Origin of the sequence: Sphingomonas larreae, from assembly GCF_051400595.1 — a bacterium.
Taxonomy (GTDB): Bacteria; Pseudomonadota; Alphaproteobacteria; order Sphingomonadales; family Sphingomonadaceae; genus Sphingomonas.
In genome coordinates this window covers 1-57,234 of the sequence record NZ_JBLFFI010000003.1, presented here as the reverse complement: position 1 = coordinate 57,234, position 57,234 = coordinate 1, and the positions used below count along the sequence as shown (strand labels likewise).

General features: G+C 65.2%; 50 protein-coding genes, 1 tRNA gene and 3 pseudogenes (1 of these 54 only partly in view). 31 read left to right on the top strand and 23 right to left on the bottom strand.

What is annotated here, in order from left to right:
* Together rplI and ACMGDM_RS11780 are read left to right on the top strand one after the other, a co-directional pair.
* Positions 1-577 carry the 3' portion of a 50S ribosomal protein L9 gene (gene rplI, locus ACMGDM_RS11785; protein ID WP_436804325.1) on the top strand. Its footprint begins 17 nt before the window's first position, so the window shows 577 of its 594 coding nt (coding positions 18-594); its start codon lies off the left edge, out of view; the stop codon is at positions 575-577.
* 418 nt (positions 578-995) lie between these two features.
* Entirely contained in the window at positions 996-1,163 is a 168-nt protein-coding gene (locus tag ACMGDM_RS11780) for a hypothetical protein (RefSeq protein ID WP_436804324.1), read from the top strand.
* A gap of 131 nt (positions 1,164-1,294) precedes the next feature.
* On the opposite strand, the gene mutL is transcribed toward ACMGDM_RS11780, so the two are convergent.
* A complete protein-coding gene (gene mutL, locus ACMGDM_RS11775) occupies positions 1,295-3,064 on the bottom strand; it encodes a DNA mismatch repair endonuclease MutL (protein WP_436804323.1) in 1,770 nt (589 codons plus the stop codon).
* A 148-nt stretch (positions 3,065-3,212) separates the two neighbouring features.
* Here mutL and ACMGDM_RS11770 point away from each other — a divergent pair, with 148 nt between their 5' ends.
* From ACMGDM_RS11770 to ACMGDM_RS11715, 12 genes are all read left to right on the top strand, one after another.
* Positions 3,213-4,253 (top strand): rod shape-determining protein, encoded by a 1,041-nt coding sequence (locus tag ACMGDM_RS11770; RefSeq protein ID WP_246616620.1) that lies wholly within the window; start codon positions 3,213-3,215, stop codon positions 4,251-4,253.
* A gap of 24 nt (positions 4,254-4,277) precedes the next feature.
* On the top strand, positions 4,278-5,180 hold the full coding sequence (gene mreC, locus ACMGDM_RS11765; protein ID WP_436804322.1) for a rod shape-determining protein MreC: 903 nt from the start codon (positions 4,278-4,280) through the stop codon (positions 5,178-5,180).
* A complete protein-coding gene (mreD, locus tag ACMGDM_RS11760) occupies positions 5,177-5,686 on the top strand; it encodes a rod shape-determining protein MreD (RefSeq protein ID WP_436804321.1) in 510 nt (169 codons plus the stop codon). Before mreC ends, mreD begins: the two co-directional genes overlap by 4 nt.
* On the top strand, positions 5,686-7,821 hold the full coding sequence (mrdA, locus tag ACMGDM_RS11755) for a penicillin-binding protein 2 (RefSeq protein ID WP_436804320.1): 2,136 nt from the start codon (positions 5,686-5,688) through the stop codon (positions 7,819-7,821). The genes mreD and mrdA overlap by 1 nt, the downstream gene beginning before the upstream one ends.
* Positions 7,818-8,924: a rod shape-determining protein RodA gene (gene rodA / locus ACMGDM_RS11750; RefSeq protein ID WP_436804319.1), complete on the top strand. Its 1,107-nt coding sequence runs from the start codon at positions 7,818-7,820 to the stop codon at positions 8,922-8,924. Before mrdA ends, rodA begins: the two co-directional genes overlap by 4 nt.
* Before the next feature lie 112 nt (positions 8,925-9,036).
* A tRNA-Lys gene (locus ACMGDM_RS11745) sits at positions 9,037-9,112 on the top strand.
* A 372-nt stretch (positions 9,113-9,484) separates the two neighbouring features.
* On the top strand, positions 9,485-10,399 hold the full coding sequence (locus tag ACMGDM_RS11740) for a hypothetical protein (RefSeq protein ID WP_436804318.1): 915 nt from the start codon (positions 9,485-9,487) through the stop codon (positions 10,397-10,399).
* Between the two features lie 388 nt (positions 10,400-10,787).
* Positions 10,788-11,600 (top strand): FAD-dependent monooxygenase, encoded by an 813-nt coding sequence (locus ACMGDM_RS11735; protein ID WP_436804317.1) that lies wholly within the window; start codon positions 10,788-10,790, stop codon positions 11,598-11,600.
* 226 nt (positions 11,601-11,826) lie between these two features.
* Positions 11,827-12,426 (top strand): RNA polymerase sigma factor, encoded by a 600-nt coding sequence (locus tag ACMGDM_RS11730; RefSeq protein WP_436804316.1) that lies wholly within the window; start codon positions 11,827-11,829, stop codon positions 12,424-12,426.
* A complete protein-coding gene (locus ACMGDM_RS11725; RefSeq protein WP_436804315.1) occupies positions 12,371-13,348 on the top strand; it encodes a FecR family protein in 978 nt (325 codons plus the stop codon). The genes ACMGDM_RS11730 and ACMGDM_RS11725 overlap by 56 nt, the downstream gene beginning before the upstream one ends.
* 98 nt (positions 13,349-13,446) lie before the next feature.
* Positions 13,447-16,407: a TonB-dependent receptor gene (locus ACMGDM_RS11720; protein ID WP_436804314.1), complete on the top strand. Its 2,961-nt coding sequence runs from the start codon at positions 13,447-13,449 to the stop codon at positions 16,405-16,407.
* Between the two features lie 14 nt (positions 16,408-16,421).
* Positions 16,422-17,579: an SGNH/GDSL hydrolase family protein gene (locus ACMGDM_RS11715; protein WP_436804313.1), complete on the top strand. Its 1,158-nt coding sequence runs from the start codon at positions 16,422-16,424 to the stop codon at positions 17,577-17,579.
* Between the two features lie 39 nt (positions 17,580-17,618).
* Here ACMGDM_RS11715 and ACMGDM_RS11710 read toward each other — a convergent pair whose 3' ends face one another.
* The gene (locus ACMGDM_RS11710) at positions 17,619-18,374 is read right to left on the bottom strand and encodes a S1/P1 nuclease (RefSeq protein ID WP_436804312.1); all 756 of its coding nucleotides are present in this window, start codon (positions 18,372-18,374) and stop codon (positions 17,619-17,621) included.
* Positions 18,375-18,735: 361 nt separating this feature from the next.
* Here ACMGDM_RS11710 and ACMGDM_RS11705 point away from each other — a divergent pair, with 361 nt between their 5' ends.
* Positions 18,736-19,566 (top strand): RMD1 family protein, encoded by an 831-nt coding sequence (locus ACMGDM_RS11705; protein WP_436804821.1) that lies wholly within the window; start codon positions 18,736-18,738, stop codon positions 19,564-19,566.
* A 144-nt stretch (positions 19,567-19,710) separates the two neighbouring features.
* Entirely contained in the window at positions 19,711-20,046 is a 336-nt protein-coding gene (locus ACMGDM_RS11700; protein WP_436804311.1) for a TfoX/Sxy family protein, read from the top strand.
* A gap of 303 nt (positions 20,047-20,349) precedes the next feature.
* Here ACMGDM_RS11700 and ACMGDM_RS11695 read toward each other — a convergent pair whose 3' ends face one another.
* The 4 genes from ACMGDM_RS11695 to ACMGDM_RS11680 form a co-directional block, all read right to left on the bottom strand.
* Positions 20,350-21,318: a zinc-binding dehydrogenase gene (locus tag ACMGDM_RS11695; RefSeq protein ID WP_436804310.1), complete on the bottom strand. Its 969-nt coding sequence runs from the start codon at positions 21,316-21,318 to the stop codon at positions 20,350-20,352.
* 67 nt (positions 21,319-21,385) lie between these two features.
* Complete coding sequence (locus ACMGDM_RS11690) at positions 21,386-22,198, bottom strand: SDR family NAD(P)-dependent oxidoreductase (RefSeq protein WP_436804309.1); 813 nt, start codon at positions 22,196-22,198, stop codon at positions 21,386-21,388.
* A 54-nt stretch (positions 22,199-22,252) separates the two neighbouring features.
* On the bottom strand, positions 22,253-22,921 hold the full coding sequence (locus ACMGDM_RS11685; RefSeq protein ID WP_436804308.1) for a glutathione S-transferase family protein: 669 nt from the start codon (positions 22,919-22,921) through the stop codon (positions 22,253-22,255).
* Positions 22,922-22,958: 37 nt separating this feature from the next.
* Positions 22,959-23,636 (bottom strand): peroxiredoxin-like family protein, encoded by a 678-nt coding sequence (locus ACMGDM_RS11680; protein WP_436804307.1) that lies wholly within the window; start codon positions 23,634-23,636, stop codon positions 22,959-22,961.
* A gap of 103 nt (positions 23,637-23,739) precedes the next feature.
* On the opposite strand from ACMGDM_RS11680, the gene ACMGDM_RS11675 reads away from it, so the two are divergent.
* On the top strand, positions 23,740-24,636 hold the full coding sequence (locus ACMGDM_RS11675; protein ID WP_436804306.1) for a LysR family transcriptional regulator: 897 nt from the start codon (positions 23,740-23,742) through the stop codon (positions 24,634-24,636).
* A 75-nt stretch (positions 24,637-24,711) separates the two neighbouring features.
* Here the strand turns inward: ACMGDM_RS11675 and ACMGDM_RS11670 are convergent, their stop codons facing one another.
* The 3 genes and pseudogenes from ACMGDM_RS11670 to ACMGDM_RS11660 all read right to left on the bottom strand — a co-directional run.
* A complete protein-coding gene (locus ACMGDM_RS11670) occupies positions 24,712-25,752 on the bottom strand; it encodes an aldo/keto reductase (RefSeq protein WP_436804305.1) in 1,041 nt (346 codons plus the stop codon).
* Positions 25,753-25,800: 48 nt separating this feature from the next.
* Complete coding sequence (locus ACMGDM_RS11665) at positions 25,801-26,148, bottom strand: UrcA family protein (RefSeq protein ID WP_436804820.1); 348 nt, start codon at positions 26,146-26,148, stop codon at positions 25,801-25,803.
* Between the two features lie 641 nt (positions 26,149-26,789).
* A pseudogene (locus tag ACMGDM_RS11660) lies at positions 26,790-27,032 on the bottom strand (cupin domain-containing protein); the annotation flags it as partial.
* Positions 27,033-27,160: 128 nt separating this feature from the next.
* Here ACMGDM_RS11660 and ACMGDM_RS11655 point away from each other — a divergent pair.
* Together ACMGDM_RS11655 and ACMGDM_RS11650 are read left to right on the top strand one after the other, a co-directional pair.
* Positions 27,161-28,099, top strand: a complete 939-nt coding sequence (locus ACMGDM_RS11655; RefSeq protein ID WP_436804304.1) for a LysR family transcriptional regulator — start codon at positions 27,161-27,163, stop codon at positions 28,097-28,099.
* 672 nt (positions 28,100-28,771) lie between these two features.
* A complete protein-coding gene (locus tag ACMGDM_RS11650) occupies positions 28,772-29,704 on the top strand; it encodes an EAL domain-containing protein (protein WP_436804303.1) in 933 nt (310 codons plus the stop codon).
* Between the two features lie 175 nt (positions 29,705-29,879).
* Here ACMGDM_RS11650 and ACMGDM_RS11645 read toward each other — a convergent pair whose 3' ends face one another.
* From ACMGDM_RS11645 to ACMGDM_RS11620, 6 genes and pseudogenes are all read right to left on the bottom strand, one after another.
* Entirely contained in the window at positions 29,880-30,455 is a 576-nt protein-coding gene (locus ACMGDM_RS11645; protein ID WP_436804302.1) for a YciE/YciF ferroxidase family protein, read from the bottom strand.
* 286 nt (positions 30,456-30,741) lie between these two features.
* Positions 30,742-32,715, bottom strand: a complete 1,974-nt coding sequence (locus tag ACMGDM_RS11640) for a PAS domain S-box protein (RefSeq protein ID WP_436804301.1) — start codon at positions 32,713-32,715, stop codon at positions 30,742-30,744.
* Positions 32,715-32,891: a type II toxin-antitoxin system ParD family antitoxin gene (locus ACMGDM_RS11635; RefSeq protein WP_436804300.1), complete on the bottom strand. Its 177-nt coding sequence runs from the start codon at positions 32,889-32,891 to the stop codon at positions 32,715-32,717. Before ACMGDM_RS11635 ends, ACMGDM_RS11640 begins: the two co-directional genes overlap by 1 nt.
* 549 nt (positions 32,892-33,440) lie before the next feature.
* Positions 33,441-33,824: a recombinase family protein gene (locus ACMGDM_RS11630; protein ID WP_436804299.1), complete on the bottom strand. Its 384-nt coding sequence runs from the start codon at positions 33,822-33,824 to the stop codon at positions 33,441-33,443.
* A gap of 234 nt (positions 33,825-34,058) precedes the next feature.
* The gene (locus tag ACMGDM_RS11625; protein ID WP_436804298.1) at positions 34,059-35,348 is read right to left on the bottom strand and encodes a GAF domain-containing sensor histidine kinase; all 1,290 of its coding nucleotides are present in this window, start codon (positions 35,346-35,348) and stop codon (positions 34,059-34,061) included.
* Positions 35,349-35,465: 117 nt separating this feature from the next.
* A pseudogene (locus tag ACMGDM_RS11620) lies at positions 35,466-36,128 on the bottom strand (IS110 family RNA-guided transposase); the annotation flags it as partial.
* 165 nt (positions 36,129-36,293) lie between these two features.
* Here ACMGDM_RS11620 and ACMGDM_RS11615 point away from each other — a divergent pair.
* From ACMGDM_RS11615 to ACMGDM_RS11600, 4 genes and pseudogenes are all read left to right on the top strand, one after another.
* Positions 36,294-36,488, top strand: a complete 195-nt coding sequence (locus ACMGDM_RS11615) for an IS3 family transposase (protein WP_436804297.1) — start codon at positions 36,294-36,296, stop codon at positions 36,486-36,488.
* A 291-nt stretch (positions 36,489-36,779) separates the two neighbouring features.
* Positions 36,780-36,938 (top strand): hypothetical protein, encoded by a 159-nt coding sequence (locus ACMGDM_RS11610; RefSeq protein ID WP_436804296.1) that lies wholly within the window; start codon positions 36,780-36,782, stop codon positions 36,936-36,938.
* A pseudogene (locus tag ACMGDM_RS11605) lies at positions 36,914-37,069 on the top strand (integrase core domain-containing protein); the annotation flags it as partial. The gene ACMGDM_RS11610 and the pseudogene ACMGDM_RS11605, both read left to right, overlap by 25 nt.
* 286 nt (positions 37,070-37,355) lie before the next feature.
* Positions 37,356-38,222 carry a DUF4394 domain-containing protein gene (locus ACMGDM_RS11600; protein ID WP_436804295.1) on the top strand — a complete coding sequence of 289 codons (867 nt, stop codon included), beginning with the start codon at positions 37,356-37,358 and terminating at the stop codon, positions 38,220-38,222.
* Positions 38,223-38,942: 720 nt separating this feature from the next.
* Here the strand turns inward: ACMGDM_RS11600 and ACMGDM_RS11595 are convergent.
* Positions 38,943-39,791, bottom strand: coding sequence for a dioxygenase family protein (locus tag ACMGDM_RS11595; RefSeq protein ID WP_436804294.1), 849 nt, complete (start codon positions 39,789-39,791; stop codon positions 38,943-38,945).
* Between the two features lie 36 nt (positions 39,792-39,827).
* Entirely contained in the window at positions 39,828-40,442 is a 615-nt protein-coding gene (locus ACMGDM_RS11590; RefSeq protein WP_436804293.1) for an FMN-dependent NADH-azoreductase, read from the bottom strand.
* Between the two features lie 87 nt (positions 40,443-40,529).
* Between ACMGDM_RS11590 and ACMGDM_RS11585 the strand changes: the two genes are divergently transcribed.
* Together ACMGDM_RS11585 and ACMGDM_RS11580 are read left to right on the top strand one after the other, a co-directional pair.
* Positions 40,530-40,928 (top strand): winged helix-turn-helix transcriptional regulator, encoded by a 399-nt coding sequence (locus ACMGDM_RS11585; RefSeq protein ID WP_436804292.1) that lies wholly within the window; start codon positions 40,530-40,532, stop codon positions 40,926-40,928.
* 541 nt (positions 40,929-41,469) lie between these two features.
* The gene (locus tag ACMGDM_RS11580) at positions 41,470-41,964 is read left to right on the top strand and encodes a PRC-barrel domain-containing protein (protein ID WP_436804291.1); all 495 of its coding nucleotides are present in this window, start codon (positions 41,470-41,472) and stop codon (positions 41,962-41,964) included.
* 133 nt (positions 41,965-42,097) lie between these two features.
* On the opposite strand, the gene ACMGDM_RS11575 is transcribed toward ACMGDM_RS11580, so the two are convergent.
* The gene (locus ACMGDM_RS11575) at positions 42,098-43,159 is read right to left on the bottom strand and encodes an NAD-dependent epimerase/dehydratase family protein (RefSeq protein ID WP_436804290.1); all 1,062 of its coding nucleotides are present in this window, start codon (positions 43,157-43,159) and stop codon (positions 42,098-42,100) included.
* Between the two features lie 574 nt (positions 43,160-43,733).
* Between ACMGDM_RS11575 and ACMGDM_RS11570 the strand changes: the two genes are divergently transcribed.
* Both ACMGDM_RS11570 and ACMGDM_RS11565 read left to right on the top strand, forming a co-directional pair.
* Positions 43,734-43,970 carry a hypothetical protein gene (locus tag ACMGDM_RS11570; RefSeq protein ID WP_436804289.1) on the top strand — a complete coding sequence of 79 codons (237 nt, stop codon included), beginning with the start codon at positions 43,734-43,736 and terminating at the stop codon, positions 43,968-43,970.
* A gap of 2,186 nt (positions 43,971-46,156) precedes the next feature.
* A complete protein-coding gene (locus ACMGDM_RS11565; RefSeq protein ID WP_436804288.1) occupies positions 46,157-46,408 on the top strand; it encodes a hypothetical protein in 252 nt (83 codons plus the stop codon).
* A 519-nt stretch (positions 46,409-46,927) separates the two neighbouring features.
* Here ACMGDM_RS11565 and ACMGDM_RS11560 read toward each other — a convergent pair.
* The 3 genes from ACMGDM_RS11560 to ACMGDM_RS11550 form a co-directional block, all read right to left on the bottom strand.
* Complete coding sequence (locus ACMGDM_RS11560) at positions 46,928-47,671, bottom strand: alpha/beta hydrolase family protein (protein ID WP_436804287.1); 744 nt, start codon at positions 47,669-47,671, stop codon at positions 46,928-46,930.
* 165 nt (positions 47,672-47,836) lie between these two features.
* Positions 47,837-48,547: an outer membrane protein gene (locus ACMGDM_RS11555; RefSeq protein ID WP_436804286.1), complete on the bottom strand. Its 711-nt coding sequence runs from the start codon at positions 48,545-48,547 to the stop codon at positions 47,837-47,839.
* A gap of 414 nt (positions 48,548-48,961) precedes the next feature.
* Positions 48,962-49,132, bottom strand: a complete 171-nt coding sequence (locus ACMGDM_RS11550; RefSeq protein WP_436804285.1) for a hypothetical protein — start codon at positions 49,130-49,132, stop codon at positions 48,962-48,964.
* Positions 49,133-49,559: 427 nt separating this feature from the next.
* Here ACMGDM_RS11550 and ACMGDM_RS11545 point away from each other — a divergent pair, with 427 nt between their 5' ends.
* On the top strand, positions 49,560-50,519 hold the full coding sequence (locus ACMGDM_RS11545) for an IS481 family transposase (RefSeq protein ID WP_436804284.1): 960 nt from the start codon (positions 49,560-49,562) through the stop codon (positions 50,517-50,519).
* Between the two features lie 572 nt (positions 50,520-51,091).
* Positions 51,092-51,298 (top strand): hypothetical protein, encoded by a 207-nt coding sequence (locus tag ACMGDM_RS11540; protein WP_436804283.1) that lies wholly within the window; start codon positions 51,092-51,094, stop codon positions 51,296-51,298.
* A gap of 686 nt (positions 51,299-51,984) precedes the next feature.
* Here ACMGDM_RS11540 and ACMGDM_RS11535 read toward each other — a convergent pair.
* Complete coding sequence (locus tag ACMGDM_RS11535) at positions 51,985-53,448, bottom strand: CehA/McbA family metallohydrolase (RefSeq protein WP_436804282.1); 1,464 nt, start codon at positions 53,446-53,448, stop codon at positions 51,985-51,987.
* A gap of 119 nt (positions 53,449-53,567) precedes the next feature.
* The gene (locus tag ACMGDM_RS11530) at positions 53,568-55,979 is read right to left on the bottom strand and encodes a TonB-dependent receptor (RefSeq protein WP_436804281.1); all 2,412 of its coding nucleotides are present in this window, start codon (positions 55,977-55,979) and stop codon (positions 53,568-53,570) included.
* Positions 55,980-56,401: 422 nt separating this feature from the next.
* Here ACMGDM_RS11530 and ACMGDM_RS11525 point away from each other — a divergent pair, with 422 nt between their 5' ends.
* Both ACMGDM_RS11525 and ACMGDM_RS11520 read left to right on the top strand, forming a co-directional pair.
* A complete protein-coding gene (locus ACMGDM_RS11525; RefSeq protein WP_436804280.1) occupies positions 56,402-56,767 on the top strand; it encodes a DUF7010 family protein in 366 nt (121 codons plus the stop codon).
* 278 nt (positions 56,768-57,045) lie between these two features.
* The coding region (locus ACMGDM_RS11520; protein ID WP_436804279.1) for a hypothetical protein at positions 57,046-57,234 on the top strand (189 nt) is incomplete at its 3' end.

The window sequence follows — 57,234 nt, the reverse complement described above, 5'->3', positions numbered from 1 at the left end:
TGAGCGCGTCGAGAAGCTCGGCGGCATCGGCGACGTGGTGAAGGTGAAGGACGGGTTCGCCCGCAACTTCCTGCTGCCGCGCAAGAAGGCGCTGCGCGCCAATGAGGCCAACCGCAAGGTGTTCGAGGCCAATCGCGCGCGCATCGAGTCCGACAACGCATCGCGGCGTGCGGACGCGGAGAAGGAGGCCGGCTCGTTCAAGGACGCGCAGGTCACGCTGATCCGCCAGTCGTCGAACACCGGCCAGCTGTACGGCTCGGTCGCGGTGCGCGACCTGGTCGAGGCCCTCGAGGCGGATGGCCACAAGGTGGCCAAGAGCCAGATCGTGCTCGACCGTCCGATCAAGGCGATCGGCCTGTACGACGTGCGCGTGCAGCTCCACCCCGAGGTCGCGGTGACGGTGAAGGTCAACGTCGCGCGCTCGCCGGAGGAAGCCGACATGCAGGCGCAGGGCGTCGACGTCATGGCGCAGGTCTTCGAGGAAGGCCGCGACCAGGGCGGCTTCACCGAGGATTACGATCCCAACGCTGAGCCGGGCGCCACTGCCGAGGCACAGGACGAGCCCGCGCAGGGCTGACGCTGGCGCGATCCCTCGCAAGCAACAAAAAGGCCCGCCTGGAACGATCCAGGCGGGCCTTTCCGTTGGGCGCCGCGGCGGGGGGTGGGGGAATGCGGCGCCCGAAGGAGCGAGGTTCAGGGCACCGTCACGACCGCGCCGACCACCGCGGCAAGTGGGACAAGTGCCAGAACTAGCGGGAAAATTTTGCTCATCACGCGACCTGCTGTGATTGTGTGCCGATCTGAATGCTCGCCTGGCGCAAAGGTTGCCGCGCACTGAATGAAATGGCTCGCGCGACAAACCGTGCGGCGATGCGACGAGCCGGGCGTGCGGGCGGAACGGCGCTGTCGCGGGCGGGTTCATCATCCAGGAACAGCCGGGCGCGCCGCCGAGCGCGGGCGGCGGTGCCATCGTATAAGCGTAAGGAACATCAGTCGTGCAGGCGGCGGATCGAGACAGGAGAGAGCGCCTCGCTGCGCTAGGCAAGGCGCTGCGCGCGCGCGTCGCGGTGCCCACGGACACGTATATCACGCAGGACATACCGCTGCTGCTGACGCGCCTCTCGCAGGTGCCGGCGAGCGGTCCGCGCAAACGCGAGGATTAGACGCCTCTGGGTTCGCGGGACAGGACGCTAACCGCTTCTCGTCCCCGATCCGCCCGGGCGGATAGCTTGCGAACGGACGGGCGAGCCGCACGCCCACCCAGTCAAGGGCTGTCGATTTACGGCAACACGCGTCACCGACGCGCGAACAATCGCTCGATATCCGGAAAGTCGAGCTTCACCCAGGTCGGGCGGCCATGGTTGCACTGGCCGGAGTGCGGCGTCGCCTCCATCTCGCGGAGCAGTGCGTTCATCTCGGCAAGCGACAGCACGCGCCCGGCGCGTACCGAGCCGTGGCACGCCATCGTCCCCGCCACTGCGTCGAGCCGCTCGCGCAGCGACAAGGCCTCGTCGAAAGCGGCGAGTTCATCCGCCAGATCGGTGACCAGCGCGGTCGGGTCGCCACTGCCGAGCAGCGCGGGCGTGGCGCGCACCAGCATCGCACGCGCGCCGAACCGTTCGAGCTCAAGCCCGAACTCGGCCAACTCGCCGACGCGTGCCTCCAGCCGGTCGCACGCGGGCTCGTCGAGCTCGACCACCTCGGGAATCAGCAGCGCCTGGCTCGCGACGCGACCGCCCGCGAGCGCCGCGCGCATCCGCTCCAGCACCAGCCGCTCGTGCGCGGCATGCTGGTCCACCAGCACCAGCCCGTCCTGCGCCTCCGCCACGATATACGTCTTGTTGACCTGCCCGCGCGCGGCGCCGAGCGGAAAATCGTCGCGCTCGGGCGGCGGGGTCCAGCTCGCCTCGGCGCGCGCCTGCGGGGGCGGAGCGAGAAAGGTGGCGCGTCGTTCGCTCACCAAAGCCGCCCCGGCATGGTCGGCCAGGAGCGGGATAACATCCGACGGTGCCGGCGCATAAGTCACCGGCTCACGGCGCCACAACTCCATCACGTCCGCTGGCGCCGAATGCGCGACGCGATGCCCGGCGGCGTCGAGCGCGCGGCGCAACCCGGAGACGATCATGCCGCGCACCAGCGCGGGATCGCGGAAGCGCACCTCGGTCTTCGCCGGGTGGACGTTGACGTCGACCTCGCTTGGGGGAACGTCGAGGAACAAGGCGACCACCGCGTGGCGGTCGCGTGGCATCATCTCGGCATAGGCGCCGCGGATCGCGCCGATCAGCAAGCGGTCACGCACCGGACGACCGTTGACGAAGAGATATTGGTGATCGGCGACGCCGCGATGGAACGTCGGCAGCCCCGCCACACCGCCAAGGACATGACCGTCGCGCGCGAGGTCGATCGCAACCGAGTTCTCGGCCAGCGCGCGGTCGGTCAGCGCCGCGACGCGCGCCGGCCGCCCCTCCGCTGCGGGGACCGACAACACACGGCGACCGTCATGCTCGACCGCGAAGGCGATGTCCGGCCGTGCCATCGCGAGGCGTTTCACCACATCGAGGCAGGACGCATATTCGGCGCGCGGTGAGCGCAGGAACTTGCGCCGCGCCGGCACGCGCGCGAACAGCGCCTCGACCACGACGCGCGTGCCCGGCGGCAGCGCGGCCGGACCGTCGCGTTCCACCACGCCGTTGTCGACGGTGCGCGCCCATCCTTCCGCACCGCGCGGCCGGCTCTCGATCGTCACCCGCGCGACCGACGCGATCGAGGGCAAGGCCTCGCCGCGGAAGCCAAGCGTCCGCACCGCCTCGATCGCATCGTAGGGCAGCTTGGAGGTGGCGTGGCGCTCGAGCGCGAGCCCGATCTCGCCCGGCGTCATGCCGCAGCCGTCGTCGGCCACCTCGATCCGCTCGACACCCCCGGCGGCGAGCCCCACCGCAACCCGCGTCGCGCCCGCGTCGATCGCGTTTTCGACCAGCTCCTTCAACGCGCTGGCCGGTCTTTCCACCACTTCGCCGGCAGCGATACGGTTGACCAGATGCGAGGGGAGCCGGCGTATTGACACAGCGCAGCACCTAGCCCAAGCCGCCGCATCCCGCGACCCCGCAGATAGAATTACACGCATGATTCACAGCGGCGGCGCGCGGACTCGAATATAGACGAACATGGCCGGTCCTCCTGCCCGGCGAGCTAGACAACGGACCACAACGTCAATGGTATTCTCGCGCTTGTTCAAGATGACCTCGCACGACATGGCGATCGATCTCGGCACCGCGAACACGGTGGTGTACGTCCGCGGCCGTGGCATCGTGTTGAACGAGCCGTCGGTGGTGGCGGTCGAGACGATCAACGGGCAGAAGCGGGTCAAGGCGGTCGGCGAGGACGCCAAGCTGATGATGGGCAAGACGCCCGGCTCGATCGAGGCGATCCGCCCGCTGCGCGACGGCGTTATCGCCGACATCGACGTCGCCGAGCAGATGATCAAATATTTCATCGAGAAGGTGCACGGCCGCCGGCGCTTCATGCGCTGGCCCGAGATCGTGATCTGCGTCCCCTCGGGCTCGACCAAGGTGGAGCGCCGCGCGATCCGTGACGCCGCGCAGAATGCGGGCGCCAGTGCGGTCTATCTGATCGAGGAGCCGATGGCGGCGGCGATCGGTGCCGATATGCCGGTCACCGAGCCGGTTGGCTCGATGGTGGTGGATATCGGCGGCGGCACGACCGAAGTGGCGGTGCTGTCGCTGCGCGGCCTTGCCTACACCACCTCGGTGCGCGTCGGCGGCGACAAGATGGACGACGCGATCGTCAGCTACGTCCGCCGCAACCACAATCTCCTGATCGGCGAGGCCACCGCCGAGCGGATCAAGCAGGAATTGGGCTGCGCCAAGCCGCCCATCGACGGCATCGGCAAGACGGTGCACATCAAGGGCCGCGACCTGGTCAACGGCGTGCCCAAGGAGATCCAGATCAACCAGGCGCAGATCGCCGAGGCGGTGAGCGAGCCCGTCGCCGCGATCGTCGATGGCGTTCGCATCGCACTGGAGAATACTGCACCCGAACTGGCCGCCGATATCGTCGACCAGGGCATCGTTCTCACCGGCGGCGGCGCGCTGCTCCAGGGGCTCGACGAGGTGCTGCGCGACGAAACCGGGCTGCCCGTGACGGTCGCGGACGATCCGCTGATCTGCGTCGCGATCGGCACCGGCCGTGCGCTGGAGGATCCCATGTTCCGCGCTGTTCTCCAGAACGGGTAAGCTCGAGACGGGGAGATGGCGGCAATGACGCCGTCACGTGATCGGCGTCCGGGTTTCTCGCGGCGCGCGCAATACGGGCTGTTCCTTACCTACATTCTCGGCGTCGCCGGGGCAGTGGTCGGCGGCGTGCTGCTCGCGCTGTCGGCGTTCAACCCGGTGGCGTTCAACGCGTTGCGCGCCGCGGTCGCCGAGATCACCGCGCCGCCCGCCGCATTGCTGGCGAGCGCGGGTGGGCAGCTCGCCGCCGTCCCCGACGCGATCGGCACGCATTTCCGCGTGCGTGGCGAGAATGAGGTGCTGCGCGCGCGGCTGGACCAGGCCCGCGGTGCGCTGCTCGCGGGGCGGCAGGCGCAGCTCGAGAACGTGCGGCTGCGCAGGCTGTTGGCGCTGCGCGACCGGCTGCCCGAGACGATTGCGGCGGCGCGGATCGTGAGCACGAGCGCTTCGAGCACGCGCCGCTTCGGGCTGCTCAATGCTGGCAGCTTCCAGGGTGTCGCCGACGGACAGCCGGTCACCGGCCCCGAGGGGCTGATCGGCCGCATCCTCTACGTCGGTCCCGATACCGCGCGCGTGCTGCTGATCACCGATCCCGAAAGCGTGGTGCCGGTGCGCCGTACGCGTGACGGGCGCCCCGCGCTGGCCGCCGGACGTGGCGACGGCCTGGTCGACATCCGCACGATCGACACCGCCGACGGCCGCTTCCGTCCCGGCGACCTGTTCGTCACCTCGGGAACGGGCGGCATCTTCGTGCCGGGCGTACCGGTCGCGCGCGCGCTGCGCGGCGGTACCGACAGCGCGCCGGCGCGTCCATTCGCGCGACCCGACTCGCTCGACGTGGCGCTGGTGCACCGCGCCTTCATGCCGCCCCCGCCGACGCCACCGGCGCCCTCCCCCACCCCGTCGCCCACGGCCACGCCCGCGTCGTGACGCTGCCCGCGCGCCCGTTGTTCGAGGAGCCGCTGCCGCCGGGACGCGCGCGGCTGCTGCCTTGGGCCAGCGTGCTCGCTGGCTCGCTGGCGACGACCTTGCCGTGGAACGCGACCTTGGGGCTGCTGCCGCCGTTCGGGCTGCTGATGATGCTGGCGTGGCGGCTGCTCGCGCCCTTGTCGCTGCGCGTCTGGGCGCCATCGCTGCTCGGGCTGTTCGACGATCTCGTGTCAGGCCAGCCGCTCGGCAGCGCCATGCTGCTGTGGACGCTCGCCTTCTTCCTGATCGAGGCGCTCGAGGCGCGCTCCGGCGTGCGCGACTTCGCGCAGAGCTGGGCGATTGCGGCGGTGGCGATCGCTCTCGCGCTGGCGGGCGGACGGCTGTTCGCCAGCCCCCTATCGGCCTATGTCGACGGCGTGCTCGTAATCCAGATCATCCTCTCCGTCCTGCTCTTTCCCGCCGCCGCGCGGCTGGTGGCGTGGATCGATCTCAAGCGGGTGCGCTGATGGCGCGACCACCGCGCGTGATGACCGAGGCCGCGCAGGCCTACAGCTTCTCGCGCCGTGCTTGGCTGCTCGGCGCCGGACAGGCGGGGCTCGGCGCGCTGCTGATCGGGCGGATGGGCTATCTCGCGATCACGCAGAACGAGCATTACAACCTTCTGTCCGAGCGCAACCGCGTCAGCATGACGATGATCCCGCCGCGCCGCGGCTGGATCGTCGACCGCAACGGCCAGCCGATCGCGAGCAACCGCACCGACTTTCGCGTCGACGTCATCCCCGACCGGCTCGAGGACAAGGAACGCACGCTGGCGCGGCTGCGTGCGCTGCTCGGCCTCGACGACGACGCGATCGCGCAGATCGAAGCCGAACTGAAACACTCGCCCGGCTTCCGTCCGGTCGAGATCGCGGAGAACATCGACTGGGACCGCTTCGCCGCGGTGCAGGTGCGCCAGCCCGAGCTGCCCGGCGTGGCGCCGTCGCGCGGCTTCGCGCGTCATTACCCCGCCGGCGCGGCGGTGGCGCATCTGATCGGCTATGTCGGCGCGGCGACCGCGGAACAATATAAGAAGGTGCGCGACCCGCTCTACCTGACGCCCGGGTTCAAGCTCGGCAAGGACGGGCTGGAGAAGACGATGGAGCCGCTGCTGCGCGGCACCGCCGGCGCCAAGCGGGTCGAGGTTACTGCCCGCGGCAAGCTGGTGAGGGAGCTCGCCACCCGCCCCGACGTGCCCGGGCGCACGCTGCGGCTGACGATCGACGCGGGGCTGCAGGAATATGCCGCACGCCGGCTTGGCACCAACTCGGGCTCGTGCGTGGTGTTCGACTGCACCAACGGCGAGATGCTCGCGATGGTGTCGATGCCGGCCTACGATCCCAACAGCTTCTCCGAGGGCATCAGCCAGCTCGAGTGGAAGATGCTGAGCGAGGACGATCACGTGCCCTTGATGAACAAGGCCACGCAGGGGCTGTACCCGCCCGGCTCGACGGTGAAGCCGATGAACGGACTGGCGCTGCTCGCCGCGGGGATCGACCCGAACGACCGCGTGTTCTGCTCGGGCGCGTTCCAGGTCGGCAACGGCGTGTGGCATTGCCATAAGCGCCACGGCCACGGCCCGCTCGATCTCAAGAACGCGATCATGCAGAGCTGCGACATCTATTTCTACGAGATGGCGCGGCGCGTCGGCTACGACAAGATCGCGCCGGTCGCGCGCGCGCTCGGGCTCGGACAGAAGTTCGATCTGCCGTTCGCGACGCAGCGCTACGGCACCGTGCCCGACAGCGAATGGAAGCAGCGCAAGTACAGGACCGAGTGGAAGGTCGCGGACGCGATCAATGCCTCGATCGGCCAGGGCTATGTGCTTGCCAACCCGCTCCAGCTCGCGGTGATGGCGAGCCGGCTCGGCTCGGGGCTGGAGCTGCAGCCCACGCTGTTGCGCGATCCGTTCAAGCCCAAGGCCGAACCGCTGCCGATCGACCCCGAGCATTTCCGCCTCATCCGCGAGGCGATGTACGGCGTGGTCAATGCTGGCGGCACCGGCGGCGCGGCGCGGATGCAGGTACCCGGCGTCGCGATCGCGGCGAAGACCGGTACCGCGCAGGTGCGCCGCATCACCATGGCGGAGCGCCGCAGCGGGGTGCTCAAGAACGGGCAATTGCCGTTCAAGCTGCGCGATCACGCGCTGTTCGTCTGCTTCGCGCCGTACGACAACCCGCGCTACGCCGCGGCGGTGGTGCTCGAGCATAACGGCCATACTGTGCGCAACCTCGACACGCCGATGATCGGGCGCGATATCATGACCTATCTGTTCGACCGCGAGCGCGCGTTGAAGAGCCTCGCCGAGGTGGAGCCGACCTGGGGCGGCGACATCCGCACGCGCATGGCGGCGCAGGAAGCGGCGTATCGCGCCGCGCACGCGCCGCCCCCGCCGCAGCCGGAGCTCGACGACGTCGCGGCCACGGGCTCGGACGCGGTCGCGGCGGCGACGGACGCCTCCAATGCCACGGCCGAGGCGCAGGCGGCGGACACCGCCGCGGGCAACGGCCCGGCGCGTACCGGTTCGCCCGAGCCCGACACCGAGGATGACCGGCGCGGCGCTGGCTCGAATCGCGCCACCCCGCCAGCGGGCGCGCGCGAGTGAGCGGCTTCGTCCCCGCCCCGCTCGCGGCGCTGCCGTGGCGGGTGCTGCTGCTCGTCGTGGCGATCGGTGGCTTCGGGCTGGTCGTACTCTATTCGGCCGCAGGCGGCAGCGTGACTCCCTGGGTGCTGCCGCAGGGCATCCGCTTCATCGTGTTTCTGGCGGGCGCGGTGGCGCTCTCGCGCGTCCCGCTCGACTGGTGGAAGCGCTCGTCCTTCTGGATCTATGCGGTGCTGCTGGTGCTGCTGCTGATGGTGGAGATGCTCGGCGCCGTGCGCGGGGGCAGCCAGCGCTGGCTCGGTTTCGGGCCGCTCAGGATCCAGCCGTCCGAGTTGATGAAGCTGGCGATCGTGCTCGCCTGCGCGCGTTTCTATGCCCTGCTCCCCGCGACCGAGACGCGGCGCTTCGCCGCGCTTTGGCCCGCCGCGGTGCTGATCGGGCTGCCGGCGCTGATCGTGATGGCGCAGCCGGACCTCGGCACCGGGCTGATGATCTGCGCCGGGGGCGCCACCGTCATGTTTCTCGCCGGCATCCCGCTGCGCCTGTTCATCGGCGGGGCGCTCGCCGCGGCGGTCGCGATCCCGCTCGCGTTCGAATATGTGCTGCACGATTATCAGCGCCATCGCGTGCTGATCTTCCTCGATCCCGAGAGCGATCCGCTCGGCACCGGCTATCACATCAGCCAGTCGAAGATCGCGATCGGCTCGGGCGGGATGTTCGGCAAGGGTTTCCTTAACGGCACGCAGAGCCACCTGGACTATCTTCCCGAAGGCCATACCGACTTCGTCTTCGCCACCATGGCGGAGGAATGGGGGCTGGCCGGCGGCGCCTTCCTGATCATCGGCTTCCTGCTGGTGATCCGCTGGGGCGTCAACGTCGGGGTGCGCGCGGAGGATCGCTTCGCGAAGCTCGCCGCCGCGGGGCTCGCCACCACCATCTTCTTCTACATGGCGATCAACCTGATGATGGTGATGGGGCTGGCGCCGGTGGTGGGTATTCCGTTGCCGCTGGTCAGCTTCGGCGGCTCGGCGCAGATGACGGTGCTGATCTCGCTCGGCATTCTGATGGGGATCGACCGGGCATCGAAGCTGCGCCAGCGCTGGTGATGGTGATTTCTTGCAGCGCAGCGAAAAAAGGGCTTTGCAAAGCCGGAGTGCGTTGCTAGAGGCGCGCTTCCCGATCGCGGGGCGGCACCAACCGCTTCTTCCCGCCGGTCATGGACGCATAGCTCAGTTGGTAGAGCAGCTGACTCTTAATCAGCGGGTCCTTGGTTCGAGCCCAAGTGCGTCCACCATGTTTTCCAACGGCCTCGCAGCGATGCGGGGCCGTTGCGCTTTGGGTCTCCCCTGACTTTCCCCTTCTGTTGGCCGCGAGCCTCTCCTTTTTGCGGCTGCGATGTTGGGATTGGCCGAGAGGACCCAGGCTTAGCAGTTCGCACCCGACGGTCAGGTCAGCTACAAGCCCGCAGTGGAACGGGCTTTCATGGATGCCCGCCGCTCCGTCTCTGAAGACCGCTAATCTCGAAACTAACCGCCCGTCAGCAGCTCAGGAAAACTCCTGATGGTAGGTCCAGTAAGCTGCCGAGTGGGTAGCTTCCCGTTGGAGAATCCCCTGGCAAGATCGTCCACTGCCGCGGTATCGATGCGGAAGACGGGGGAGATAACTGGTGTCGGAACGTCGACCAAGGCAGAACCGAAGCAAGTCTACGACGCCGATCGAGGAACTATTCGACATCATCCTGGACGATGTGATCAAGGCGGGCGCTATGCCGTGGGAGGAATGGCACGCGCTCTGGGAACATCCATTCACGCCAATGGCCATCCCGACCAGCGACGGTCGCCAGTACCAATTCACCCAGAACGGCGCGAACGCTGCCCACACGCTGACGTCGCAGGTCTGGGCCGCGCGCCAGGACTACAGAGCGGCTTTTATACGGAAGGTGTTTGAGCGCGAATCTTTCAAAGCCATCGGAGAGGCAGTATCGTTGTGCAAGAGCCACCTGCCGGACGACGAATCAGGCGCGAGCGAGCCGACGCCGGAGTTCATTAAGGCAGTCGTGAGGGACTACGAACAGAGTCTCGACGACCTTGCCGCTAAGGTCAAACGCACGCTGCGCCGGCACATTCCTTGCCACCTGTTCCACCGGGACCAGAAGGTACCCGCCTTCAAAGTCGGGCCGATTAACTTCCGCCCGCGGGACGATTGGGCCTCACGCTACGTCCTCGATCCGCCGGTGCGCCAGCTACTCGACAGGTTTGAACGTGGCGAAATCACCCGCGACGACCTGCGACGTGCCGTTCACGACGGGCGGGACGACGGGCGGGACGACGGTGAGACTGATGCGATCGAGCTAATCGACTTTCTTGGCAACTACGACTGGGTGGGAACCGTCACGATCGAAGGAAGCGACGCAGGCCGTGGCCCCGAGAAGGCGTCCGCGCTCATCGGTTTGGCCCTCGATGTTGTCGGGCTGCGCTTCACCCTTGAGGATGCGCGTTCCTTCGCGAAGGCGGGGCAACAGCATCAATCCCACGAGGCCCGCCTTGCAACCAACGAGGCCGGTCAGTTCGCCAAGGGATGAAGCATGTTCCGGCCTGGGCTCAGTGGTCCGCCGGGCCGCCTCGCGGCCAAAATGAAGTCCGAACAGGCCTTCCTTGAAAGAGCTGGCGCGCTTTTAGACGCTTATCTCACCGCCCGCGGCAGCGGCCGGGCGCTACATGCGATCGAGCGCTGGGTAAATGCCCTCTACTGGTTCGGAGCCGCCCGACGAGAACCTTCAGATTTCGTCGCGGTCGTAGACTACGGGTGCGCGATGGACGGCGTGTCGGGCGCGGGCGGGGCGATCAGGCCTATGACCGAATTCGTCGAGGCGGTGCTCAGGCCGGCGACAGGTGCATCAACGGATTCTAGCCTGACCGTAAGTGAGGCGGTGGGCAGGGTCTATGCCGAGGGGCGGAACAAGCTCGCCCATGGCGAAGAGCCACGGCGGCTCCCGCCATCGCGTCGAACCTATCACGTGCGAATATGTCGAGGCCCTGCTGCGCCGCGTATCGGGCGTCGACCTAAAGGTGGGGGCGCTGCGGCTCGCGACGACGTGGACCGACCGCGCCTTTCAGGCCGAGGCGTACCGCCGCGGGCGCGTGTTGCTGGCGGGCGACGCGGCACACATCCATTCGCCGCTCGGTGGTCAGGGGCCCAACCTCGGACTTGGCGATGCGATGAACCTCGGCTGGAAGCTTGCCGCTGTCGTCCGCCAAGATGCGCCCTCTGGACTGCTCGACAGTTATGAGGCCGAGCGCCACCCGGTTGCCGCTCAGGTGCTCGACTGGTCGCGTGCGCAGGTCGCGCTGATGCGGCCCGCCCCGGCCTCGCGCGCGCTTGCCGCCATCCTGCGTGATGTGATCGCGACGCGCGATGGCGCAACTTATTTTGCCGAGCGCAAGTCCGGCATATCGCTCCGTTACGATCTTGGCGGCGATCATCCACTAACAGGGCGAAGCGCGCCCGACGTCGTGCTCGCCGGGGGAGTCAGGCTGGGTGAGCTGCTGCGCGACGGGCGCGCCGTCCTGTTCGATTTCGACAGCGGTGCACCGCTTGCGAGCTTCGAAGAGAGTTCCCGTGGCAGGCTCCGCTACGTTGCCGCGCGGGCCGAGGAGCAGTTTAACCTAGCCGCGGCGTTCGTGCGCCCTGACGGCGTGGTCGCCTGGGCGACGGACGACGTGCCTGATCTCAACGGAGTGCGAGAGGCGATCTCCCGCTGGCTCGTCTTGGATCGAGACTGACCGCTGCGAGCCCGAAGCTTCGAACGAATTCGCGTTGAGAGAGGGCGGCCGGCCTTGGTCCTTCTACCAGCTAAGTACTGCCTTCACGAACGTTCGATTATGACTCGAAAGTGGTCATTCACCGTCTCGAGGGTGACTTTTCAAAGCGGACGTCCGTTAAGGTAACGTGGCCTCACAAGCCTCCACCATCGCCATACTGTCACATGTGCGCGGTAGCGGGCGTGCCATGACGATCTCGCGCGACCGGGCGGCGTGGCTAGGACGCCATATCTTTCCGAACGAGGCGGCGCTGCGGCTCTGGCTCGCGCGTCGACCCGCCATCGGCATGGACGTCGAAGATGTCGTCCAGGAGAGCTACGCCATTCTCGCGGCGCTAGATCGCGTGGACCATATCGTGGACCCGCGAACCTACCTCTTCCAGGTCGCCAAGTCGGTCGTACTGCGCACGCTGCGCCGGGCGCGGATCGTCGCGATCGACGCACAGATCAGTGTCGAGCTGCTGGAGGTGCCGGCCGATCTTCCCTCGCCCGAGCGCGTCGCGGCGGATCGTCAGGAACTCGCCCATGTCGGGAAGCTGATTGCCGCGCTGCCGGCACGCTGTCGCGAGGTGTTCACGCTGCGCAAATTTCACGGCTTGTCACAGCGGGCGACCGCCGAGCGACTGGGCATCGCCGAGAGCACCGTTGAAAAGCATATGGTCAAGGCATTGGCGCGCCTGACGGATGCGATTGGGCGTGGCGGAAGTGGGCAGCTTCGGTCATCTAGTCCGCGTGACCCAGGTGCCGCCCGATCCGATGACGAAGACCGCGACGCCGAGCTCGCTTGACGAGGTAGCGGCGCGCTGGGCACTTCGCGTCGAGGCGGGCGCGCTGTCCGTCGCTGAGGAAGCCGAGCTGAACGCCTGGACGAGCGCGGACGTGCGACATGCGGGCGCCTTCGCCCGAGCCATGGCGGCGAATGCCTACCTCGACCGCGCCGCCGCACTCGGAGCGCTCAACGCCGATGTCGCGGGGGAGCCGACCGCCCCGCCCGCGGTGTCTCGCCGTGCCTGGATCGGCGGAGCCGGGGGCGCCCTCGCAGCGGCGCTGATCGGCACGGTCGCGCTCTCGCGCCACCATCCGGAGGCGCGCATCGACGCACCAATCGGCAGTCAGCGCCGCACCGCCCTCGACGACGGATCGGCCGTGACGCTGAACACAGGCGCTGAGATCGCGCTCGCCTTCGCACCGGTCGAGCGCCGCGTACGGCTTCTCGCCGGTGAGGTGAACTTTGACGTGGCAAAGGACCGCGCGCGGCCCTTCGTGATCGAGGCCGGCACAACGACCGTGCGGGTCGTGGGCACCAGCTTCATCGTGCGCCGGGAGCGGGAGACGGTGTCGGTGACCGTCCGCGAAGGCATCGTCGACGTCCGACGTGGCGCCCGACGACACCGGCTTCTAGCGGGCGATCGGCTGATCAGCAGCGATGGCGCCGATCGGGTCGATAAGCTGTCGAGCGCGGACGTCGAGCGCGCGGGCCTGTGGCAACGCGGCGAGATCGACCTCACCGGCATGACGCTGAACGATGCCGCGCACGAATATGCGCGTTACTCCGAACGCCACATCCTCATCGCTGATCCCGCGGTCGGCCGCTTGAAGGTAGCTGGGGTCTACGCGACGAGTGACCCGATGGGCTTCGCCCGCGCCGCCGCGCTCGCGCAAGGGCTGACCGCCAGCGACGTGCCCGGCGGCATCCGGCTGGCACGCTGATCGCATTTTTTCGTCGCGGGCATGGCGGAGGCAACGACCTCCACGCTCTACCCTCTCGAGGCTGCGACGATTGCGGCCGTTCGGGGGAACAGAGAAGAATGCGACCTTCCTACCTGCTCGGCTGCAGCACCGCGGCCGTTGTTCTCGCGAGCGCGTCATCCGCGACGGCGCAGCAACATGCCTTCGACATCCCTGCGCAGCCGCTCCACGCCGCGATCGCGGCCTTGAGCCGGCAGGCAGGCGTTCAGATCGTGGCACCCGGGGAGGGCCTGGATCAGCGGCGTAGTGCACCGCTCTCCGGGACGATGAGCGCGCGCGCCGCGCTGCGCCGTTTAATCACCGGCAGTGGACTCGAGATCGCCTCCGACGAGGGCTCCCGCATCGTACTACGCCGGCGTGAAGCCGACGCGGGAAACGACGCGGCCATGCTCGCGGACACCGGTGATCCCGCCGACGCGGACATCGTCGTCACCGGATATCGAGCCAGTCTGCAGACGGCGCGCGAGACCAAACGTCAGGCCTCCGCGATTCTCGACACGGTCGCCGCCGAGGATATTGGTCAACTTCCCGACAACAGCGCAACAGAGGCGCTGGCGCGCCTGCCCGGCGTGCAGGTGTTCCGCAATCGTGGTGAGGGCCAGGCGATCACCGTGCGCGGCCTCAGCCAGGTCCTCACCACCGTGAACGGCGAGGAGTCGTATGTCGGCGCATCGCGCCGCAGTCTGCTCAACACCTATCCGGCAGACCTGCTGCGCGCGGTCACCGTCTACAAGGCGCTCACGCCCGACCTGATCGAGGGCGGCATCGGCGGCGCGATCGACATCCAGTTGCGCCAGCCCTTCGACTTCAAACCGGGCTGGACGGTCGCCGGCACCGCGCGCGGCAGCTACGACGACCAAGCCCGGCGCTTCTTCTACAACGGCGACCTGCTGGTCAGCAATCGCTGGCAGACCGGCATCGGCGAGATCGGTGTCCTGCTCAACGCCTCTTACGTCCGCCGCGACTATCTAGAGTCGTACCGAGAGAACTTCGGCCCGCAGACCAGCACCGCGACCCAGTCGATCACTCCCGCGGGCCTCGGCGCGGTGCGCTACCCCACGCGCAGTCTGGTCAAGCACCCCAACGGCAACTTCAAGCGCCCGGTGCTCACCGGCGAGCTGCAGTGGAAGCCGGTCGATGACCTACGGCTCGATCTGCGCGTGACTCACATCCACGACAAAAACACCTATTTCGACAATGACCTCGAGTTGGTCATTCCGGCGGGGACGGCGCTGCGCGACGTGACGCTCGTGCCGGGAACCGATATCGTCAAGAGCGCGCGTTATACTCTGGCCACCCCGACCGGACCGCGTTCCTCCTTCAATCTTAACGATATCCGCACAACACAGGGGGAATTTGGCGTCCGCTACGACGCCGGACGTGCGACACTGTCGACCAATCTGACCTACACGCGCTCCAACCAGGAGCAGATCGTTCGGGCGGTCCAGCTCGCCTTCCGCTCGCCGCAGACGATTGACGCCGTGTTCCACGGTGACTCGCGCTGGGGTAGCCTTTCCTATCAGCTGGATGGCGCGACCGATCTCGAGGAGCCCACCACCTTCAAGGCCAACCTCTACAGCGACGCGCTGGTGCGGCAGAAAAGCCGCGGACTGCAGTGGCGCGGCGACCTCGTGCTCGACACCGATGGCGGCCTGGTCAGCGCTTTGAAGAGCGGGTTCCGCTACACCGACCGTAGCACCGACTATCAGTCGGGCTCACGCTCGGTCAGCCTCTCAGCGCTGAACCTGCCGCTCTCCGCGCTGCCGGGCGGGGCGTCGGCTGAGACGATCGATCGCGGCTTCCGCGGCGACGACGTGACTGTCCCCTCGCGCTGGGTCCAGTATCCGGCGGCTCTGCTCGGCACAGACGCAGGCTATGCCGCGCTTAATGCCTACGTCGCGACCCTGCCGGGCCAGGCCACCGCATTTGGCAGCGAGCGTCCGGCGTTAAGCCCGACCGCCTCTTTCGAAGGCACCGAGCGCACCTACGCGGTCTATGGTCAGGCGCAGTACGGCTTCACGCTGGCAGGGATTGCTTTCGACGGCGTCGCGGGCGCGCGCGCGGTCAACACCGTGCTGTCGATCCGCGGCACACAGCTGCGCACCACCGGCACCGGAGCCTGCCGGGTGACCACCGCGGTGGCGTTCGACCAGCGTCAGAACTACCTCGATGTCGACCCGAGCGTCAGCCTCGTGGCGCACTTCTCGCCCGCCATCCAGCTGCGGGGCGCCTGGACGAAGACCTTCAGCCGGCCGGATTTCACTCAATTGAACCCGAGCGTGTCGGTAGTGGAGAGTGCGGGTGGTGCCAGCGCGACCGCGGTCGCGAGCGGCAACCCGGCGCTGCGTCCGATCAGGTCCGAGAACCTCGACGTCTCGCTCGAGGGCTATTTCGGGCGCGCCGGCGCGGCCAGCGTGGCGCTGTTCCACCGCGATGTCGACGGCTTCATCATCAACACCATCGATCGCGTGACGCTGCCCGGCAGCACGACACAGACCAATGTCACTCGGCCGTTCAACGGCGGCGCGGGCACCATCAAGGGCTTCGAGCTCTCGGTCAGCTCGTTCCTCGACATCGCGCCCGGTCTGCTTCGCAACGTCGGCGCCTCGGCGAACTTCACGTACATCGACACCGAGCAGGTGCTGCCGCGGACCGGCGCGAACGTCGCGAGCAAGGGGCTCATCCCCGGCATCTCGAAGCGCAGCTTCAACTCGTCGGTGTTCTACGACGACGGTCGCTTCCGCGCGCGCGTCGCCTATAGCGTGCGCAGCCGCTTCATCCTCTCCTACGTGCTCGCCGACCCGACCGCCAACCTCAACTGGTTTCCGATCAGCCGGCTCGACGCCTCGACGGCGTACAAGCTCACCGACGCGATCACGCTGACGCTCGACGCGCAGAACCTGCTCGGTCGACCACAGCGCGCCTTCTGGGGCCCCGGCTCGCTCGCGTTCACCGGCTACACCGACCGCGTCTACTACGAGGGGCGGGTCTACTCGCTCGCGGCGCGCTTCCGCTTCTGATGAGAGGGAGAGCGATGATCTACCGTAGACATGTTGCGCTCGCCACGGCGCTCATCCTGTTGAGCGCCGACGCCGGCGGGGCGCCGAGCCCGTCGCGAGCCCGCTGGGCCGGCGCATGGGGCTATGCCCCCTCGCCGGCGACCGCGGCGACGCCGCCGACGCGTCCTGCCGGGCGCTTCCGCTATAAACTACGGCTCACGCGCGGCGGCAGCGCGCTCTCGCTGCGGCTCGGCAACCCGGAGCGCTCGCTGCCGCTGAGCGTCTTCGCGATGACCGTCGCCGTCGAAGGTCGGGCCGCCGCACCGACGCGACTACGCTTCGGCGGCAGCCCCGCGGTTCGGCTGGGCGCCGGCACCGCGCGCGACAGCGACCCAGTCCCGCTGGCGGTACGCGCGGACGACACGGTCGTGGTTACGCTCAGCACAGACGCGCCGAGCACGCAGGTGAGCGGCAACGCCGGCTTTGTCGGCAGCTTCGCCGGCGCGGACGGCGTCGAGAGCGAGTCGCGCGATCGCCCCTTCGTCACGCTCGCGTCGGTTCGCGCCACCACGCGCTGCACGATTGTCGCGCTGGGCGACTCGATCACCGAGGGCGCGCGGAACCAGGACACGGTCCGGCGCGGCTGGCCCGACCGGCTGGCCGAGCGACTGGCGCGATCGTCCGGTCGCGCGTGCGGCGTGGTCAACGCGGGGATCAGCGGCAACCGATTGTTGCGCGCGGGCCGTGGCGTGGCGGCGATTGATCGATTCGAGCGCGACGTCGCCGCCGTGCCCGGCGTGACGCATTTGATCGTGCTCGAGGGCATCAACGACATCGTGCGCGGCGGGCAGCCGGGCGAGACGCCGGTAACATCCACTGACCTGATCGGAGGGTACCGAAGGATCATCGCCGCGGCTCACGCGCGCGGGATCAAGGTGATCGGCGGTACGCTGACGCCGGCCTGGGGCTATCGCCTGATGACCCCGGCGCTGGAAGGTGTACGCGTCGACATCAATCGGTGGATCCGCACTAGCGGCGCCTTCGATGCGGTGCTCGACTTCGAGGCGGCGGTCTCCACAGGCAAGGCCATACCCGTGCTGCGCAGCGACGCCGATTCTGGCGACAAGCTTCATCCCGGTGATGTTGGCTATGCCGCCATGGCGGCGGCGATACCGCTCGAGCTGTTCGATTGACGTGGGCCGCCACCCGACTACGGGCGGCGGCCCCTCGCCTCAGCCGGTCGGAGCGTTGCAGGGATCCTTCGTGGTCAGCGCCTTGTACAGGACGCAGGAGAGACGCAGACCGGCTTGCTGGAGTCGTGTCGCGACGATCGGGTATTTGCGCGTCGTGTAGTCATAATCGAGCGTAATCCGATGCTCGATGTCGCACGAAGGATTTCCCTGCCCTCCACAGATCGGCAGGGTGACATAGCCCTGATCTTGGTAGATCGAGACGCGCGCCCATTCGCGACTCTCCACCGCCCAGTCGCGCGGCGCACCGTCGACTCTCACCCTCGTGCCGATCTGCGCACTGACATCGTCGGCGAACAGCGCAAAATTCTGCACCCAACCTTTCGCGATCGCTCGGTCATTGATGATGTTCCGGTCCCACACCGAATGTATCTGCCAATAATGATGTGGATTGACCTTGTCGTACTCCACCGGATCCAAGATCCAGGCATCGGGGATGGTGAAGTCGCCCGGCTGGTTCGGGAGGTACACGTAGTTGTAGCCGATCGGATCAGAACCGTGCAGCGGCTGGTGCAGGTCGCCGACGAGGTGGACCACATATTTGAGTGCCTCACGCCGCTCGTCGGCCGACAGGCTGTTCAGTCGCGCGAGGGCCGCATGTTTGGCCTCTCCCCCGCTCGCGATGTTCGACAGGCGCGGGCTCAGATGAGAACTGCTGGGTAAGTGGTTCGACCGCCCCCGAATCCTAGTCAGGCGACTTTCGTGAGCAGTCAGCTTTCCCTCGTCTCTCGAGCCCAATCGGGACGGTCGCCCGGCTCAGCGTACGACTCGACCATTCTCCCATCGGCCCTTATAAAAGGACCACCCCGCTCCTCGTTGCCGCTGGAGGCCGTAGATGCCCGGGTCCCTCGCCTCCGACTGCGGCAGCTTAGACGATTCGACGCTCGATCTGTCGGCCGCCGGTCGCGAGGATGGCACTATCTGATTTCCGAGGTCAGGATATTCAACACGCAAGCCTGATCGATCAGCGACGAATTGTCGTAGAAATTGATTCCGCTACAGCGGAACGCCGTCGCCGAAGAGGCTGCGGTCGGCTCGCCGTGAGTAATGTTCGGTTCTGGATGGCCGCATGACCAAGGAGCCAAGGCCAGTGATCAACATGCAGACTTTGCGGCCAACAGGCTTGCCGGAGGCACTCGTTATGCCGCTGCCGGGACGCGGCGACCAGATAGAGTTGCGCGCGCACCTGCTGGGCACGCGCGTCGACATGCGCGCCCTCGTCGGCTTCGGAGATCCCGAAACGGTCGTGCTTGAGGGATCGTGCGCCTTCGTGTTTCGCTACGGCGCTGTCGTCCTCGTCGGCGCGACCCCCGAGGAGGAGGCGCGCATCCTGGGGCAGGTCTCACCGCACGCGATCGACCCACCGGCCAGCCCCGAAATCGAGACCGCCAGAGTTGAGCTGCGCGACGACGGCGACGAGACCGTATCCGCTGACGGGCGCATCCGACTGCGCGAGGCGACGCCCGAACGGCTTTTGCTAGCCGCCACAGTGCTGGCGCGCTCAGTCGTACTCGCACGCGACGAGATGCGCATCGAGGATGCCTTCGACCGGATCGAGCCGCTGCTTATCGACATGCGCGAGCATGGTCGTGCGCACCTTCCCATCCGCCAGATTATGCGGCAGATCGGCAGCGTCCTCTCCGCTCAACACCGCGTCGTAGGGCGCGCTCGCATCGGCGAGAAGCCGGATCTCCTATGGGAGCACCCAGAACTCGACCGCCTCTACGGCCGACTTGAGGCGGAATACGAGTTGGGAGATCGCACGCGCACAATCGAACGGAAACTCGAGATGCTCGGCGACTCGGCCGAGTGGCTTCTCGACCTTGTCCAGGACAAACGGTCGCTGCGTCTCGAGCTCTCAGTCATTGGGCTGATCGCCTTCGAGGTCGCTATCGGACTCTACGAGATCGCTGCGCGCTGGTCGCAGTAGACTGAGGAGACTGTCTGTTCGACCCGTAGTCGGCCGTTAGCGCCCCTTGACCTCTCCGGAGAGCGGCCGCTCGTTTACTGGGCTTACGACGCAGACTATCATCGCTAATTGCCTGTGGCAGCGCTCCTCTGTTAGGTTTTGCCTATGGCGACGCAGCAACGCACGATCGACTTTCTGCTTGAACAGGCCACCAGCGCGGGCGGGGCGACGGCCAAGCCTATGTTCGGTGAGTACGGCGTCTACGTCGATAGGAAGATTGTCGGCTTGGTCTGCGACGATCAGCTCTTCGTCAAGCCGACATTATCGGGCCGCGCCCATGCCGAACCCGTGTCGGACGCGCCCCCGTATCCAGGTGCCAAACCGCAGATGCTCATTGCGACCGACCGATGGGACGATGCCGAATGGCTCGGCGAGCTGCTGCGTGTCACGGCGGCCGAGCTGCCGACACCAAAGACGCGGAAACCGAAGCGAGGCAAGTAAGCACCCGCGGGGATTGGACCCACAAGGCGACTTTCAGTCCAGCTCCGCGGCTGCCCGCAAGCGGACGTCCGTTCACCTATCAAGGTCCAGCGCAGAACGGCGGCTGCAGGCTCGCGTTTGTGCGACGGACAGTCTCCGCTCGCGCAGATTGCTCGCCCATCCTGCGCGACTCGCACCCCATCCGCTCCTGGTTCCGCTCATAGTCCACTAAGCCTCCCGATCAGCCCACCGATCTGGCCACTGCCGACGATCCCGATCTTCATGACTGTCCTGTCTGCTGAATGTTGGTGGGAAGCCCGATGGTCACGGCAGAAGCACCGAGATGCCCGAGACGGCGCGCCGCTCGACCTCGGCGTGGAGCGTCGCCGCCTCACTGAGGGGGTATTTGGCGGGCGAGACCGCGCCGAACGCGCCTTCGCGGTAGAGGGCGAACAGCTCCGCCATGCCGGCGCGAAGTTCGGCCGCGGTCTTGATGTAGTTGGGGACCTGCGGTGCGACGACCCTGGCGCCGCGGCGCGCGACCGCGTCGGGATTGGCCTTGGGCCAGCCCCCGGACGCGCCGAACGAGACGATCGTCCCGCCGGTGCGCACGGTCCCCGCGTCGAGCAGGTGGTCGGCGGTGTCTCGGCCGATGCCGTCGAACACGACATCGACCCCGCCGTCGGTGAGCCGCGCGACCAGTTCGATCGCCTCGTCCAGTCCGATGGCGACCTCAACCGCGCCATTCTCGTGCGCCAGGGCGCGCTTGGCCTCGCCGCCCACCGCGCCGATCACGCGCGCGCCGCGATGGGCGGCGAGCCGTGCCGTCAGCGATCCGACCCCGCCGGCTGCGGTGGTGACGAGGACCGTCTGACCGGGCTGAACCTCAAACAGCCGGACTGCGCGGAGCCAGGCCGTGAAGCCCTTCACTGTCAGCGAGGCGGCGATCTCGAAGCCGATATCGTCCGGCAAGGGGAAGAGAAGGTCCGCGTCGATCAGGCGCTTGCCTCCATAGGCACCCTGCGACCGGAGATAGCCGACGCGATCGCCGACCGCGAAGTCGATGACTTGCCGGCCGATCGCCGTCACCACTCCGCCGCCCTCGATCCCCAACACGCGGCCCGGCTCGTCGGCGGAGATGAAACCGCGGCGCTGCAACGCGTCGAAATAGTTGAAGCCGATCGCCTTCTGCTCGATCTCGACTTGTGTCGCGGCGGGCGCCGCAACGTCGCGCTCCTCGACCCGCATCACTTCCGGGCCACCTTGTCCGTATTGAGCGATCACTAGGGTCATCTTGATCACCTTTGAGTCGGGGAGTTGTGCGCGAGCGTCGCGCGTAGGGCGTTCCGACGCTTCAAGGTCAGGCGACGAACCGCACCACGCCGCCATCGACGCGCAAGGCGGCGCCGCTGGTGGCGGAGGCCTGTTCGGAGCAGGTGTAGACGATCATGTTGCCCACTTCCTCGACCGTCGCGAAGCGCTGGATCAGGCTCGTCGGGCGAAGCGCCTGCAGGAAGTCCTGCTCGGCTTGCTCGACCGTAATGCCGTTCCGCGCTGCCTGATCGGCCACGAAGTTGCCCATGATTTCGGATCGGGTCGGGCCCGGAAGCACCGCGTTGACCGTGACGCCCGTGCCCGCAACCGCTTCAGCCAGGCCACGCGACACGGCGAGTTGCGCCGCCTTGGTCATGCCGTAGTCCAGCATCTCCTTGGGAATGTTGACCCCGGACTCGCTGCTGACGAAGACGACACGTCCCCATGCCTTGCCGACCATGCGCGGAAGATAGTGGCGCGACAGACGCACGCCGCTCATCACGTTGAGCTGGAATAGTCCGAGCCAGTCCGCGTCCGGGATAGCCGCGATGTCGTCGATCCCGTGGTAGTCGCGCAGAAATGCCGTGCCGACGTTGTTCACCAGGATGTCGGCGTCCGGCGCCTGCGCGATGAGGGCGTTGGCGCCTCCCGCGGTGGCCAGATCGGCGGCGATGCCGAAAATAGTAGCTCCCGGAAACGCGGTGCGCATCTGCCCCAGGGTCTCGTCAACCCGCGCCTGCGTGCGGCCATTGATGATCACCGAAGCGCCCGCCCGCGCCAGACCTTCCGCGGCTCCTCGGCCGATGCCGGCGGTGGAACCTGTCACGATGGCCGTGCGGCCGCTCAAGTCGATGTTCATGGAACTACCTTCATGGTGTTGCGCCGTTCACCCGCGGGTGCCGGCGCCATGGCTTCAGAGCGTGATGCCCGCGCCCGCCAGAGCGGTGTCGATACGCTCATCGACTTCGCGCTTGGTGGCTGCCCAAGCCGGCACCGTGTCGAGCAGGCGCTGCTGCCAGGCGACGAGGTTGGGAAACTCGTTGAACGGCACCTTGGTGCGCTCGTTCTGCGAGAAGGGGGCCGCGATGTCGATGTCCGCCAGCGTCAGATGATCGCCCACGATAAACTGCCGGGTCGCGAGGTGCGCATTCAGCACGGCACCGGCGGCGCGGATCTTCGCGAACGTCAGGTCGATGATGCTCTTGTCCTCGGGTTGGCCCATGAAGCGCTTGCCGATCCGCTCGTCGAACGTGAGCACGGAGAAGATCCGCCACTGCTCGCCCGACCAGAACATCCACTGCAGCACCTCGTAGCGCTCCTGCGGCGTGGCGCCGAGCAGATCGCTGCCGACCTTCTCCGCGAGGTAGATGTTGATCGCCGAGGATTCGTAGAGGACGACATCGCCGTCGACCATCACCGGCGACAGGCCGTGCGGGTTCAGCTTCAGGAACTCGGGCGTATGGCTCTCGCCTTTGAAGAGGTCGATGCCCACGCGCTCGATCTCGATGCCCATGACGGCGGCTGCCGTCGTCACGCGACGCAGGCTGCCCGAACCGGGATCGCCGTAGATCTTGATAGCCATTGGTAGGTGCTCCTTCTCTTGAGTGTTGAAGTGTTGATTACGCCGGGACGCCGGCACGCAGCCGATCGAGCACGGGTAGAAGCTCGGACGGATCGGGACGCCGCGTGTAGTCGGGGTTGACCTCGGCATAGGCGATCATGCCGTCGGTCCCGATCACGTAGCGCGCCGGCATCGGCAGCACGCCCGACGGATCGTCGTTGACTATCGCCAGGTCGGCGCCGAACTGGCGATAGACGTCGATCAGGTCAGCGGGCAGCGAGAAGCGCAGGCCGAACTCGGCGGCGACAGCGGCCCCGCGATCGCTCAGGATAGGAAAGTCGAGCTTGTTGTCCCGCTGCGACTTCCGGCTGTTCGACGGCGTCTGCGGCGAGATCGCGACGAGGCTCGCGCCGCGGGCCTCGATCTCCGGCCGGACATCTTCCAACGCCTGGAGATCGAAGTTGCAGTAGGGGCACCAGATGCCGCGATAGAAGGTTGCGACCAGCGGCGCGCGCGCCAGCAGCGCACGCGAACTCACGCTGCCGCCGTCAGCCTCCGGGAGCGTGAACTCGGGTGCCTTGTCGCCAGCTTGCAGCGCCTTCTCGGCCTGCCTGCTGTCGATCAGCGACTGCGTGGCGCAATTCATCGTGTCGAGCTGGTCGCGGGTCGGCACGAGCGGAAAGCGCAAGTTCTCGAATTCCTCGCGCATCGCATCGAGCTTGTCCTGGAGTTTCACGGCCTTCTCCCGATCGCGGCAAGGCCGCTGTGGAGGAGGAGCTAGTATATCCGACAAGGCCGGTGTATCTGCTGTTCGTGGACATCATATATTCGGATTTCGGATGAGCGATCGCTGGCAGGAGATGACCGTGTTCGTCCGCGTGGCGGAGAGCGGCGGCCTGTCGCGCGCAGCGCGGGAGCTCAAGCTGTCACAACCCTCGATCTCCCGGATCGTCGGATCCTTGGAGGCCCGGCTGGGCACGACGCTGCTGCTACGCACCACCCGCAGCATCTCGCTGACGGAAGCGGGTGCTCTCTATCTTGAACGCGCCCGGTACCTGCTCGCTGACATGGAGGAGGCCGAGCAGGCAACCCGCGGTGTGGACTCGCTACACGGCGTGATCCGCATGGCCGTGCCGGTGCTCTACGGGTCGCGTGCGGTCATCCCGGCGCTGGCACCCTTCCTTGCCCGGCACCCGGACCTCCGGGTCGAGATGATCATGAGCGACGCGCGCCAGAACCTCATCATGGACGGGGTGGACGTGGCCATCCGTCTGGGCGTCGGTCCGCTGGACGATTCCACCTTCGGCGCGCGCAGGCTCGGGACCGTCGAGCGACTGGTGGTTGCGGCGCCAGCCTACCTCTCGAAGAACGGCACGCCCTCAAGTCCCGCGGAGCTCGCCCAGCACGACTGCATCGTCCAGCACGGCCGGTTCGGTCGCGAGAGCTGGCGTTTCACGCACAACCAGACCGTCACCTCCGTCGATGTCTCCGCCAAGCTCTGGATCAACTCGGCATCAGGCGTGCTCGCGGCCGCCGTGGCGGGGCTGGGCATCGCGCTGGCGACCCGGGTGATGGCCGGAGAGGAACTGCGCACCGGCCAGCTTACGCAACTGCTTGGTCGCTACCTGCTCGATCCAGCCGAGGTCTACGCCATCTTCCCGGCAGGTCCGAAACCATCGGCGAAGGTCCGGGCGATTGTGGATCACCTCGAGGTCTCGCTCGACTCTCCCAGGTAATCACGGCGAGGGCAGCGCTGACCCACAATCCGCCGTTCGCGATGTTCGCTGCCGCCGCCAAGAACGAACGCTTGTTCATCGGCGGGAACAAGCATCCACGTGCCCGCTCAACCTACCGAGCGAGCACGCCGGTATTGTCGTAAGATCCGCCGGTAGCTGCGCCCCACCCTTGGACGGCGTTGCCGCCGAAGGTGCTCTCGAGTGGCAGGTCAAAATGAAGTAGGGGCTGAGCGTCGGCAACGGCCCAGCCGCATCGAGCCGCTGCCGCTGTTCCGCCGACAGCACGATGTCGAGCGACGCGACATTCTGGTGGATCTGCTCGGGTCGGCTCGCGCCAAGCAAGACGGAGCAGACACCCGGGCGGCTCGTCACCCAGGCGAGCGCGACCTGCGCCACCGGTCGACCGAGTTCCTCCGCCACCACGCGCAACACGTCGAGGATGCCGATGTTCGCCTCCGTGAACAGCATTCCGCCACACGGATTCTCGCCGTTCAACTGGCCATCGCTGCCGCCGCTCGGCTCGCCACGCTTGTCCGGTACGCCGCCTCGGGGGCCGAAGTCCGCGAGTTTGTCGCGGCCATATTTCCCGGTGAGCATGCCGAAGGCGAGCGGACTCCATGCCACGAGACCCAGTCCGAGCGCCCGCCCCGCCGGGATCAGGTCCAGCTCGACGCCGCGATCGATCAACGAATAGCTGTACTGCAGCCCAATCGGCTCCCGCAGCCCGTGCGCGCGGGCCAGAGTGGCCACCTGCGCGGCGTACCAGGCGGGCGCGTTGGAGAAGCCGTAGTAGAGGATGTCGCCGCGTCGCACCGCATCGGTCAGCGCGCGCAGCACCTCCTCGGGCGGCGTCGTGCGATCCCACACATGCGCCCAGTACATGTCAACGTGGCCGGAGCCGAGCCGTTTCGGCGATCCCTCGAGGCCATCGCGGATGTTGCGTGCCGAGTTGCCGCCCGCGAGCGGGTTGCCGTCGCCGCGCGGGAAGCCCGACTTGGTGGCGATCACCAGACGATCGCGGCCGCCGCGCTCCTGGAAGAAGCGGCCGATCATAGCCTCGCTCTCGCCGCCCGAGTAGACGTCGGCGGTATCGATGAAGTTGCCGCCCGCTCCCACATCGGCAACGAAGGCTACGACCCGCCGCCGCCGCTTAGAAGCCGGATGTCAGGGCCGCGCGCGGTAACCGTCGCCAGCGTGGCTTGCGGAGGCGAGCGCGATGGCGTTTGCGCCAGCCTGTCGCGCGAGTACCGCCGTGGCCCGCGCCAAGCTCTTGGTGCGGCAGCTCCTTTGTTTGAAGGTGTCCGACTGCGGAGCGCAGACCCGAGCCGCGGCATGCCGCAGCCGGAGCATGGCGGCATGCCAGCCGTCGGCGGTTCGAAGGTCGAGATCGGCAATCGGAACTGCCTCCATCGGCCCGAACTGCGCGAGGTCACGAAGGTCAGCGCGGGCGCTGGCGACCGCAGGAAGCAGCAGAATGGCTGCAGAGAGCGGGATGAGAAATGCTTTTGTCATTGTCTGTTTTCTCAAAGGACCGGGAAGTCGCTCCGCGCGTCGCCGACCGGATCGCGATGGGTGGACACGGGTTCCGGGGCGGGGAGTCCGGGGCCGTCGAGCGCGCGCACAAGCATCAGCAATCGCTCCCGCGAGTCGTCGTTGGCACCATGATTTTCGGCAAGTCCTCTTTCTCGGAGCAGGCGCGTCACCCGTCCGGTCGTGACCACCAGCAGACACGCCGGTGCCGATGTGGCGAACCGGAAATGCCGTTCGTCGTCAGCGTTCGCGGCGAAGAGTTCGATGCCGGTTGCGGGTTCGTGCGTCCGACGGAGGCGTTGCACGATCACGTTGCGTGCCGGCTGCGGTGTCGCGCGCAGCAGTACGACGGCATCCTCGCCCTTGCCCTGCCTGGCCAAGACCTCGATTGTGCTTCCGAGCGCCTCGAAGCGCTCTTCCGGGGCTGTCATCGGCGGCGTGGATCCCGGGCGGATCAGCGCCGCCTCGTCCGTCAGGTAGACGCCGAACGATGGCGCGCTTGTAACCAAGCGCTGCACATCACTCTCGTCCATCGGCTGCATCGCCGCCGCGGGATCAACCCGGCGGCCGGCGGTACGGACGAACTCATCGAATCCGCCGGGCGCGCAGAGCAGCAGGTACGATGCATCAACCGCGCCGTTGTTGAGGAGCCGGTGCGTCTGCTGTGGTGGCAGCACCGCGACGTCACCCGGCTGGTAGACGGCAACCCGTCCAGCAGATTCAGCGGTGATAGTGCCCTCGAGCATCACCAATTGCTCGGCATCGACGTCGTGGAAGTGGGGCGGCGTCGCATTGCCCGGGGGGACGCGGGCAAGCAGCAGCGCATATCGGTTCTCCGTGTGCGAACTGGCGACGAGCACGGTCATCATACCGCCGGCGAACAGATAGGCTTCTTCAAGGCGTTCGAAAAATTGGGACATGGTCATCTCCGTTGCGGAGAGAGCCAAATAGCGCCTACACCTGTTCATCCCAGATCATGGAGTCTCAGCCGCACATGAGCGGAGTTCAACTTGGCGATGCCGAGCTCAGGCTATTGCGGGTTTTGGACACCCTGCTGGAAAACCGAAGTGTCACGCGTGCTGCGGCGTCGCTCGGCCTGACCGCATCCGCGGTGAGCCACTCGTTGCGCGAACTGCGGGAGCTGTTCGGCGATCAGCTGCTGATCCGCATCGGCGGCAACATGCAGCCGACCCCACGGGCACTGGCACTCGAGCCGGCGCTGCGTCAGGGGCTGGCGGAGCTGCGCCGCGTCCTTACAACGAGCGAGGACTTCGAACCGGCGACGTCGGTCCGCTCCTTCTCGCTTGCCGGCCCCGACTATGTGCTCTTCACGCGCCTGCCCGAACTGGTCGCGCGCATGAAAGCGGAGGCGCCGAACATCGACTTTCGGTTCACCACCCTTCACGCCCAGTTGCCGCAGGCCTTGTCCAGCGGCCAACTGGACGCGGTGATTGCCGGTGCCGAAGCCGAGACCGCGTTGGCTCTCGATCGCGACATGATGCGATCTCGCATCATAAGCGAGGAATTCTGTTGCATCGTTCGGGCCGGTCATCCGCTCGCCTTGGCCGGGCAGCTGGATCTAGACAGCTACGCCTCGGCCGCGCATGTGTTGATCAGCACGACTGGCGGCGATCGCGGGATAGCCGACGAGGCGCTCGCCGAACATGGTCTGACGCGCCGAGTGGCCCTGACCCTACCCAGTTTCGCCGCCGCGGCCGGCTTCGTCGCCGCAAGCGACATGATCGCGACCGTCCCGGAGGCGATCGCTCGCGCGGGCGAAGCGCGTGGACTGGTTGTGATCCTCAAGCCACCGCTGGCTATGCCGCGAAGCGACGCATATCTTTGGTGGCATCCCCGCTTTCAGAACGACAATGCTCACAGTTGGTGGCGAGCGGCCCTGACGCAGGCGTTTGCTACGAAATCTGGCGTTTGATGTCGCAAGTAGCTGACCAGCGATGCCAATGTCTTGCACCAACACGCCCTCGCTTCATGAGTGCATTCGCGGTCTAGATCGGAGTTGCACATGAACGATCAAGACTTGAACGCGATGCCGACGTCGAGGCGATTAGACCCAATATCGGCCACTCAGGGCCACCTGGCGCCTTCCTAGCTTTGGACGCTTGTTCATCTGGATGCATCGACCTACGCCAACACACAGGCCGCACCTCTTCCCGCTCAATGAGCGTGTTCAAGGGCTGCTGCGAGCATAGCGGCCAGCGCTTCCTCAGCCCTTTGCCTCGAGGCAGGGTTGGTGGATGACAGATCCCGGCGGATCCAGTCAGTTGCCCGGCTCACAACAGCGGCAACCACCGCGAGCTGCTCTTCCGTCATGCCGTCAGTTTTCCCCTTTTGTTCTCGCGCTCGCTGACTCATAGAATCGGAATGCCGATACGCCCTGAGAACCGCTGGCTCTACCCCATCGATTGGGAGCAGCTGTCGGCAGCGGTGCGCTTCAAACGCGCAGGTTCGCATTGCGACCACTGTGGCCGCCCTCACCTGCGCAGCATCATTCACCTAGGAGATGGTAGGTGGTGGGACGCGGACGCCGGGTGCTGGCGGTCGCATCTGGGAAGTGTCGATCTCAAGCTATCTCGCACTCTCGTCTGTGCGGTCGACCACGGTCGTGCTGGCCTGCGCCCATCTCGGCCACGATACCAGCAACAATGCGCGCTGCAACCTGGCTGCGCTCTGCCAGCGTTGTCACCCGGTCACGATGGAGCGGAGCACCGCGGCTAGATGCGATGGCGGCGACCCGCCGGTAGCCGAAGCTTCCCGCCTCTGCTCCGGTTGCCGTGATGGCGGGGACTTCGACGTACCGTTCACGATGGCGTACCAGCCCATCGTCGACGTGGAACTCGGACGGCCGTTCGCCTATGAAGCGCTGATCCGCGGCGTGGACGGCTCGGGCGCTCTCTCGGTCCTGTCACGCGTGAATGAGACCAATCGCTACGCGTTCGATCAGTCCTGTCGCGTCATGGCGATCGAGGGCGCGCTAAGCGCCGGACTGCTCGACATCGATGCGCGCCTCTCCATCAACTTCCTCCCGAACGCGGTCTATTCACCGCTCGCGTGCATCCAGCTGACGCTCCGCACCGCAGAGAAAGTCGGTCTGCCGCGGGAACGGCTGATCTTCGAGTTCACCGAAAACGAAGAGATGGGCTCGCCCCAGCACGTCAACAGCATCATCGAGACGTACAAGAGCGTCGGCTTCACCGTCGCGATCGACGATTTCGGGGCTGGTCATTCAGGCTTCGACATGTTCGCGCGGTTCGCGCCGGACGAGATCAAGCTGGATATGAGCCTGATCCGGGGCATCGACACGGACCTTCGTGGCCGCGCCATCGTGCGGTCGGTCGTGAGCATGGGCGCGGAGCTCCACACCCGTCTCATTGCGGAAGGGATCGAGACGGAGGCGGAGGCTCGTACGCTGCGCCCAACTCGGCGTTCGTTTCCATCAGGGCTACTGGTACGCCAAGCCCGAGATCGCTCGCCTGCCGGAGATCGCATTAGACGTGTGTTCGTGTGCACACGCGCTTAGCGCCGTTGCATCCTCAGACCTCTAGCCTGATCGGCCGCTCCGTGACGCTTCCATGGTCGCTCGGCACGTCAGAGCCTCTCCGGGGTGGTGAGGCAGTTGAGCAAGATCGGGTACAACGATTCACTACAAGTGGCCGCTTGGGCGCCAGCATCGATCCAACTGGCGCCCGCCGGCATTACTTTTTCTTGGCTGCCTTCGCCTTCGGCTTTGCAGCAGCTTCCTCACTCTCGACTTCCTCGTCCTCACCGGCCTCCTCGCCTGCAACCATCGCAGGGTTAATCTCGCTCTCGGCAAGCTGGGTGAGAGCTTCGTCGTCGCGCTTACCTTCCTCGACCAGACGCTCCATCAGCGTGACAACGGCCGGTTGGTTCAACAGACGACCCAGCGACGCCGACGTGCCCCAAGCTGCAATGCAGTAATGCTCCAGCTTCTGAACGGCGCCGAGCAGCACCGCATCGAGAAGAGCGGTGCTATCGATCTCCTCCAGATGCTCGTTCATATCCTCGATCAAGCCCTCGGCCGCGACATTCTTCGGGCGCGCCTTGGTGACGCCCATCTCCTCGAAGATGGCGTCCAGTTCCTCGATGATGCCAGCACCCTGCTCACGCCGCGCCTGGAGCGCGTCCTTGAGAGCTTGCGAGGAAAGGGCGCGCGAGAGCTTTGGTACGACGCGGGAGAGCTGGCGCTCCGCGCTGTGGATTTCCTTCAGCTCGGTGACGAGGATGTCTCGAGCGGTTTTCGGAGCGGGCATGTTGACCTCGTATCTTGATGAAAGGCTTGAACGGCTGCGACATAGCGCCGTTCCTCTCAGACCTGCCCCATGCTGATGAAATGCACGTTGCGTTGGATGAGCTCGGGAGTGACATCCCGTCGAACGAAAGGGCAAAGGGGGGAGCCACTGGCCGCGCCGAACGCCACCCACCCCGATCTTAGGTGACGCCTCCTCAAGGGCGCCGATCACGTCCAAACCGGAGACATCGCGGCGCCGCTCTCCTGAGCAGCGAGCATTCAGCCAGCATGCTCGGGCGCCCTCCCCGTCACTGGGACATCGCGATCCGGAGGACGCGTGCAAGCCCGTCAGCGGTATAGGGCTTTTGCAGTAGTTCGAAGCCGTGGGAGCCCTCAGCGGCAAGGACGTGGCTATACCCGCTCGTGAGCACGACGGGGAGGCCCGGGAAACGGCTGCGTAGCGTCTCGGCAAGCTCGATCCCCGACGTGCCTGGCATCACAACGTCCGTGAACACCATGTCGAATCTATCGGGCCCGGCTTCCACCAACGCGAGCGCCTCATCGGCACTTGGCACCCACATGTTGCCGTAACCAAGCTCGCCGATCAGCTGGGCGGCGAACTCGCCGACCAGCTGATTGTCCTCAACGAGGAGCACACAACCTCCGCCTCCGCTCGGAACGGCGGCGGTGGGGGGCATCAGGTCAGCATCGCCTCCTGCCTGCCGGTCTCCAGCACGCGGCAGGTAGAGGGTGAACGTGGCCCCTTCCCCGGGCGAACTCTCGATGACCACGTCTCCGCCCGATTGCTTGGCGAAGCCGAAGACCTGGCTGAGACCGAGCCCGGTTCCTTTCCCGACGTCCTTGGTCGTGAAGAATGGCTCGAACACGCGCGGCAGGTCCTCGACCCTGATGCCGCTGCCCGTGTCGGTCACGCCGACCGCGATGAAGCGACCATCGACGGCGGCATGGCCACGCGTCGCCGGTATGCTGTTGCGCTCTTCCACGAGGAAGGTCAGCCGCCCATCCCCGTTCATTGCGTCGCGCGCGTTAACCGCCATGTTCAGAATGGCAGTTTCAAATTGGTTCGGGTCCGCATCGATCACGCATGGTTCGCACCGGATGTCGAGTTCGATAGCGATGTGCGATCCTGCCACCGTGCGCAGCACGTCCTGCCCCTGCCGCAGACGCTCGACCACATCGAAGTGCTCCGCTTTCAACGGCTGCCGTCTCGCAAAGGCAAGGAGCTGGTTCGTTAGCTTCGCCGCGCGTTCCGCCGTCTCCTTGATCGATGTGAGATAGCGCTGGCGCTTCTCCTCCCCGAGCTCTGCGCGCTTGAGAAGGTCGATGCTGCCCAAGATGACCGTCAAGAGATTGTTGAAGTCGTGCGCCACGCCGCCGGTCAGCTGACCGATTGCCTCCATCTTCTGGCTCTGCCGGAGAGCCTCCTCGATGCGCTCGCGCTCCGCAATCTCCGCCAGTAGGGTCTGCTGTGAGCTCTCCAACGCAGCGGTTTGGTCGGTTACGGCGTGCTCGAGCGTGAGGTTCAAGTCCTCGAGAATAGCCTTTGCCTTGGCCTCGTTCTCGACGTCGATGCACGTCCCGATCCAGCGCACGACGCGGCCCTGCTCGTCTGCCTCGGGCACGCCGCGGCACGAAAAGCAGCGGTACTCACCGTCATGGCTTGCCACCATGAACGTCTCTTCGAACGGCTCGCCGGTTCGCACGGAGTCCGACCATGCTTTCTGAGTGCGCTCGCGGTGCCTGGGATGAACCGTCTCAAGCCAACCATCGCCCAGGAGCTCGGAATCGCCACGCCCGGTATAAGTCTTAAACCTGGCATTTGTCCTTACGTAGTGGCCATCGGTATCGGCCTCGAAGACAAAGCCGGGAAGAGCGTCGGTTAGCATGACGAGGCGTCGCTCCGTCTCGCGCTCGCGCGTTCGGTCGCGAACGATCTTCATGTACCCCGAGCCGTCCTTTAGCGGCATCATCAGTCCAGAGCCCCAGAAACGGCTGCCGTCCTTTCGTACGTGAGAGCGCTCGTCGACAGCCCTGCCGTCGCTCACAGAGCGCTCCATCTCGTGCTCTGGCGAGCCGGCTGCCTGATCCTCACTCGTGAAGATCATTCGCCCGTGCTCACCTATCGCCTCCTGAGGCGTCCATCCCATGATCGCCTCGGCGCCCGGGTTCCAGCTGGTGATGGTGCCGCTCTCGTCGAACGTGATGATGGCAAAGTCGGTCGAACTCTCGACGATCTGCTGCGCCAGCGTCGGATCGATCATCAGTGTCCCACCTGCTGCGATGCAGGCTGACGGGTCCGCTGCTGCTCGATCAACGTCCGCAGTCCGGCCCGAACAACCTCGCTAGCCGTGGCATAGTGACCCGACGCGACCTCGTCGGCGACAAAGCGGTCGAGCTCCTGACTGAGCGATACGGTGCGGATAAGCCGACGGGCCATGGAAGCTCCAAAAGCGAGTAAGACATTGCACTACACGCTAAGCCGGGGCTGGTTCCGCACGAACCTTCCTGCTCATGGAACCAGGCGACGATGCTCTTATCAGCTTTCCCCACTTAGCGTTCAGGTTCTAGACCGCTGAGGCGTCGGATTGCAGCGCCAAGGCCGCCGCGAGATGGCGTAACCGAACAGCGCTTGGCTCCCGCGAAAGCCTCACTATCCGTTCGTTGCCTGCTCGCGCCCCGCGGTAGCGAAAGCGGCGCGTGATTGCCGTGCGGGTACACGACCGCATAGGTCACCCAATGTCAGGTTGCGAGTGCAATGGCGCCGCGGGGACGCGCATGCGTGCGGATATCTTCCGCCTCCGACATCTCCTGGATTGGACGCGCGCCTTTCTTTGCACGGTGCCGGGCTGTCACTCGGTTTACCTGTGCTATGCTGCACCCGGCAAGCTCCGCGGTCCGAGCGATGCTCATGCCCGCATCTCTAAGGCTGATGATGCGGGGATGATGCGCATGGTCGGGTTTGCGGCCGTTGTACCTCTCTTCGCGCTTAGCGATTTCGATCCCTGGCGCTGACGCTCTCGCCGTGTTCGTAATCATCCCGTGCGGTCTGGAGCGCTAACCGCAGCAACATGTCCTGCACCGCCTCCAACACGATCCGAGCGACGCCAGAACTATCGGCAACCATTTCGGACAGGTCGACGATCCCAGGCACAGCTAGCCGCGCCCCTTTCCCTCTGATCGTGGCGACGAGCAACTCAGCCTCAGTGAGCAGAAGACGACTGATCCGGTCGATCTTCTCCGCGACCACCACTTCGCCTGACTGCAGGTCCTGAACTATTCGCAAAAGCTCCGGCCGGTCCGGACGCGCACCCGACGCCTTTTCCCGGTAAACAGCAGCCACATAGAAGCCTGCCGCGGGTGCGCCCGCCACGATCGCCTCCTGACGCGCGAGATCCTCGCTGCTCCGTACTGACCCGCAGGTACACACGTGCTGCCTGGACCACATTCTGTTGTTGCTGTTCGCCCATCTGTTCCTCGGCTCGGCTGAGTACACCCACCTGAGCCGATAGCTCAAATTGTCCGCTCGGATGTTTCGCGGCTGAGAACATCCGTGCGCCATATGGCTGAACAGTTCCGGTGATCTTCAGAATCGGTTGTCATTGTCTTAGAGAAGACCCGCCGTGGCTGCACGATCCCCTTGAAGCTCGCTAACGGGCATGTGAAAACAGAAGCAGGTCTCCTTATCAGTCGAAGAAACCGTTAGGCTACCACCATGCGCCTCAGCAATGGCCGACGCAATATAGAGCCCGAGACCCAGACCTTCACGCTTCGGAGTTTGACCACGTTCGAACGGCTGGAACAGCGCTGCCTGCACTTCGGCAGGTATCTTTCGCCCGAAATTAGACACTCGCAACTCGAAGTCTGTGGTCGATCCTGTGCAGAGCACCCTGACCGGCTCTGCCTCCGAACCGTGAGTGACTGCGTTGCCGACGAGGTTGGAAACAAGCTGCCCCATCCGCTGCTCGTCCGCGACCATCATCGCCTCGCCTGAGCATTCCATCTTGATCGTTCGCTCTGGATGGGCGGCCCGCAATTCCGCCACGATCTGCCGAATGATGGCAGCCGCGTCGGTTCGCTTGAGATCCAATACAAAGTCGCCGACGAGTCTTCCACGAGCAAAGTCCAGAAGGTTGCCGACCATCAGGTTCATCCGCTCGACACTCGCCACCATCCCATCAAGGATCGTGGCGGCGCGGTCCTCCTCCGGCCGAACACGAAGCATGGTGACGCCCGCTGTGATCGAAGCCAGCGGATTGCGGAGATCGTGGCCAAGAACGGCAATGAACTGCTCCCGCTGCACGCCCGTCGCTTTCTCTTGGCCGAGATCCTCCTCCGTGCGTCTCAGCCGATCCGCAACGTCGAGATGGAATCCGATCAACTCCGCGAACATAGAAAATACGTTCCGGATCTCTGGTCGTGCGAGATCCCGCGGTTGAGGATCGATCGCGCAGAGGGTGCCGAAAAAGCTGCCGTCGGGCAGCATGATCGGGTAGGAAATGTAGCTGCGAAAGCCGTACATCGGCGGAGTATGGTGTTGGCAGTACACTTCGTCGCTCGCGACGTCGGAAATCACCACCGCCTGCGCATCCTGCCGGATCTCGTGACAGATGGTGGTCTCAAGCTTCAGTTCGCCCCCAGGTAACAGGCCGAACGCGATCTCATCCAGCACGCTGCATGCGATCCACTTGCTGTCGGTTACGCGTGCGACGGCCGCAAAGCCCATGCCCGTCAGGCGACAGATCGTATCGAGGATGCCAGGCACGACATTGATGGCCTGAATCCGCTCGATGTCCCGTGATCTCTCTTCCAACCTATGCAACCGGCGACCGGCGCCCTTGCGGCGCCGAACGGCGCCCAATTCGCCGAGGCTAGCCGATCTCGTTTCCGAGATCATCCCCGCCAGTGCAGCGGAACGGCTTTAGCCACGTTGGTGCATGAAGGAGCTCAGCGCCTGCCTGAGCTCGTTCGAAACCGTTCACCTTGAGCTGGATTGTCACACAGGGTATACTCATCCGACGCCAGGGATGGCCAGCAGCCGTCGACAACCCTCGCCCGCGGCAGCAATCGCTTCGATCTCCTCGGTCACCGTGCCGATGTCGGTTTCGAGTACGCGCCATTCATACCAGAGCTGCTGCAAGATCATGCGCATCCGTGGTGACAGCGTGGAGCGATCGTCGGTGAACAGCGCGGGCATCTCGCGCCTCGTGACGCCCCCTGCGCGAAACACGATGCCGCGCTCCAGTAGGAAGGCCCGAACTTGATTAATAACTGCTGTCCTGCGGCTCACCAACCGTTCACGCACACGGCAAAGTGCCTGGAGGTCGAGCTGCTCAACGGACTTGGCTGGCACGAACCGCATCGTCGGCCGCTGCACCGCCTGGGCGATCGCCTCTGCATCGAGGTACTCGTTCTTGTTGGACTTGAGGAACGGCTTCACGAATTGAGGCGCCATCAGGCGAACGTCGTGATCAAGCGCTGTCAGCTCGCGTGCGAGGTGATAAGCACCGCAGCACGCCTCCATTCCGACCAAACAGCGAGGCAGCGCATCCATGTGCCGCATCAGCTGCGCACGGCTGACCTCCTTCTTCCACTGGATGGCACCCGTGACGTCCAGCGCAACCAGGTGGAATGACGTCTTGCTGATGTCGATGTCGATTACCGCTACGTCTGTTATGACGGTCCTCCTCAGTGAAGGCCGCCAGGATGCGCCTGACTGCGTCGCTCCGTAAGGGAGCAGGTTATTCCACAACTGCTGTCGCGTTCGACCTCATTGCCCGGGGGACGGCCAGTCACCGCGGTCGCCAACACTATCGGTATCAGCCGCCAGCACCTGTCGGCCATGCACAACCGACCGCCGCCGAAGCCACGCGGGCGACCGCCGCTGCCGGACGCCGAGCTGGTCGCCGACATCAGGATGGTCGTCACCGATCTGCCGACCTATGGCTATCGCCGCGTGCATGCCCTGCTGCGCCGCCAAGCTCAGCAGACCGGGCGCGCAGCGCCCAATCCGAAGCGCGTCCACCGCGCGCGATGACGCTTTATGGTTTGCTACCCCAGCCCCATGGCGGCAGGGGCGAGGAGCGGCGCCATGACGGCCGTGTCGCCGTCGCCCGGCGCACACCCGCTCGTGCTCCGATGCGCTGGAGATAGGCTGCGGCATTGGCGAGAAGGTGCGCGTCGCCTTCGCGCTCGACTGCTGCGACCGGGAAGGCACGGGGCACGTCGCCGCTACCGGCGGCATCACCGCCGAGGACGTCCGCAACCTGATGGTCGCCACCGTCGAGCACCACTTGGGACCTGTGAACCGCCTCGCCGAGCCGATCGAATGGCTCACCGACACGGCAGCCCCTATGTCGCCGGCGATACCAGGCGCTTCGCGCGCGACATCGGCCTCGTCCCGCGCACCACCCCGGTCAGCAGCCCGCAGTCGAACAGCATGGCAGAGGCCTTCGTCCGCACGCTCAAGCGCGCTACGTCCGCGTGAACTCCACGCCCGATGCACGCACCGTCGTCGAGCAATTGCCTGCCTGGCTGGCCCACTACAACGAGGTCCATCCGCACAAGGCACTGGGCTCACCCCGCAAGTACATCGCGCAAACCCGCGAGGCCCCGTGAGGCATTTAGGGGGCAACGACACGCGCTGCAGGCGACAGCGTGCACTATCTTGCCTGTCCGCGACCGGGCCAAAACCACTATGAAGCGTAGCGCGAGGAGATAAGTACGCAGCGAAATGGCGGGCGGATGCAGCTTTCGAACGGACATAAAAAGTAATTTTACGCTCGACCCAACGTATTTCCATTCTGATTGACTTGAGTCGGCATGTCGTCAACGACCGGGGCGAACGGATGCGGACGACGTCTCGCGCGCGGCCGTTCGCACGAACGACACGGGAGAAGAACGCATGAAAATGGCTTTGATATCGGCAAGCCTCCTTGCCGCTCTTCCGACCGGCGCATCAGCGGCCACGATCTTCGGCGTGGACGAAAACAACAATCTTGTCACCTTCAACAGCTCTTCGCCGTCGACGATGATGTCAAAGATCGCTATCACCGGATCAGACAGTAGCTTCGAAGCGCTCGACTTCCGTCCGATCAATAACGTGCTCTATGGCCTGAGTGCGGGCCGGATTGTCCACACGATTGACATCGCGAGCGGGGTGGCGACCGCTGTCAGCGGACCGCTCGCCGTTCGGGGCAGTGTCTTCGGCTTCGACTTCAATCCGACGATCGATCGGGCCCGAATCGTCAGCAACACCGAAGGCAATCATGTCTTCAACCCGAACGACAGCTCACTGACTGGTTCGCCAACCACGACGCCGCTCGCGTACGGCGCGGGTGACGTCAACGCGGGAACCAACCCCGGCGTCAGCGCAGCCGCCTACACCACCTCCAGCTTCGGAGCGCCTGCCGCCTCGACACAGCTTCTTGTGATAGACACCGACCGCGACGTGCTGGCTCGCCAGAACAACAATGGTGGCGTGCTGACGACAGTTGGCTCGCTCGGCCAGAATCTCGGCTCGCGGACCAGCTTTGACATTTCGGGCTCGGACGCATTCGCGTTCAATGGTTCAACGCTTTACAACGTGAACCTGAGCACTGGGGCTGTCAGCAGCTTGGGCAGGACCGACCGCAACCTGTTCGGGATCGCGATTGGCCCGTCCGCTGTGCCGGAGCCGGCCACCTGGGCGATGATGATCCTGGGGTTCGGCGTGGTGGGGTACTCATTGCGACGCCGTCGCACGACCGTGCGTTTCAATCAGGCGATCTGATCTTGGTCAAGCAGGCGACGTCGAGGACGTCGCCTGCCGGTGTGCGTATCCCTTCCATCCCGAAGTCAGGCGATCAACGGCCGTTCCCCTGACGCCGATGCTTGACGGCTATAATGCCGTACGTCCGGCCCATTTTAGCCGCACTGGGGCTCTTCGTCGCGGGCGATAGCCGGCCGATTGCGCCAGCGTGCTCAGCTGCGGCTGCACATGCTACGCTCCGGACAGCATGGCCCGCTACTGAGCAAGAGGTCACCTGTCAGTAGGTTCTCGGGGCAACGTACTAGCGAGATGCGTCGACTGAGCTTTAGGTCGCCTCGCGGCGGCGGAAAACACGTGTTCCTAGTCGAGTCTGGGGTTAATGCTTCCAGGTTGTTGGCCTGAAAATCGCAATTTTGAGTTAGCTCAGCGTGACGTTGCCGTTGCGGACCGCTCCACGAGCCCCGCGCGAGTGGTGTGCAGCCGGTATGAGCTTGGCTTTCAGGGCGGCGGCGGAATCGAGCAGCGGATCGGCCGGCACTTCTCCTTTGGCCCGGAGTATATCTACCATCAGTATCGTGATGACGGCTATGTCGTCCGCGCAGCCGGTCCCGCTGGAACACCATTCATCACCGCGGCGAAGGGTGGGGCCGCCGCAGGTACCGACTTAGTACGCGACGACAAGTTCCGCTGGCACTCGCTTCGCGGGCCGCGCGATAGCGATGCGGGCGACGGACGATCAGGTCACGCTACCAATTCGTGCGCTGTCGCAGACACTACCGGGTCACCGAACCGATAGCTCGATGCGGCGATCGTGCCCATGAAGGCGTGTTCGTGATAAACACGCGCGCCCGCATCCCGTCCCGCAGCACCAGCGGCGACCATCAGTGGAATGAGGTGGTCCTCACGAGGATGCGCGGCACGAGCGGCCGGAGCGTTTGACCAATCGATCAGCCTTCTTGTGCGTTCTTCAGGCGCCGAGTGGATCAGCGTCTCCTCAAGCCAGGCATCGAATGTCGCTGACGCGAGCTTGCCTCTGCCGCTCATGATCCCGCGCACGTCATGGTAGCTGAAGCCGCTGCCGATGATCAGCACGCCCTGGTCGCGCAACGGCGCCAGCAACTCGCCCACCCGCAGATGCTCAGCAGGAACGAAGTCGGCCTTGAGCGCGAGTTGCACCAGCGGCAGTTGAGCCTCGGGGTACAGCGTGTGCATCAAGCTGAAAGTACCATGATCGTAACCACGCTGCGGATCGAGCCCGGTTGGCACGCCCCCACGGTCGAGAATGAGGCGGACAATCTCGGCCAGCGCAGGGTCGCCCGGCGCATCGTAGCGGATGCGGTAGGTGTGCTCGGGAAAGCCGGAATAGTCGTAAACCATCGGCGGCCGGGCTGCAGAGGACAGCAGGAACCGGTCAGCTTCCCAATGACCAGAAACCATCAGCACCGCGCGAGGCAGTTCGCCGAGCTCCGCGCGAACATCGTGAAGCGACTGTTCGAGCTGATCGTACGCGCCCGGGCGTAGGTCCTTGATCCAGGGCCAAGGACCGCCCCCGTGCGATAGAAAGTAGGTTGGGAGTCGCTGAGATGCCATGCTGTCCGCCTGATGCGAGAAGTGTCGGCCGGGGGATCAGGCAGCGAGCTGCCGGGCTGCGTCGCGCGCGGAGGCAATCGCGGAGTTCCGGGCTTCGGGGAGGTTAAGCCCTTCAGCCACAACCGTCTCAATTTCGGTCACTCCGATGAAGCCCAACAACGAACGCAGGAGCGATTCGGCATGTTCGGCGGGTGCGAAAGCCGACCCGGCCGCATAGACGCCACCACGAGCGACCGCGAGAATGACCCGCTTATTGCCTGCCAGGCCTTCGGGTCCAGCCTCGCCTTTCCGGAAGGTCGTTCCCGGCACGATCACCCGGTCAATCCAGGCCTTCAGCTCGGACGGTACGGTGAAGTTGTACATCGGGACGCCGATGACGATGATGTCGGCATCCAGGAACTCGGCAAGGATCGCGTCGCTGGTAGCCCGTCGTGCCTGCTGCGCGGCGTCGAGCACGGGGACTGCTTGCGAGAGAGGGTGAGCCGAAGGCGCAGTTACGGCGCTGAAGTGCGGCAGTCCGTCAGCCGCCACATCACGATAGGTCACGTCATGCTCGTCGCTGCCGCGGAGCCGTTCGACGACAGCTGCGGAGAGTTGCCGCGACACGGACTGTGCGCCGGTGATGCTGCTGTCGATGTGAAGGATTTTCATGGGAACAGTTCCGATTGTTGCCTCAGTTATGGTATGTGCCCACCCAGGCGGACCCACAAGAACGCACAATTTTGTTACCGGAGGCACATGGATGTGACCGAACTTGCCGCGCATATCCCTGCGGAACGGCGCGATACGCGTTCCTGCCTGAAAATCACTCAGGTGCTCAGTCGTATCGGTGATAAGTGGACAGTCTTGATCATCATCTTGCTTGGCGAGCGCGGTTACCGGTTCAACGAGCTCAAGCGGGGTATCGACGGCATCTCGCAACGGATGCTCACCCTGACGCTGAGGAACATGGAACGCGACGGCCTGGTGACCCGCACGGTGACACCATCGATCCCACCGCGGGTCGATTATGAGCTGACGGACATTGGCCGGTCCCTTGCTGGGCCTGTAAAGATACTCGGGGATTGGGCATTCGAGCATCTCGGACAGATTGCTGCGGCACAGGCGATGTTCGACGCCAGGGCACCTGAAAGTTGAACCGGTGGCCGCCGATCCGATAGGACGCTCTGCGGCGACAGCGGAATTGGCAGCTTCACTTATGCCTTCCACAGGAGCACGGCGCACTCAGATGCTGTTGAGGCCGCCACCTTGCGCGACGAGCAACGCAGCCGCGCTGCCTGAGGACCCATTACCGGTCACTCAGGGGCTTTTGCCCGCCTCCCGATTCCGGCCGCTCGTTCATATCGAGGCCCGAGCCATCTGGGTGTCCCCCAGCGGCCAAGTTCGCCTGGTTTGGGCAGGATAGTAGACGGTCCGCATATGAACGCTCGGATCGTCGATGGGCGCCTTCGTTCATCCGGAGCGCTGGAGCAGCTAGGTACCCGCTGCCCCGCCTTACGGGCCCGCCCTAGGGCGCTTGATCCCAGTCAATTCGATCGATCCCCGCCGAGACTTCTCCAGCAGCTTAGGTAGGAGGAAGCTTTGCGACGTCGCTCCATAGGTCGGGGCTGCTGGGAGAACGCGGATGGCAGATACGGCTGGTTGGGTGGCGCTAGTCGCGACCTGCGTGGCAGCCCTCATGACCGCCGCCAACCTTGGCGCCCGCGTCACAGGTTGGGGCTTCGTCGTCTTCACGGTCGGCGCTGCCGGCTGGATCGTCGTCGGGCTCGCGTCCGGCCAGCAGCAGCTCCTCTACTCAAACCTGTTCCTCGGCATCGTTGACCTGTTCGGCATCTGGCGATGGCTTGGGCGCCGTGCGCGCATCAGCGATGCGACGCGGGCGGAGGAGAGGCGGAGCACGAAGCTGCCCGGCGAGGCGCTGTTCTCGGTGACGTCGCTCGACGGTCTTCCCGTTAGGGCGGTGGACGGTTCGGTGGCAGCCCACGCCGTAGACGCCCTGGCCGGCTGCGGCGGGGGCGAGATTGAGTACCTGGTCGTTCGCATCGGCGGCTTGGGCGGAATCGCGGAAACCCTCCACCGTCTTCCATGGTCCGACGTGTCGGTCCGCGACGGCGAGGTGCACACCGGGCGGCGGCCGGAGGAGTTCCCGGAGCTCGCCGCGATCGCCCAGTAGCGACGGTGAGATCCCCGCAGACGCATCGCGATCGCCGCGCATACGCCCTCGCCGCGCGACCTGCGCAGCGATTTGGACACTTGCTCCCTTCGTTCCGAGTAGCGGCACGGTCCTGACGCCGCCGACGCCCGCCTCAGAGCGCGAGGCTGGGGCTTTGGCTTTGGCCAACGAGCGGGATCACGCCTCCTTGCACCTGCCGTTCGATGGCATGGATCAGCGCCAAGACGGGATCGAGGTCCTCGTGGAAGCCCGCGAGCCGGATCTTCGTCATGTCGGAGACGACGTCGGCTTCGGTGCCGAAAACGAAGTCCCCGAAGCCCCAGCCCACTGCCTTCGAGAAGTCTGGCTGGACAAGGGCCGCCGACAGCTTCTGCCACACCGGCTTCAGCGCGGGCATGTGGTCGGCTAACGCGAACGGGATCGGCTCGCCGACTTCGAGACCGAAATGGCGGGCGATCTTTTCCCACACGCGTCGCCAGCGGAACGGAGGATGGACGTAGTTGAACGCCTGACCTACCGCTTGTTCGGCGGTCGCCGCCCAAAGGCTGGCGCGCGCCAGCGCATGCGCATCGGTCACTTGCGCCAGGCAGTGGTCGTAGGTTCTGCGGGATCCCGGGAAGCGGAACGCCGCCCCATCCGCAGCGCATAGGGCGGCGTACGCGCCGATCACCGTTGCGATGTTCATCGCGTTTCCAGCCGCGTCTCCGACGACGACGTCAGGTCGCAGGATTGACCATGCCGGCCCGCCTGCGGCTCGGCGGCGCTGAAGCTCGCGCTCCTGCGAGAAGTAAAAGTTCGGCCCAATCGGACGCGGGTTCTCGTCCTCGTAGAACGGGGTCGTGACGGGGCCCAGGTGGACGCCGTAGACCTTCGCTCCCTGGTAGAGCACCACGCGTTGAACCGGTGCGCCGACCGCCTCGAGGCCATCCAGTAGATTGCGCAGCATAGCCGAGTTCCGCCGGTCCTCCTCCGCAAGGCCACCACCTGGTCCGTAAGCGGCGTAGAAGACGTGCGTCGCGTCAGCGGCGTCTACCAGTGCGGTCCGGGTCGCCTCGGCGTCGTTGAGATCGACGACGACGTCGCCCCTGCTCCGCGACAGTGCCAGGCCGCGCCAGCCCGCGACATGCTCGATCTGCTCGAGCAGTGCTTTCCCGATGATGCCGCCTGCACCGGCGACGAGGGCGGTGTTCGTCAAGCCATTTACTCCGTCCGCATTCTCAAGCGCTCTATGGAAAACTGGCCGTTTCCCGATCAAGCCGGGCTAGCGAGATAGCTTTCCAAAACGCCGAGAGGAATGAGCGTTTGATGCCGGGCGGTGGACAGGAGCCTCTGGGCCACCGCTCTTTGAGCCAGCCGGTTGTCGCTCTCGTGTCGAGGACCCAGAAGCGGTCATTCCGGGCGCCTCGCCGGCCTCCCGGATTCGGTCGCTCGTTGATGTCCGTGTTCGATATCCCTAGGCGCTTCGCGCAGTTGCCTGGCTGGCCCGCAAGCGGGCCGAAACGGACGTGGCAGCAGGAATGCGTGGGGGTACAGCAGGCATGATCGGCGGCGTTCGCAAAGGGGATGGGAACACCGAGGCGGAGGTACCTCCGCCGTGCTGTTTGCTTGTGAGGCACGGCCGATGGCCGCCCGGCTGTGTGGCTCCTTGCCCAGTCTGTCTGTTGTATTTGCTAGCGTTATCGCTCATATAGGTCGCATCGCTGGCTCCCTTTCGTAAGCGCCAGCGGCTGAGAGACCCCGCGCTCCCGCTTACGCGCGGAGTGAAATGGATGAACCTCGCAGAACTTCATCGGCGGCAACAGGTATCCGTGGGCAGAGCAGCCGCGGCCGCTTCGCCCGAAGCTCAATCGTCTCACCGGCGCTTAGCCACCGGCTACGCCGATCGCATCAAGAATTTCGACGAACAAATGGAGGAGCGGTCCACTCTTCGTCATTCTTCTGTCGTGAGCGCATCTGCCAGCGTTGATGCCATCCTCGCTGACCCGGCTTCGGAGCAAGAGCTTTGATCTGGCTTCTAGTCGGGCTGAGCATCATCTGGCTCGTCCCCATTGTCCTGATCGTCACGCTTTATATTAGCTCATTAACGTCGACGCGAGCACGTGGGTGGCTTCTGCGACACCTCGTCTCGTGACGGAGACGTCCGCCGGGCAATCCTTCGCGACGCTGAACGCAAAGCGACATCACGGCCCTGCGAAGTGGCGTCTTGATGGGACACACAGGCGATAAGCTGGCGCAGATGCTTGGTCGTAAGATCGTCGATTTGCGGCGTATGCCGCTAAGGCTATATCTGACGCTCAATTCATTCGGGGTGACTTAGAAGCCGATCCTCGCGCCTGAGATTGGCGATCGGGGAGCGAGAGGTTTAAAGGCATGACAGAGGTGGATAAAGGTTTGGACAGGGTTTCCAGGCCGAAATGCCGGTGACGTCCTGCTCATTATAACGGCAGCGACGTGCTCGGCATCTTCAGCGAGAGACGTTGAGTCGGGCCGCGAAGCACCCGAAGGCAAGCTGAGCGAGAGCTTGGCGACAACATCAAAAATTAGAGTCTTAGGCAGGAGGACCATATGGCAAAGAGTCAGCGCAAAGGTAGCAAAGAAGCACGCAAACCTAAGAAGCCGGGCCCTGAAAAGCAGAACGCGTCCAATCCCTCGCTCAAGGGCGCTTCACCCGCTTCCACTACGAAGAAGACTTGAGTCTGCAACCCGCCCATCGGAGAACATCATATGTATCCCTCAGCCGCGCTATGCCGGGCCCAAGAGTCTCTCCAGAGGAGGCGAGCGACGGGAGCGCCGCTCGCGAATGTTCGTCAGCTAGCCCAAATCGCCGCAAACGCGTGGGGCGCAGAAGCGCAGCTCGCCGAAAAGCGGGAGCAACGGCCGATACGGATTGGTGGTGGTGCTACCGGTACGGAAGCCGAGAAGCGCTGCCAGCTCGAGCAACTTGATCGAGCGCTCAGCGAAAACCCCGATCGCGGTTTGGCCCACGCTTGATCAAGCCATTCGAGCCTCACGGTGAGCTTTCATGGACACCCCCTGTCTGGAGGGGGTGTCTAACCGCGTCGGCCGAAACAGCCGGCAAGGCTTTCAGCGGCTGCGATCGGGTAACCCACGAAGGCCGAGGTCGGTCAATGCCATGACAGGGGTTCGCACCACTAAAACCACGGTGACTTTTAGGTCGGCCTTTCGACTAACCGGGTTCGACGGACCCGAGCCCGCCGGTACGTACGACTTGGAAGTCGATGAGGAGATTATCGAGGGAAATGACCGGACGGTATACCGGCGCATTGCTACCCTCCTCATCCTACGCGGCGGCGGTACCACACGCACAATGACCGTAAATCAGGCGGATCTTGAGGCCGCGCTCGCCAGAGATCGTGAGTGAAGGAGGGAGGCAGTGCTTTGGGATGATTATGACCCAATTGCAGACGTTTAGCGCTGCCCGGGCACATCCCAATTTTGGCCATCTGTTCAGGTTCGCTGAAGGGCTTGATGTCGGGGTCAAGCATCGTTGTAGGCCACGGCAAACGCTGCCGCAGCGAGTTAGCGGCGGCGGCGTTTACGCGATCGATTGTTAGCGGGGCGTCTGTGGCGAGCTGGCCGACGTACCCTGCTGGCTGCCCGCTCCCGAACGGGCCGAACGGTGCTTTCCTCGCGAACTGGTGGCACGGTGGCCAGATCGACGCGAGTTCGCCGAAGCGCCGGTGCCGCCTTGGCCGCTCGTCGAGCCGGCGGAAGTGGCGCTTGCACCGCCAGTGCCGCTGCTGCCCTGACTGCCGCTCGAACCGCCAGTCGTGCCGCCCATCGTCGATCCGGCCGAGCCGCCTGCGCCCCCCGATCCTCCGCTCGTCTGCGCTGTCGCGCTTGTTGCAAGGCCTGCCGCTGCCACGGCAGCTATTATAATTGTCCAACGCATGATCGATCCTCTCAGTAAAGTCAGATTAGAACGAGCCAAGAGTGATTGCTGTCCTCCTAGCTGCAGTTTTATTTCACGGATCCAAATCGATCGTCGACGTGAACGTTCAGTCGCGTGAGAATCCATTAGTTTTTTTCAATAGCTCGACTGCGCAGTCGATTTATTGAGTCGACTAGCCGTCACTGATTTGCCGCCATGCCCTTTTGAACGACATGATCTATGTTTCTGCTCGCAGCGAAACCTGGATGACTCGCGTTTGATGATCATCGGAGAACAAACATGCCTATCGACGATCCAGACGCTCGAGCTCCAAGCGGCGCCGCCTCAGCAGCACGGCCCTTCAATCCCGATGGTGGGGAGGACGAAGCTAGTACATCGCAGGACGGTGACGAGCGGCACCTCCACGGCGATCACAAGCCCTTAGATCGACAGCAATCCGGTGCGGACGCGGTCGATGACAACGATCCGAATAAAACCGAGAAGCTGGCCAAGGCAGGTCGCGACATTGACCCTGATGCGGGCGCTGACTGATGACGATGGATGCGGCTCGGGTATTCCTTTCTCGACTTTTCCGCTCCACGTCCTCTCGATCGAAGGACGCTGACATTAGCGACCGCGACACAGGCCGAGGTTCAGGGAACGCGTCGCCACAATCGGGCGCGCACTCCAAGCGTGCAGATCCTGGGCAGGATCAGAACGGCGCTAACAAGTTGACTGTCCAAGCCAGCGGTGATGGCATCAACAAGGGCGCGCCGGACGGTGTGTCCGCGTCGCCCAGCAAATCAGAGGGCGCCAACATCCAGGGGCGATCAGCTGGCGGCGAGAGTGGCGGAGGAGCCTACCCAAATCCCAAGTCTGGCAAGGCGGGGACGAACAGTGGCTTCATGGGGCATGGTGGGCAGACCGACATCGGGTACCATGGTGGCGAGCAGGCCGGAGATAACGGCGGTACGACGGCAAATGCTACGACCCGCGGCAAGGATGATTATGCGGGGTCCAAACGCTCCCGCTGAGGCACCCCTAAGGCGGCCAAGCTGCAGCGCACGAGAGCTAACGCCGACTCTCGAATGCCCCAAGCCAATCAAGCAGGATCTCCTGAAGCACGATGCGGGAGTTCGAGTAGCTGTGATCGTCGGCAACATGCGCTCGTCGCAATAGGGCGCCGCCGCGCTCTTTGATCGCGCCGGCAAGCGCATCGCTTCCGTAGGCGAAGCCATCGTCAGAGCTGATCAGGAGGACAGGCCGGGTCTCCAGCGCCGCAGCGTAGGAGCTGAGCGCCCAGTCGCTCGCGCGATCCCGCGCCTCTCGCGCAAGCGATCCCGGCGAGGTGCCGGCGAGAATATGCAGTCCAGCGCCGACCCCGACGTTCGCGTCGATCGCGCCGATGTCGCGGCTGCTCCCCCGTCCGAATGCCACGCCTAGATCGACGCCAGACAATAGCGCGGCGCCGAGCACCTCCGGATGAGAGGACGCCACGTTTGCGGCGACGAATCCACCCATGCTGTGGCCCACCAGAACAATCCTAGCCGGATCGATACGTAGTTTGCCCTCACGCCCTTTCTGCTGAAGCCACGCGAGCGCCGCCTCGGCATCGTCGAGGCAATGCGCGAAGCTGAAGCTGCCTGGACCGCCCCAGGAACCACGATAGTGGATCGTAAGAACGTTCCAGCCCAAACGTCGCATCGCCTGTGCGCAGTCGACGTTCTGCTCATTGCCTGGGAGCCCATGCAGCAGCAGAACGCAGGGGTGCGGCCCGGCGCCTGCCGCTACGTAAAGAACAGCGTTCAAATTCACGCCGTTGCTCGGTATCGCCTGGGCCAGGGTCTCCGCTGGCCAACGCCGATCGCGCGGCGGATCGCAGGCGAGTACATTATTCGGGTCAGGCAAGAGATTGGATGCTCTCTGAGAAGTGGCGGGGGCAACCGTTATGCGGTCTATCCCCTCCCCGCCTGTTTCGGCTCAGAACGTGAACCGTAGACCGGCCTCGAGGCTGTGCGACCGGAGGCCTCGAACTCGAACGTCCCCGATCAAGGGAGCCTCGAAGCTGGCGCTTGGCGTCGCGAAGTACCGATAGCCGAAGGACGCTGTCACGTGGTCCATCACGGGCCCGCTCAATCCCGCCATCGCCTGATATGCAAAGACGGTCTTGCTACCGGAGAAGGTGCCGAGACTTGGCAGTGTGCCACTGCCGCCAAGGCTGCCAGCTCCCACCTCGCGCGCTCGGAAGCGCGAGGCTCCGACACCACCTCCGAGATACGGCCTCACAGTGCCAAGCCCAAGTGCCGGCTCCAAGTACAGGTTGCCCATGGCACTCAGCGCGGAGACGCTGCCGGTGCTCGGAACGCGGATCCCAAGAGCACTGGCGCCATCTACCGAGGCGCGGCGGTAGCTTCCTTCCAGCTCAGCACGGAAAGGCCCGGCGTGCCCTCCAACGGCACCAAGCGCCATGTAGCCGTCGTCGAGCTCAGCCGACACGCCCGCATTGGTGCGGAGGCGCTGACTAAGCACTAGTCCGCCGGACACTGCCACGTAAAGGCCCCTATCGCCGAGCGCAGATGAGCTCGCGGACGCAGCGTCCTCCTCGGGTCGGCTTGCGCTGTCTTGGGCGAAAGCTGGAGAGGCGACAATTGAAAGCGCAGCAACTGCCAGGGCGTAAGGCCAGATTTTCATGATCAGCTTCCTCGGCAAGTTGCCAATCAAGGCTAGTTAAGACAAATCCACTGCGGATCTAGGTGGTCCTAGAACCACCGACCTCACCAGCTTCTCCGGCCGGGCCAAAAATTTCTAGCTAAGATAGGTTGTTCGCCAACGCGCCAAACCAGCGTGATGCCTTCGCCATCCACCTGCCCGACCAGCCGGGACTCAATCCGCGGCAACTTGCCTCGTTCGGCAAAGCGGACTGCCGGTGCGGGTACCGATTAAGTACGCTGCAGTCGGCGGGCGCGGGCTGATCGCAAAGCCTTCGACCGGCCTACCGCTTTCAACTCAGGTCTAGGCATTACTCGATCCGACCAAGCCCAGGGAGATCTGACACCGACACCACCGCCCAAATGTAACAATCAGGCGAGACATTCTCCGCCTCGGTCACGATCCCGATCGCTGTGGAGCAGCGATCATCGCCTCGATCAGCATCACGCGTGCATCGTCCCGCGCTAGACGCAGCATCAAGCGCTGGTTGTCGCCATCCCCCGACCGCCCGGCGATCTCGCGACAACGGGCGGCTTCCTCTCGGAAGGGAGCCGGATCGTCTGCCATCTTGCCGAAGATGCCTATTGCCGGACGGTAGCGCCATCGGGGCCCGGCCGCCTTCGCATCGGACGATGTTGGGAATCAGCGCTCAACATCAGAAAGTCGGACCGAGACGGAGGCAACCTCCGCCGCGATGTCTTCTATGGCGACAACAAAACGACCCGACCTGAGCCAAGCGCCCCTTTCCCGTGACAGCGACGTTACGCATTCTCCAGCCGGTTCGCTTCAGGAGTACCTCTGCCGGACCGGAGCGAAGCCCGCTTGCCTCCCTCGAACTGACGCAACGCTCATGTCGAGTTTGCACGCTTGCGGCCCTCCTTTCTCGAGCCGATGGACCCAGTTCCGGTCATTCACAGGCATTTCAACTCTCCCCTAGGTGTTTGATCCCACGGTTTAATGGTGCGATCCTTTCGTTGGAATGGAAGGATGCCATATGGGACAGGTACGTCATGGGTGCGCCACGACCACGCACGCCGTCCGAGCAGCAATACAGCGATCGCAAGCTTCGCTCGCGACGCTGAGCCGTGAGCTGGGGATCAACCCGAAGACGGTTGCGAAGTGGCGTAAGAGGACGACCGTCGAGGACCTGAAGACCGGGCCGAAGGCCCCTCACTCCACCACTCTGTCCGAGGCCGAGGAGGCAGTTGTTGTGGCGTTCCGGCGGCACACGCTGCTGCCGCTGGATGACTGCCTCTATGCCTTGCAGCCGTCGCTCCCGCACCTGACGCGCTCAGCGCTGCATCGTTGCCTTCAGCGGCACGGAATCTCCCGTCTACCCGACATCGGAGACGACAAGCCGAAGCGGCAACGCTTCAAACGCTACCCCATCGGCTTCTTCCACATCGATATCGCTGAGGTGCAGACCGCCGAAGGCAAACTGTACCTGTTCGTCGGCGTCGACCGCACGAGCAAGTTCGCGGTCACCCAGCTGGTCGACAAGGCTGACAGGCGCACAGCGTGGGAGTTCCTCGAACACCTGCTGAAGGCCGTGCCTTACCGCATCCACACCATTCTGACGGACAACGGCATCCAGTTCGCCGAGCAGCCTCGTAACCGCAACACCGCTTGGTCGCGTCAGATGCGCTTCGACATGATCTGCGAGGTCAACGACATCGAGCACCGGCTCACCAGACCGAACCATCCGTGGACCAACGGACAGGTCGAACGCATGAACCGGACGATCAAGGAGGCGACCGTCAAACGCTTTCATTACGAGAGCCATGACCAGCTCAGGACGCACCTCGCCGACTTCATGGCCGCCTACAACTTTGCCCGCCGGCTCAAGACGCTCAGCGGGCTCACGCCCTACAAATATATCGCCAAGATCTGGACGTCAGAGCCAGACCGGTTCATCGTCGACCCGATCCACCAGATGCCGGGACTAAACACCTAGACGGCGACGGCGACGGCACCGATCAATTGAGCAACGATCGAGGTCTCCCCTCAACGGGCGGAGCCTCCGCTCCCCCGGCTATGAGGATCAGGCCGTCCCTACGCCGCAGTTTCAAATCGGCGCGGCGAGACTTAGTCGCGCGAGCGCAACTAGTCAGCCTGCGCAATTGCCGAATGGCCCTCCCATGTCATTCAGCGCGCTCGTTATGGTCGTCAACAAAAATGCGGAACTTCTAGCGCTCCGTTTTGCGGATGGTCAAGTTAGCGCAAAGTCTTTTCAGAGCCAAACCCGGTTCGCCCGCCAAGGCCGAGCGCGCCTTGCGAGCCGGCCTGATGCTAGTGTTCTGAAGGAAATCTCGTGTATCCGGACCAGCAGCTGGGCTTAGCACAACTTAGCGACTCGGAAGTGCGTGAGATGCGTAGGCTTGGGATCACGCGCAAGCCGATCGATTCATATACGGTAGGTCAATATCGCTATAGCAATCTGAGCGAGGCGCTTGCTGAAGGTAGGCGGCGCTATTCACCGCAGGATAAAGGGGCATCGGATTATTTATCGTTCCTGGGGAACCCCTGATGAAGGTCTATCTACTCGATATGATGGTCAGTGAGTTCACCCCAAATCTCGATTTAAGTGTAAGTAAATCGGTTACTATCGTCGACAATATCGCGAACAAGGTCGAGTGTGAAGGGCTGAAAGCCTCCGTGCTCGCCGCGGCAGGTATTGAGAATGGCCCTGAAATAGATGCCGTTTGCCTAAGCGTGGAAAAGGCTGCCCCTTGATGCGATGTGACAGGGAGAACAGCCATCGTTAGCTGCTGGGTGCGAATCAGCCCGTCGCCTTCAGATTTTAGATGATTGCGGTGGTCCCCAGGCCCCCTCTTAGTAAGACGACTCAGCACGGTTCTCCTACGCGCTCGCATGTCAAAGCTCGACCACCTTGGATGTCTCTCTTGCGTGACCCACACGCTGCCGTGATCATGTCTGCATCGCGTCCAGCGCTTGAAGGAGCGAGGCATGCAGGTTAACGCTGAGGGTGGAGACACGGAGGCGGAGCGTGCCCAGATTCACTTCCTAGCGGCGCTGCTCGACGAACTGATGCGCGCGGTACTCGCGGCCGGCGTCCTGACGTAAGCTGAGCTGAACGAGGTTAGAGGGCGCGGCAGCCGAGCGAGCCGGTGGTGCGCCCCCAGGCGTGGTGACGTGCTCTTAGAAGTTCGGTCGGCTCCGGTACGATCTTCGATGGTCGCAGCCTAGCTGGCGAGGACCTGGACCCCCGCCAGTGCGGCGGCGCCATGCCTTCTCTCTTCGCTGAAGACCCAAAGTCGGTCGTTCACCGCGCGGGAGATGCGTCCCGAAAGCGGACATCTGTTCAGGATCAGACGTGTGTAGGAAGCGTCAGCTTCCAAGCGAAACCACTCTCCCCGTCAGTGGATACAGCCCGCTGCCCGGGCCTCGCCGCCGTGCGATTATTCTATCGTTCGGCCGCACGGGGCTAGATAGATGGCATTGCCGATCAACAATGGCGCGCCGTCTCGCTCGACAACCGCCGCTAGCCACTTCGTCGCCGCGCCCGTGCCCAGCGTCGTCGTGAACGTTGCGTCCGCGTCGCTAATTTTCATCGCGCTCATCTCCCCCCGACCGCCGAGCAATCTGACCGTGGCACCGACACCACCGATCACGTGCGTACTGACGTGGACAGAGCCGCACAGCGGCAAGCTCCCTCCCATCGACGCACTCACCCCGCGGGCGGTCGCGGTAAGATCGAGCAGGCGCTCCCTTGTCCCGTCGACGTCGACGAACGCGCGGCCCGCGCGGATGCCGTCGAGGATAGCCCGCGTCGACAGCTCGCTCGCCTCGATCACCGTGGTCGGACGCCCAACACGCGACTGACCGGTCACGCCATCAGGATCGTGGTTATCGCTCCCCGCGATCGCCGTGACACGATCCCCGGCATCGAGCCGCTCACGCCACCGCGTCAGCCCCGTCATGGGGCCGGTGGTCACCGCGCCGTTGATCACCTCGATCGCTTCGACCTGGCGCCAGTCGGTGTTTGGCCATGTCCAGCCGCACCCCATGCAGCGCTCGCCCGAGGGCAGACCGGGGTGGTTGAGCGACAACAGCGCACCGGCGGCGTGCGCGTCCCGCTGCAACGCCGCCACGCCCTCGCGTTCCGCGAGCCGAAAGTCGACAAAGCGCGTTGGCGCGAAGATGTTGGCGTGACCATGGAAGGTGGTAAGCTCGACGCCGGGTATCAGCAGCAACGGCGCGACCCACGGCTGGAGTTCGCGCAACGCGGAGAAATGCGCAACGGTGTTGTGGTCGGTCACCGCGATGAAATCGAGCCCCGCCGCCGCAGCTGCGAGGACGGTGCGGAACAGCGGACACGGCACGCGCGCGGGGATTGCCCCGGCGGCGGTAACGCGGGTTGCGCAGGAGCCGTCACTGTTGGCGTCGTGGAGGTGCAGGTCGCCGCGGTACCAGGCCCGGCCGGTACGCAGCGGCGCGCCCTCGGCCTGGGATGCGGCGGCGCGCCCGCCGGCGCGGTCGAACCAGAGCTTGACACGGTAGCGGCTGCGTGTGCCGGCGCGGATGTTGGGTACGCCGAGCATCACCTGCCATTTGCCCGCGGGGAGCGGGCCGGCGAGGTAGCCCGGCGTCGCGTCGGTGGTGGCCACCGTCACCCGGTCGCGCGCGCCGCCGCTCCAGCCGCGGAAGCGCGTCGGGTCCCACAGGCCGAGGTCGACCACCGTGTGTTCCGCCTTGTCGTAGCTAAGCGCGAGCGTGATCCGCCCTACTCCCTGGGGAACGGTCACCGGGACAGCGCGATAGGTCTCGTGGTCGTCGCGGGTGAGCTCGCCCGTGAGGGTGATGTCCTGAGCGCGCGCGACCTGCGGGGCGAGGAGGAAAAGAGCGAGGAAGGTCAGGAGCAAGCGGCGCGCGCCTTGCCCCTTACCGCGAGGCCGCGTGCCGCCCTCCTCCTTCCAGAGCGAGTGCCATGACACCCGGCGGCGCGGGCGACGTGAGAGACGGGATCGCGCCACGCCCCCGCTCAGAACCGCACATCGACCGCGAAGCGCACGTTGCGCCCGAGGATCGGGCGGCCGATGAAGAGCGAGTCGGTCGCCTGGCCGCTGGTCAGCTCGCCCGCACGCGGGTTGCCCTCGGTCAGGCCCAGCGCGTTGGTGAGATTGTCGCCATAGGCCCAGAGCGACACGCGGTCGGTCAACGCGAAGCGTGCGCTCGCGTTGAGCACGGTATAGGCCGGCAGCTCGGAGGTGTTGGCCGCGTCGGCGTAGCGCCTGGTGTAATGCTCGACGTCGCCCTGCACGCGCAGCCGATCTCCCAGCAGCGTCACCGCCGGGGTGGCGCGCAGCGCCAGCTTGGGCACGCGGAGCAGCTGGTTGCCCGAATAATCGCGCGGCGTCAGCGTCGTGCCCGACAGTTCGTTGTAGCGCAGGTCGCGGAAGGTCGGATCCTGCGCAGTGGCATTGAGCGTGAAGTCGAACCAGCGCACCGGCCGCACCGTCGCCTCGAACTCCAGGCCATAGGCACGCGTGTTAGTGTAGATCGTCTGCTGCGTGTAGCCGCCGGTCGCGGCGTCGAACTGGAAGTTGCCGATCGAATAAGCGTCGAAATCGGTCAGGAAGGCGGTGGCGTAGGCGCTCAGCAGCGGGTCCGAATATTTCAGCCCCGCCTCGTACAGGCGGATGCCTTGGGTGCGCGGCTGCGCGGTGGCGCTGGTGATGAAGCTGCCGACGCTCGGCAGGCGGAAGGCCGAGGTGTAGCGCGCGAAGACACCCGCCACGTCGGTGAACTGCCAGTCGACGCCGATGGTCGCGCCGACCCGGTCGAAGGTGCGATCGAAGCCGACGAACTGGCCGCTGCCGGTGAGCACGTTATTGTCCGCCAGCGTCGCGGGGTCACCGAGGTTGACGCTGGTCGATCCCTCCTGCGCGCCGTCGGTCTGGACATGCTCGTAGCGCAGCCCGCCGTCCAATCGCACGCTCGGCAGCAGCTGCCACTCGTCCGAGGCATAAACCGCCCAGGTCGTCTGCTGCCCGCTGCCGTCGGCGAACTCGGAGCCGTAGCGCGACACGCCGTTCTGCGTCGCCGCGCCGACCACCTGCCCGGCCGCGTTCACCGCGACGAAGTCGAGCAGGCGCGAGTTGTCCGACACGTCCTGCAGCGTCGTCGCCGAATAGCGCCGGAAGGTCTCCTTCACGCGCGCGAGATAGCCGCCGATCGCGACGTCGTGGCTCTGGCCGAACAGCTCGAAGCGGCGGCTCAGCCGCAGGTCGTCGAGGAACTCGCTCTCGATCACCGTCACCGGGCGCGCGCTGTTCTCGAACACGAGCCCGTTGCCGTTCTGCGCGGCGAGGTCGAACGCCTCGCCCGTATCGGTGTAGCGCAGACGCACCTCGCTCGCGCCCGGGTAAGCGGCGAGCAGCGCAGCGCGGCGCGAGGCGACATAGCTCGCCGCGGTCGCGATCGAGGCGGGGTAGACGCCGTTGCGCACCGTGTTCGACGAGCGGTAGCGCGCGTTATTGGTCAGCTTGAAGCCGTCGCCCATGTCCCAGGCGGCGAGCACGGAGAATTGGTCGAGCCGGATGCTGGTGCCATCGGTGTTGTTGAAGTTGATGGGGCCGTTGGCGGTGCGCAGCGTGAGATAGGCCGAGGCGCGGCTGGCGGTGGTGCCGTAATGCGGGTCGAAACCCGGGATCCCGGTGACCTTGCCGTCGCGGTCCTTCGTGAGCGGGATGCCGGTGTAGAAGATCGCGTTGTCGTCAAGGTGCTTGTAGCTGAGCGTCAGCTGCGCGTCGCCAAAATCCTTGGCGAGATCGGCGCGCACCTGCCCGCCCTTGTTGCCGGTGTAGCCAGGATCGCGAACGCCCTGCTCGTTGCGGTAGAAACCGCCCACGCCGAGCGTCCAGCCGTCCGCCAGCGGCGTGCCGACCCAGCCGTCGAAGCGGAAGAGCTCGGCGGTCGGCCCGTAGAGCACCCGCGCGTTGGCGCTGAGCGTGTCGCCGGGCTTGCGCGTGATGTAATTGACAACGCCGCCAGGCGCGTTGGAGTAAAAGATCGAGGACGGGCCGCCGCGCACCACCTCGATGCGCTGCACCGACTCGTCGATGCGATAGGCCTGGTCGGCGTTAAGATAGCCGAGCGCGGGATCGTGCTGCACCGGCAAGCCGTCCTCGAGCAGATTGATCGAGCCGAAGCCATCGACCGGAATGCCGCGCGCGCGCACGTTGCCGCTGCCCTCACCGCCCGACGCCTCGACCCAGAAGCCGGGAACCGACTTGAGCGTCTCGGTCACGCTCGATGGCGCACGCGAGCGGATCGCGGCGTCGTCGAGCGTGGTAACCGAGTAGCTGGTCTCCAGCTTGGTACGCTCGCCGCTGCCGGCGCGACCCGTGACCACGATCTCGTCGCCCTCGGAAGATGCCGGCTCGCTGCCCACGGGCGCCGGTGCGGTTTGTGCCCGCCCTGAGGCCGCCGCGAGACAAGCAGCACCAGCACATAGCGACCCGAACACTCTAGCTCTCATCATTCTCACCCGTGGCGTATCTCAATCGCTTGCGGGCGGATAGGACACAGGCATGTCACTTCCGAGACAAGCACATCGAACAGGCACGAACGGCCCGACCGCTTCGGAGCGGTCGCAGACCGCACCCGAAGCGCCCACATCGCGATGTCTCCCAGGCGGCAGGAACCAAGTACTAGCGACCGCAGGCAACTGCGCGCTCCCCGACTCCGGCCGATCGTTCAGCGAGGCGATCCGCCGGCGCAGACCGACGTAGCTTCTGTTGACAGGTGCCCTGCCGTTCGATTTTCTACGGTCAGAAGGAACCACCGATGAACGTGGATGCAGCACAATGAGACATGGCGGCTGCCCATGCTGGCGGTGCGCCCGGCGTGTTCGTGTCCGGTGTGGCCTGGTTCACGGCGGGGCTGGTTGGGGTGCGGCATAGACCGCACGCGGCCTTCGCCGTGCTTTTTATCGGCGGCATGCTCATCGTACCCGGCTCGTTCCTGATCGAACGCGTGCTGTTTTACACGGGCAAACCGGCTCCCGGCAGCCCGCTGGAGCGGCTCGGCCTAGAGAGCACGGCAGTGCTGTTCGCGGGCATCATGATCGCTTTTACGCTGCTGCACGCCGCACCGGACCTCGCCTTTCCCGCTTTCGTCGTCTCGGTCGCACCATTTACGGTGATGCCGCGTATTGGGTGCTCGGTGGTGCGCTGGTAAACGTCGGCATGGTGTCGCTGATGCACCTCACACCTCTGCCGGTCACGCCAGTGCTCCTCATTGGCATCGTCGAAAGCGCATTCGCGCCCGTGCTGTTGCTCCGCGGGAAGGAACGCATAATGGCGGAACTACAAGCTAGGCATATCTCCGCGGATCTACCGCCTGAGCCAGCTTCATGCTGCTGTTGCAGCGTGATGTTGGAAACTACCTTACCGCAAACAAACTGCCCTCGAAGAACATCGAAATAGAACCGGTACGGAAGGAGGCGACGCAAAGCGGTGTTTCGCACCCCGAATATCAGCTATTTGACCGAGGACTTCGATACACGAACCCGCGGCATCGACGCGGTGCTGACCTATGCGCACGCGGTCGGCGCGGGGCGCGTCAATCTGAGCCTCGCCTACAATTACAACCAGACGCGGGTCCGCAGCGGTACCAGCGCCGCGATCACCAACGCCACGCAGCGG

Excerpts from the sequence above, each read along its gene's own strand:
- ACMGDM_RS11770 (WP_246616620.1), top strand. The coding sequence starts at position 3,213 with ATGGTATTCTCGCGCTTGTTCAAGATGACCTCGCACGACATGGCGATC.
- mreC (WP_436804322.1), top strand. The coding sequence starts at position 4,278 with ATGACGCCGTCACGTGATCGGCGTCCGGGTTTCTCGCGGCGCGCGCAA.
- mrdA (WP_436804320.1), top strand. The coding sequence starts at position 5,686 with ATGGCGCGACCACCGCGCGTGATGACCGAGGCCGCGCAGGCCTACAGC.
- ACMGDM_RS11735 (WP_436804317.1), top strand. The coding sequence starts at position 10,788 with ATGGCGAAGAGCCACGGCGGCTCCCGCCATCGCGTCGAACCTATCACG.
- ACMGDM_RS11730 (WP_436804316.1), top strand. The coding sequence starts at position 11,827 with ATGACGATCTCGCGCGACCGGGCGGCGTGGCTAGGACGCCATATCTTT.
- ACMGDM_RS11720 (WP_436804314.1), top strand. The coding sequence starts at position 13,447 with ATGCGACCTTCCTACCTGCTCGGCTGCAGCACCGCGGCCGTTGTTCTC.
- ACMGDM_RS11715 (WP_436804313.1), top strand. The coding sequence starts at position 16,422 with ATGATCTACCGTAGACATGTTGCGCTCGCCACGGCGCTCATCCTGTTG.
- ACMGDM_RS11705 (WP_436804821.1), top strand. The coding sequence starts at position 18,736 with ATGCAGACTTTGCGGCCAACAGGCTTGCCGGAGGCACTCGTTATGCCG.
- ACMGDM_RS11700 (WP_436804311.1), top strand. The coding sequence starts at position 19,711 with ATGGCGACGCAGCAACGCACGATCGACTTTCTGCTTGAACAGGCCACC.
- ACMGDM_RS11695 (WP_436804310.1), bottom strand. The coding sequence starts at position 21,318 with ATGACCCTAGTGATCGCTCAATACGGACAAGGTGGCCCGGAAGTGATG.
- ACMGDM_RS11690 (WP_436804309.1), bottom strand. The coding sequence starts at position 22,198 with ATGAACATCGACTTGAGCGGCCGCACGGCCATCGTGACAGGTTCCACC.
- ACMGDM_RS11685 (WP_436804308.1), bottom strand. The coding sequence starts at position 22,921 with ATGGCTATCAAGATCTACGGCGATCCCGGTTCGGGCAGCCTGCGTCGC.
- ACMGDM_RS11675 (WP_436804306.1), top strand. The coding sequence starts at position 23,740 with ATGAGCGATCGCTGGCAGGAGATGACCGTGTTCGTCCGCGTGGCGGAG.
- ACMGDM_RS11665 (WP_436804820.1), bottom strand. The coding sequence starts at position 26,148 with ATGACAAAAGCATTTCTCATCCCGCTCTCTGCAGCCATTCTGCTGCTT.
- ACMGDM_RS11655 (WP_436804304.1), top strand. The coding sequence starts at position 27,161 with ATGAGCGGAGTTCAACTTGGCGATGCCGAGCTCAGGCTATTGCGGGTT.
- ACMGDM_RS11645 (WP_436804302.1), bottom strand. The coding sequence starts at position 30,455 with ATGCCCGCTCCGAAAACCGCTCGAGACATCCTCGTCACCGAGCTGAAG.
- ACMGDM_RS11640 (WP_436804301.1), bottom strand. The coding sequence starts at position 32,715 with ATGATCGATCCGACGCTGGCGCAGCAGATCGTCGAGAGTTCGACCGAC.
- ACMGDM_RS11635 (WP_436804300.1), bottom strand. The coding sequence starts at position 32,891 with ATGGCCCGTCGGCTTATCCGCACCGTATCGCTCAGTCAGGAGCTCGAC.
- ACMGDM_RS11625 (WP_436804298.1), bottom strand. The coding sequence starts at position 35,348 with ATGATCTCGGAAACGAGATCGGCTAGCCTCGGCGAATTGGGCGCCGTT.
- ACMGDM_RS11615 (WP_436804297.1), top strand. The coding sequence starts at position 36,294 with ATGCACAACCGACCGCCGCCGAAGCCACGCGGGCGACCGCCGCTGCCG.
- ACMGDM_RS11610 (WP_436804296.1), top strand. The coding sequence starts at position 36,780 with ATGGCTCACCGACACGGCAGCCCCTATGTCGCCGGCGATACCAGGCGC.
- ACMGDM_RS11600 (WP_436804295.1), top strand. The coding sequence starts at position 37,356 with ATGAAAATGGCTTTGATATCGGCAAGCCTCCTTGCCGCTCTTCCGACC.
- ACMGDM_RS11595 (WP_436804294.1), bottom strand. The coding sequence starts at position 39,791 with ATGGCATCTCAGCGACTCCCAACCTACTTTCTATCGCACGGGGGCGGT.
- ACMGDM_RS11590 (WP_436804293.1), bottom strand. The coding sequence starts at position 40,442 with ATGAAAATCCTTCACATCGACAGCAGCATCACCGGCGCACAGTCCGTG.
- ACMGDM_RS11585 (WP_436804292.1), top strand. The coding sequence starts at position 40,530 with ATGGATGTGACCGAACTTGCCGCGCATATCCCTGCGGAACGGCGCGAT.
- ACMGDM_RS11580 (WP_436804291.1), top strand. The coding sequence starts at position 41,470 with ATGACCGCCGCCAACCTTGGCGCCCGCGTCACAGGTTGGGGCTTCGTC.
- ACMGDM_RS11570 (WP_436804289.1), top strand. The coding sequence starts at position 43,734 with ATGAACCTCGCAGAACTTCATCGGCGGCAACAGGTATCCGTGGGCAGA.
- ACMGDM_RS11565 (WP_436804288.1), top strand. The coding sequence starts at position 46,157 with ATGCCTATCGACGATCCAGACGCTCGAGCTCCAAGCGGCGCCGCCTCA.
- ACMGDM_RS11555 (WP_436804286.1), bottom strand. The coding sequence starts at position 48,547 with ATGAAAATCTGGCCTTACGCCCTGGCAGTTGCTGCGCTTTCAATTGTC.
- ACMGDM_RS11550 (WP_436804285.1), bottom strand. The coding sequence starts at position 49,132 with ATGGCAGACGATCCGGCTCCCTTCCGAGAGGAAGCCGCCCGTTGTCGC.
- ACMGDM_RS11545 (WP_436804284.1), top strand. The coding sequence starts at position 49,560 with ATGGGACAGGTACGTCATGGGTGCGCCACGACCACGCACGCCGTCCGA.
- ACMGDM_RS11540 (WP_436804283.1), top strand. The coding sequence starts at position 51,092 with ATGAAGGTCTATCTACTCGATATGATGGTCAGTGAGTTCACCCCAAAT.
- ACMGDM_RS11525 (WP_436804280.1), top strand. The coding sequence starts at position 56,402 with ATGGCGGCTGCCCATGCTGGCGGTGCGCCCGGCGTGTTCGTGTCCGGT.